A 56,821-nucleotide genomic window follows, 5' to 3' on the forward strand; every position below is an offset into this window, starting at 1 on the left:
GACGTCGTCCCCGAGAATATCGACGCCATCCGTGCGATCACCGGCGAGGCCGACGCCGGAGAGAGCATCGCGACGACCGACGAGACGATGGGCATCGGACTCTAAGTCCCGTTCCACGACGACTTCGGGATTCAATCGGTCGATATCGGCGAGGTACTGTTGCAATCTGAGAGCGACCCGCTCGAGTCGGACCGGCGTCCACCCGATGGGAGACGAGTGAGGGTGGAGACGATCCGGGTATCCGGAACCGAGAACCCGCGAGCAGCCACTGTTGCAGTGACGACACGTCCGAACAGAACCACTGTTTCCCACCTGCCGAAAACCGCTCACCGTCAGAAAGTTTTTGCCACGCGGGGAACTATCCAGTGACATGCGTCGAGACGACCGCGACGAACCCTTCGACGACCTCTTTCGTGAGATCGAACGAATGATGAACGAAATGATGAATGGTGCCGATACTAACGTCAACTTCGACTCCCCCGGTCCGAGCAACAGCGAGAACGGCTTCGGGGCCGACACCCACGTCGACATCCACGACACCGACGAGAAGATCCGCGTCATCGCCGACCTCCCCGGTGTCGAAAAGGACAACATCGAACTCGAGTGTGACGGCAAGTCCCTGACTATCTCCGCGAGCAGCGACCACCGCCAGTACGACGAACGCGTCGATCTCCCCCGCCGCGTCAACGAACACACTGCCTCCGCAACCTACAACAACGGCGTTCTCGAGGTCGTCTTCGAGCCAGCCGAACAGTCCTCGGGCATCAGTCTCGAGTAACGCGGGCGTCGCGGTCGTCCCCGGTCGATTCCGGGGACCCTATTTATTTCCTTCCGTGTCCGCCCTCGTCCGTATCGCAGCCGCGAGCCTGTCGTAAAACCCCGACTCGTACTTCGTCTCCTCGTCGATCGTCGGCCGGGCGTTCGTCTCGTTGACCACCAGTCGACCGTCTGTCTCGAGCAAGTCCACGCCGACGAACGGGATCTCGAGTTCGGCTGCGACCGATTCGGCCAGTTCCCGGTACTCCACGGGGAGGTCGACACCGGTCGCCTCGGCACCGCGATGGACGTTGTGTTTCCACTGGCCCTCGGCGATGGCCTCGTCGGGAAGCCGTCGTTCGACCGCACCGACGTACTCACCCTCGAGGACCATCACCCGATAGTCGGTCGCGTCCGGCAGGTATTCCTGGACGAGAAACGACCGGTCGCCCGTTGCCTGGTAATCGTGAACCAGCGAGAGGTAGTCACAGATCCCCAGAAAGGAATCGAGGTCGCCCGCCTTCGCGACGCCGACGCCCCTCGTCGTCGAGTTCGGTTTGACGACGACCGGTGGCTCGAACCGCTCGAAGACCGACGCCAGTTCGTCCTCGGCGACGTCGTTCGAGACGTAGACCGACCTCGGGACGGGAAGGTCGGCCCGCTCGAGTCGCGCAAGCACTTCGGCCTTGTTCCGCGAAGTCAGTACGGTCTGGTGGTCGTTGAGCCACGGCACCTCGAGCAACGCGTCGGCCACCCCACCCTCCATCAGCCGACCGGGATAGACGAAGCCGACGTCGTACTTGTCGGGCCCCCACGGTGGCTCCGTCAGGTCAACCACGCGCTCGCTCGCGGGCACGTGATGAACGCGGATGCCGCGTTCCTCGAGCGGGTCGCGCATCCGCCGGAACGTCTCCTGGTCGTTTGCGACCGCGAGATCGATCATACCGGGAGTGGGGTGTAGATCGGTAAAAAGGTGGGCGAGATCACAACCCGACCACAGCGACGGCCGAGAGTGCGACTCGAGCAGAGGCGAGAGTCGCACGATCCGGGGGAAGGCAGGCAACTGCCAAGTTACTGGCCGCGAGTGAGAGAAGCGAACGAGCGGGCCGACGACCGATGTGACCGAACGACTGCGCGGCGCGGAGCGCCGCGAGATGCGAACGGCGTAAGCCGTGAGCTACGGGAGTGAGGGAACGGAGGGAGGAGTGCTTTTAATCGAATTTTTGCCGAGGGTGCGCCTTCGGCGCACCCGCAGCGCAAAACTTCGTTTCTATGCGATAAGCTGCTCTTCGCCCTTCTCGACCACGATACGGCACGGCGGCGTGATCTTGTTGTAGGCGCGGCGGAACGCTTCCTTGGCGAAGTCGGCGTCGTCGACGTCACACCAGATGGTGAAGATGCGGTCACCGGCGTCGATACGCGCGGCGGTGCCGACGATCTTCCCGAACGACTGGCGCATCCCGTCGGAAACACGGTCTGCACCCGCACCGGTCGCCTGCTTGTTCTCCCGGATGACGTGGTGGGGGAACTTGCGCAGGATCATCTTGTAGTTGCCCTCGCCGGCGTTTTTCAGCATGTGACGGTTGGCCGAGAGACGCGAGGACTCGAGCGATCCGTGACGGATCTGGACCTCTTCCTCGGTGACGAGGCTGATCTGGACGGGGTAGTCTTCGGGGTCGGCCCCGATGTCGCCCATCTTGTGCTGTGCGATCTTCGATCCTGGGATCCCAGTAATGTATTCGCGGCGCGTGTAAGCTGGCTTACTGATCTCCCGATACATTGAGGCGGGTTTGTCGGACATGGTTGTGGTTACTTACGAAAACGGAGGCCTACCGTGCGGATAAAGGCTTCGAAGCGCAGTCTTCGAGTCAGCGGCCGGCCGCTGCGTACGTCGTGCCCGTTTTCTCGACGAGCCCTTCGCTCGAGAGCTGGTTGAGAACGCTCAGGATTGCGATTTTCTTCATCGCCAGCCCGTCGGTCAGATCGGTCGCCGTCGCACCGTCGGTCGCCTCGAGGTAGAGGTAGACGAGTTTCGCCTGCGGGGACTCGAGTTCGGCGGGGAGCTGGTCGGTCGGATCGATCGTAAGCTGTGGGTCCATCATATCTTCTCGAACCACGATCTCGTATATAAGCCTATGTTGCAGTGGCTGGATACTGCCTAGTCTATATTATCGTGATTATATGGAACAGTACAGGTATCGTGAAATGAATATAGGGGCGACTGAAACGGTTAACGCACCGATCGAACTCGTTGCAGTTCTCACTTCTCACTCGCTCCAAACTGTGCTGCCGTCCTGCGATCGGGCACGAACTGACGGGCAGTGCAGTAGTCGAGGTGAATCGATGCCAGCGGGCCAGTGACCGACTCGAGGGGACGCGAGGACGAGACGGCTAAATCGTCTCCTGTCGGCGTGTTTAAGGGCTTTCCACCGCTAGCATAGGGCATGATGAAGAGTTTCCGGATCGGCTCCCTGTTCGGGATCCCGATCAAACTCGATCTCACGTTCTTGTTGATCCTTCCGGTGTTCGCGTATCTCATCGGGATCCAGCTCGAGGAGGTCGTCGGCATCCTCAACCTGACGATGAACGCCGGGATCGACGTTGGCGCGCTCACTGCCGAGTGGTGGCTCCCCTATCTCGTCGGGCTGGTCGCCGCAATCGGGCTGTTCGTCGGCGTCGTCTTGCACGAACTCGGCCACTCGCTGACCGCCCAGCGGTACGGGTTCCCGATCGACTCGATCACGCTCTGGCTGCTCGGGGGGATCGCCGCCCTCTCGGAGATGCCCGAAGACTGGCGACAGGAGTTCAACATCGCCATCGCCGGACCGATCGTCTCCGTACTCGTCGGAATCGGATCGTACGCACTCTTCTTGCTCACGCCCGAGGCGTTCAACGGGACGCGCTTCGTGCTCGGCTATCTCGCAATCTTGAACGTCGCACTCGCCATCTTCAACATGGTTCCGGCGTTCCCGATGGACGGCGGCCGGATCCTGCGGGCACTGCTCGCTCGCAGCCAGCCCTACGCCCGTGCGACCCAGCAGGCCGCGAGCATCGGGAAGATATTCGCGCTCTTCATGGGGCTGTTCGGTCTGTTCGCGCTCAACATCATCCTCATCGCCGTCGCCTTCTTCGTCTACATCGCCGCCTCGAGCGAGGCCCAGCAGGTGACGATGAAAGCCGCCTTCCAGGACGTCACCGTTGCCGACATCATGACGCCTGCGGGTGATCTCCACACCGTCGAACCCGGGACCTCGATCGCCGAACTCGTCCAGCGGATGTTCGCCGAACGCCACACGGGGTATCCGGTCGTGGAGGACGACAGCTGGGGCGACAAACAGCTGATCGGACTCGTGACGCTCGACGACGCCCGTGAAGTCGATCCCGTCGAGCGCGACGCCTACGAGGTCGAGGACGTGATGACGACCGACCTCGAGACGATCACGCCCGACTCCGATGCGATGACTGCGATCGAACGCATGCAGCAAAACGGCATTGGACGACTGCTCGTCGTCGAGGGCGACGACCTCGTCGGGCTGATCTCCCGGACCGACCTGATGACTGCCTTCGACATCGTCCAGCAAAGCGGCGGTCCGGTCCGACAGCACGAACAGATCCAGCCGGTCGGTGGGATGGACTAAGCCGCTCGATCGGCGGCGGAAACCGCCGTGTACGTTACTCTTTCGGCCGTCTCGAGTGCCGAGACCAACATTCTTAACCCCGGTCGGGGCCGACGATGTGGCGATGCCACCGGCCATCGAGACCGTCGATCTCGTGAAGGAGTACGGCGACCTGCGGGCCCTGCAGGAACTCTCGCTGACCGTCGAGGAAGGCGAGTTCTTCGGGCTGCTCGGTCCCAACGGCGCAGGCAAGACGACGTTCATCAACACGTTAGTCGGCCTCGTCCGCAAGACCGGCGGCGAAGCGCGGGTCTTCGGCTACGACGTCGAGGAAGACTACAGGGAGGCCCGCGATGCGATCGGAGTCGCTCCCCAGGAGTTCAACGTCGACCGCTTCTTCCCGATCAAGGAGGTTCTGATGCACAAGGCCGGTTACCACGGCGTCCCCGAAGAGGAGGCCGCCGAACGAGCCGACGAGGTGCTCAAACGAGTCGGTATCTACGACAAGCGAAACGAGCGGTTCGACTGGCTCTCCGGCGGGATGAAACGCCGACTGTTGCTCGCTCGAGCGCTCGTCACCGATCCCGACCTGCTAATTCTGGACGAACCGACCGCCGGGGTCGACGTCCAGTTGCGCCACGACCTCTGGGAACTCGTCACCGAACTCAACGAGGAGGGGACGACCGTCCTGCTGACGACTCACTACATCGAGGAGGCCGAACGGCTCTGTGACCGCGTCGCGATCATGAACGAGGGCCGGAAGGTGACCGTCGCGACGCCGGACGAACTCAAGACACGCGGCTCCGATACGATCTCGGTCCGCCTCGAATCCTCGGTCTCCGCCGCAGCAACCGACCTCGAGGGAGAACTCGGCGCGTACGCCCACGAGGTGTCGGCGGGAGCCGCCGGCGAGCAACTCGAGGTTCGCGTCGACGACGGCGGGTCGACCGCACCGCGACTACTCCACGACCTCGAGGCAGCGGGCTACGAGATCGCCGACCTCGAGATTTCGCGGACGTCGCTCGAGGAGATTTTCGTGGATCTCACCCGCAGCGAGGACCGGACGGTGACGCGGTCGTCGGCTGCGAGTGCAGGCGAGGGTGATGACGCTGGCGACGACAGCGATGCGGAACGCGAACAGGAGGGGATCGCTCGATGATCTCGGTCGGCTTCCGTGCGCTGTTCCGTCGCGAAGTCCTTCGGTTTATCCGCCGACCGAAGAACACGTTCATGCCGCCGGCGATCACGAACGTGCTCTACTTCGCGGTCTTCGGGGTCATCCTCGGCGGACGGATCGACAGTCCGGTCGAAGGGGCGGACTTCGGTTACATCCTCTTTCTGATCCCCGGACTCGTCGTGCTGGGTACGATCTCGAACGCCTTCGAGAACGCCTCGTTCTCGATCTTCCACGGCCGGTGGAACGAGTACATCCACGAGACGCTGACCTCGCCGCTGTCGTACGCCGAAATGGTGGTCGCGTACGTGGGCGCGAGTGCAGTCCGAGGGTTGATCGTCGGCGTCATCGTCGCCGTCATCGGCGCGCTGTTCGTCCCGCTCAGCGTCGAGAACGGACTCTTCCTCGTCGCCACGATGGTCGTCATCTCCGCGCTGTTTGCCGGCTTCGGAATCATCGGTGGCCTCGTCGCACGGGATTTCGACGACCTGACCGTGATGAACCAGTTCATCCTGCGGCCGCTGGTGTTCTTCGGCGCGGTCTTCTACTCGCTGACCATGCTCGAACCGGTCTGGCAGTACGTCTCCCTGCTGAATCCGATGGTCTACATGGTCGACAGCGTCCGGTACGGGCTGCTAGGCTACTCCGATATGGTCCACGTCGCGCCGGCAGCCTACGCCGAGTTCGCACCGTACGCGTCGCTCGCAGTGCTGAGCATCCTGACTGCGGTCGTGATCGCGATCGACGTGTATCTCTTCAAGATCGGATACGGACTGACGGACTAGAACGGGTCGTCGACTCTCATCTCTTTCCACAAGGCCACCTACTCACCAGATACGAATGATCGAGTATCGACAACGATGTCGAAGAAACCGTTCTCGGAAGACAGATAGAAAGCCCCTGGCCCCGTTCAGTCCCACCCAGGACCTCGCCCTCCCCATCCGACTCGCTCACTCCGTTCGCTCGTCCCTCGCGAGTGACTGAGCCGCCCTCGCTTTTGCTCGGACGGCTCACCAGCGCGCCCAGCGGCCGGGAGTGCGACTCGAGCAGAGGCGAGAGTCGCACGATCCGGGGGAGGGCAGGCTCTCCCTGGCGTCTTGGCGAGCGAAGCGAGCCGAGACTCGGAAGACGCATGTGCGTCTTCCGGCGGACTGAAAGGGCGATGGCGCTGTCGCGCAGCGCGTGGTCGTCTCAGCGACCACTATCCGCGCGAGCCAGGATATGTCGCTGCGCGACCGCGACAGCGGCGAGGGCTTTCGTCGCGTTCTCGTCTACTGATTCGATCCCCTCGATTCGAATTCCCTCACCAAAACCCGACAGAAACGATATTCGAGCGGCATACTCGAACGCGCTCGAGCGACGAAATTACGCCTCGTACTCGGCCACCTTTACGAGTTGTTTGCCGATGTTGTCGCCTTCGAAGAGTCCCAGGAACGCGTCGGGGGCGTTCTCGAAGCCCTCGACGACGTGTTCGCGGTACTGGACGTCACCGTTCTGAACGAACCTCGAGAGGCGCTTTAGCGCCTGACCCCACCGCTGCTGGTAGTCGCTGACGAGGAACCCCTCGACGGTCGCGCGGGATTCGATGAGTTTCGCGAGTTTTCGGGGGCCGGTCGGGACGTCGGTCGCGTTGTAGAGTGCGATCTGGCCGCAGACGGCGACGCGGGCGTCGACGTTCAGCCGCGGCCAGACGGCGTCCGTGATCGGGCCGCCGACGTTGTCGAAGTAGCAGTCGACGCCGTCGGGACAGGCGTCGTCGATCGCACCGGAGAGGTCGTCGGTCTCCCTGTAGTTGATCGCCGCGTCGAAGCCGAGGTCGTCGGTGAGCCAGTCGACTTTCGCCTCGCTGCCGGCGGTGCCGACGACGCGTGCGCCCGAGAGTTTAGCGAGTTGGCCGACCACGGAGCCGACCGCACCGGCCGCGGCGGAGACGACGACCGTGTCGCCAGGCATCGGCTCACAGACGTCGTTCAGCCCCCAGTAGGCCGTCACGCCGGGCATTCCGAGGACGCCAAGCGCCGTCGAAATCGGGCCGTGGTCGGGGTTCACTTCCTGGAGGTCGCCGGCGTCGGCGACGGCGTGTTCGGCCCACAGGAGTTCGCCGGTGACGATATCGCCCTCGTCGAACGCCGCGCTGTTAGACTCGAGTACTTCGCCGACGACGCTGGCTTGCATCGGGTCGCCGACGTCCCACGGTTCGGCGTAGGATTCGGCGTCGCGCATCCGACCGCGCATGTAGGGGTCGACCGACTGGTAGAGCGTCTTCACGAGTATCTCGTTCGGGCCGGGCTCGGGTCGATCGACGGTCACGAGTTCGAAGTTGTCATGGGTCGGTTCGCCGACGGGACGGCTGGCGAGTCGCCACTGGCGTGTCTGAGCCATACCGAAAGGTGAACGCGCCGACAGGTGAAGATTTGGCTCCCGGCACTCCCCCGTTCGCGACTCACGGTCCGCGTCGCAAACGCTCGAAGACCGACGTTCCCACCCCTCGAGAGCGCATCGAACCTTTTTGCTCCTGTCCGTGTAAGTTCGGCTATGGGAACGACTCGCAAGTTCCTCGAGGAGCTACTTGCCGGCAACCAGCGCCACGTCGAGTCCCTCCCCGACGATTACTTCGCCGAGGTTCAGACGAGCCAGCATCCGGAGACGGTCGCGATCTGTTGCTCCGACTCGCGAGTCCCACAGGAACACATGTGGGGGTTCGATCATCCGGGAGTGGTCTTCACGCCGAGTAATATCGGTAACCAGGTCTGGGACGAGGACGACGGCGAGCGGATCGTCGACGGCGGGGTGCTGTATCCGATTCACCACACCGACACCGACGCCGCAGCCGTCGTCGGTCACACGGGCTGTGGGGCCGTCACCGCGGCCTATCGGGTCGCGACCGGCGGAGAGCTACCCGGCCCGCAGGGTGTCGACAAGTGGGTCGAGATGCTCGTTCCCGTCATCGAAGAGGCCCTCGAGAGCGACCTGATCGACCGCAGCGTGGCCGACGAGCGGGTGATCGACCAGCTCGTCGAGTACAACGTCGACTACCAGGCGGGGTTCCTCCGCGAATCAGAGGACGTCCCGGACGACGTCGACGTCTACGGCTTCGTCTACGACTTTCAGGGAGTGTACGGCAACGAGTACGGGCGGGCGTACCTGGTCAACGTCAACGGCGAGACCGACTCCGAGCGGATCGGCGAGTTGATTCCCGACGAGTTCGCGACGGCGACCGAGAGCCTGCTGTACTGACCGAGGTCGGTATCGTTTTGTCACTCGTGGCGAAACGATCGACTATGCGGAACCGTTTCGAGTCCGACGTCGGCTTTTACTACGCTGTCGGCGCGTTCACGATCACGATCTTCGTCGTCGGACTGGCCGTGCTCACCGTGGTCGCGCCGGCCGGCATCGGCACTCGAGAACTCGTCGGGCTCGTGATCGGCTTCACCCTGTTTATGCTCGTGTACTTCGTCTCCGTGGCAGTCCACCATCTCGAGGATCTCGAAGAGCTATAGTAGCCACTGCAAGTCACTGCACACCTGATCGCACGACAGCTGTGCGATCAGTGTGTAAATCGTTGTAGTTGTTACTATATAATCGCCCGAAAGCCCTCGAGTCGGGAATCAGTCCGAGGTCACGGCGGTGCCGACCCGTTGCTGCGGTGTCGCCGGCTGTGCCGGCGGCTCCCACTCGAGGTCGCCCTGGTAGTGGAACATCTGGTTGTCCTGGGTGGGGTCGACGACGGTCAGGTTGCCTATCCAGCCGTTGTCGACGAGGCGTTCGACCTCGAGGTGTTTCCGGAGAATCTCGGTCACGCGCTCGACTGGCGCGTGGATCACTGCGGTCAGGCGAAGCGGCTGATGGTACGGTTCGTCGTCGGCGGCTTTCAGCGACTGTAGCGGGAGGCCGGTCATCAGGTCGCCGCCGTTGCCCTGGACGACGCCGACGTTGCCGACCGGGTTCTGGGTGACCTTCGAGCCGCTACCGTAGACGCCGTTGTCCACGGTTGCGAAGTAGTACTGGTTGTTGATCCACTGGGTGACCACGAGCGGCCCCGCCATGATCAACTCGAGTGCGTCGCCGTCGGGGTCGGTCGTCCAGTCGTAGGAGTGGAGGAACGCCCGTCCCGAGAGGTCTTCGTCGTCGGTCAGTTCGCGCGGGCCGATGACGAAGGAGGCGTTGCCGGCCAGCCCCCACTCGGGTCGGGTCTCACCCCAGTCGACCGCGCGGCGAGCCGTCTCGCGGATGGGGTCGTCGGGGTCCGCGCCGGTCAGCGTCTCGCTGCGCTCGGCGGCTGCACCGGCTCGAGCAGCGTCGAGGTCCGCTCGCAGTTGCTCGAGGTCCTCGCGGTGGCTCTCGGGAACGTCGCCGTCGAAGAGGGTGATCTCGTCGGTCGTCGTGTTGTGTTCGGCTCCGACGAAGACCGTGTCCTCGGGGATTGAAAACCCGCGCTGGCGGAGTTCGGTCTTGACGCTCTCGTCGTTACAGATTTTTGCGAGCACGCGTGCGTTCGGGCCGCCGGGGTTGCCGGCACAGGCGCCACAGTCGAGACTCGAGTCGAACGGGTTGTTCGTCGTGTGACTCGCGTGGCCCGCGAAGACGACCAGGCGGGCAAACTCCGTCCACCCCATCAGTTCGAAGGCAGACTGTGCGTACTCGACCTTCTCGTCGTGGCTCATTCGCGGGTACTCGAGCGTCGGGGAACAGAACTCGTGGGGGCTCGGGACGCGCTCGTCGACGGCATCGCCGAGTTTGTAGAGCGCGGACGGGGCGAGCGTCCGTGCCGCCAGCGCCGAGCCGTAGGCGCCGCCGCCCCCTTCGACGAACGGGAACGCGGCGACGACGTTGGTCTTGAGACGCTTGAAGTGTTTCCGGGTCGCGTGCACCAGCCCGTGCCACTGATCGTGAGTCGTCGCGTGTTCGCCGTGGTCGGTCTCGGGTTCGTCGGCGATCAGGTGCTGGGCCTCGACGATCGGCGGGCAGGCGTCGGTGACGGCGTCCGAGTCGTAGCCCTCGTACTGCATCGGGATGCCGAAGAAGCCGGCGTAGCCGTGAGTCTCGTAGTTGCCCTGCCGCTCGACGTGTCGGCGGATGATCTCCGAGCGCGTGTCGATACAGAAGACGAGTTGCGCGTCCGGGCGTTCGCCGTCGCCGTGTGACGACTCGGTGACGGTTTCGTCGACGTCCGCGAGGAGCCGGCGACGGTAGCTTTGCTCCCAAGCCGACAGCCAGATTTCCTCGAGAGGGACGTCGTCGTCAGCGGTTGCGCCAGTGTCGTCGTCGCTCACGTCGGCGTTTTCGGGCGTGATCGGCGCGTCCAGCATATCACAAAGCACCAGTCGCACACCCAGATACTCCACTAGCGTGATCGGGTACGCCGACTGCCACGGGTCGGCGCCGTCGTCGTCCGATCGCTGCTTGATGAACCCGGTCCAGCCGGGCAGTGCGGCGAGGTGGTGCTCGAGAACGTCGTCCCAGCGGGAGTTAGGATACTCCTCGAGGGTCTCCTCCAGTGCGTCCATCGCCGTCTCGGGCAGTTCGTCGGCGTCGTCGCAGGGTACGTCGCCGTCGTGGGCCGCTACGGAGCGCCAGGCGGCGTAGAACCCGTCCTCGCGGTTCGGCATCGGCCAGGCGGCCTGTCCCTGATCGAGGAAGGCCGCGAGCCACTTCGAGAGCACGCGGTCGACCGTCTCGGTCGCGTCGTCGACGTCGCGGCCGCGGTCGGTCTCGCGGTCGGCCAGTTCCGCGAGCAGCGTCTCCGGATCGTCGTCGATCCCGTGGGCGGCGAGTTCCTCGCGCAGTAGGTCGGGGTCGATCCGGTCCTCCTCCCAGGCGCGACGGAAGATCGCGGGTCGGGGGTAGCCGCGGCCGCCGAACAGCCGTTCTCCCTCCGCGACGGCCTCGTGGAACGGCCGGTCCTCGAACCCCGAGAGGGGGTTGGCGGTGACGAAGGAGTGTAGCGGCCAGACCGACCCGATGCGATCGGACGCACGGTCGATGCTGTCGGTGATCCGGTCCTGGAACGTCTTCTCGTGGGCTTGGGTCATTGGTCGTATTCCTCCTTGGTGGTGAGCACGGTCGCAGGAGCCGGTTGCGAGAGGTTCAGCAGTGTGACGTAGAGGCGCTCGCTCGAGCGGTGCCAGCCGAGTTCCGTCGCGAGGTAGGCGCCGACGAACGCGGCGACGACGAGGTAGTGAGCGACCGTCAGTTCGGTCGGGGCGTAGGTCATCGGCACGCTCGCGAGCATCGTCGAAACGGCGTTGAACGTGACGGCGTAGGCACCGATCGCGGTGAGGACGACTGCCGGGACGCTGACGAGCCTGACCGACGAGGGCAGCGTCGTCCGGTGGAGGATGTCTCGAGCCGCGGTCAGCGTCGTCAGCACGACGACCAGCGTCAGCACGATGCCGCTATCGAGCGTCACGGACAGCCCCGACAGCTTGCCGGTGAGAACCATGAAGAGCGCGCCACCGCCGACGGCGGTGAGGAGACTGACAGCGGCGCCCGAGAAGCCGAGGTTGGTGTGAGACCCACGTTTGGGCGCGGTGTGTTCGACGGACGCGCCCGACGAGAGGAAGAGATACGCCTTGTAGCAGCCGTGCAGGATGAGGTGAGCGATCGCGGCCGAGAAAAAGCCGAGACCACACTGCATGATCATAAACCCCATCTGGGCGAGCGTCGAGCTACCGAGTTTGCGTTTGACGTCGGTCTGAACGAGTACCATCGCCTGGCCGAGCAGAGCGCTGAACGCGCCGACGATGACGATCAGCGACATGACGGCGAGTTCGGTGCCGACAAGCGGCGCGAACCGGGTCAGCAGGATGCCGCCCGCGTTCACGAACCCGGCGTGCATCAGCGCCGAGGCGGGCGTCGGCGCCGTCATCGAGGACAGCAACCAGCCATGGAACGGGAACAACGCCGACTGGACGATCGCGGCGAAGAAGATGCCGCCGACCGCGACGAACCCAATCGTCGTCGGGACGGCCTCGAGCGCCCCGAGAACTCCAGTGATCGAGGTCGACCCGGTCGTCCAGACCAGCAGGCCGAGCGCGCCTGCGAGCAACGCCGTGCTCGCGAGGAAGTACGCCGCGGCGAGCCGACCGGCGATCTGGGCCTGCTTCCAGCGGCGGTCGTGGCCGATCAGCGAGGCCATCAGCAGTCCCATCGCCAGCCACGCCGTCGCGAACAGGGCGACGTGGTCCGCCGCGGTCAGCGTCATGACCACGAGCGTGAACGCGAACACGGTGGCGAAGAACCGCTCTACGCCCCGGTCGCCGGCCATGTAGCGTCGCGAGTAGCTGTGGACGATGCCGCTGAAGAAGGTGACCACAACCCACATGACCGTCGTCAGCCCGTCGACCACGAAGACGCCGGGAACGCCCCACTGGTAGCCACGGAAGGCAGTGAGCGCGAGCACCACGAGGCTGGCGCAAAAGAGCGTCCAGACCGACCAGGTCGACGCCCGCGGCACCCACGAATGCGGCGGCGTCGACGTTTCGGAGAGCTGTACGCGATCCTGTGAACTCGTTTCGTCTGACATGCTTCGATTTCGTCGTGCGACCAGGCCGGGCGATAGGACCGACAGCACGCCGCAGCCAGCGTGACCGATCTGGTCGTTTCTGCACGCTACTTGAACAAGGCAGTTATTATATCCACTGGTTCGAACAAAACGTTCGTTATTCAGTCCCGCGAAGATCAACCTGGTCAATGGTTCGTGCTCTCACACCAGGGGAAAGTCGTCCCGAAGTCGGGCGATTCCTATCACCCGTTCGCGAGTTCCGGACGCGGACGAAGACGGCAAAGCTGTCCGTTCCCACCTGCGCGGAACCGAGTTCGACGACTCGACGTTCACTGAATCGAGGTACAGATCAATTAGTTAAAAACGCTGCTAAACGCGAACGATGTGGCGAGTATTGCGAGGAAATCGAACGATCCGTCACGAAGACGGTGCAGGTCGATCAGTTCGTGGTGATCGAGTCGACGCCGCTCGAGTCGATCCGCGGTCGATCGACGGCTACTCGTCGGAGAACTCGTCGAACGTAGTCGCCTCGTGGCTGCGGACAAGCACCTCGTCAGTGATCGTCAACCCGAGATCCGACAGTTCCTGTGCAACCGGCGTGATGTCCCGGTCGGTCTCGCCGACGGCAGTCACGAGAAGGTTCTCCTCGCCGGTGACCAGTTCCTGGACCGAGATGACCCCCGGAATCTCCAGGGCCTCCTCGATGTAGTCCCCGCGCTCGGGAATCGCAGCGGTACAGAACAGGAGCATGCGAATCGGATACCCTGACTTCGTGTAGTCGATGTCGGCACTGTAGCTCTTGATGATCCCCTCGGACTCCAGGCGCTGGATGCGCTTTCGAACGGTGCTCGAGGAGGCCTCTGTCCGTTCGGCGATGTCGCCGGACGAGAGGTTCCTGGCCTCCTGCTGGAGCGCGTAGAGGATCTCACGATCGACCGCGTCGAGATCGTACTCGGTCATACGTTCCGTTTACTGTGGGAAATATAAGGGGCTTCGGCTGTCCGACCGGACGAATACGTGGCGTTCCCGAGCGCGTTCGCCCGTATTCCGCTCGAGTAGCCGTATCTCGCGCGTCGTCACGACCCGGAGCGTTTATACGTCTCCGTCCGTTCTCTTTAGAGGCAATGGCGAAAGGAACCGTTGATTTCTTCAACGACACTGGCGGCTACGGATTCATCGAGACTGAGGACGCGGACGACGACGTGTTCTTCCACATGGAAGACATCGGCGGCCCGGACCTGGAAGAAGGTCAGGAACTCGAGTTCGACATCGAGCAGGCCCCCAAGGGCCCGCGCGCGACGAACGTCGAGCGCCTGTAAGGCGGAATTCGTACGGTATCGGCACTTGACTGCAGTATTTCACGCCCCTGAGCGACGGCTCTGCCGTTCGTCGGGGTTTTAGTAGCTGCGTTGCCGATCTGAGACTATGTCCAATCCCGATCCACTGATCCGCGCGAGCGACGAGATCGAGTACGAGTCCGTCGACGCCGCCGACGGCCTCGAGAAGGGCGTCCTGATAAACGAAGACCACGGCGCGCCGAACTTCGCGATCCGACGGTTCGTTCTCGAGGTCGGCGCCGAGGTACCGGAACACACCAACGAGGTCGAGCACGAACAGTACGTTCTCGAAGGCGAGTACACCGTCGGTATCGAGGGCGAGGAGTACGAGGTCGCGGCCGGCGACTCGCTGCTGATCCCCGCCGGCACGGTCCACTGGTACCGCAACGAGAGCGGCGGACCCGGTGCCTTCCTCTGTGCGGTGCCGAACGGCGACGACGAGATCGAACTGCTCGAGTGAGTTTCGGCTCGGATCGACCACTGGCGAGAAGCTCGGACTACTCCGAGCGGGACTCCTGAGCCTTCGTGACGAGTTCCTCGACCGCCTCGTCGATCACTTCTGCGACCTCGGTCGACTGATATCGAGCCGCAAGACGGTAAACGACGACGTAGCTCACGACCGTCGCGACCGCCGCCAGAATGAGGTTCCCGACGAGCAGACGCAGAACGATTTCGGGGCCGGCGCTGAAGGAGGCGCCAGTCATCGAGACGCCGTCGACGGGGCCTAACAGGAACACGCCGACCGCGAAGCTCGCGACGTAGACGCCCCACTTCACCACGGGATTGAACACGAGTACCGATGCGAACAGGGCGAGTTTGCTCACCCAGCTGACGGCGTATCCGATCGCCACGAACAACAGGAGCCCAGCCCCGAGTGTCGGCAACATCGTGACGAACGCGCCTACGGCGAAGCTCCCGGCGAGCTCGCGCGGCGTAGAATCCTCCCTGAACGCCTCGTGAAGGTCGTCGCGGATCCGATCGGCGTATCGACCGAATCGAGCCCTACTCATAACGAGTGTTCACTTCCCGTTACGGGTAATTAAAACGTAGGAGAGAGGAAAACCCGAGGGACTGTGGCACGCAGTTGTCAGTTCTCGGAGCGGTTCGTCGTACGGTGACAGCCCGGCGACCGTAACCCGAGTCCGAATCGCTCAAGTACGCTAACGGTCTATCCGGTATCGTGTCGCAGCAGGTTCAGGAGGTCGAAACGATATTCTGCCACGAGACGGGCGACGACTACCTGGTGGTCGTCAAGCGAGACGGCGAGCGGCTGTTCCGGGCACGGGTCGTCCTCTCCGAGACGTCCGCTGGCCCACGGCCCGCGAAGTTCCGGCTGAAACAGGGCTCGAGCGAGGAACCTCGCCAGCCCGACGAGTTCGTCGAACTCGCACGACTCGCGAAACGGATTCGCATCTCCGAACAGACCTCGCCCGCCGCACGCGAGGAATTCATGGAGATGCTCGCGGGCTACCAGCTCGAGGACAAGGCAAAGACCGTCCGGACCTGCCGCTACTGTGCTTCTGCGGGTCGATACTCGCCAGTCACGACCGACACCGCGGTCAAAGACGACGAGGACTGGATCTGCCGGGACTGCGCTCGCCAGGAACTCGAGCGCCAGCTCACCTACAGCGGCGGCGGCGAAGTAACGGGATCGGCGAAAGAACGTCTCGAGGAACTGATGCTCGAGGTGCAGGATCTCCAGCGGATCGTCAACCTGCTGCAGGGACAGCTCGATCCCGACCTGACGAAGTTCGATACGATCTCGGCGACGACCGACGAGGTCGATCCCGTCCGGGTGGACTCGTTGAACCTGCATCCGGGATTACAGAACCTGCTCGAAGACCGGTTCGAGACGCTGCTTCCGGTCCAGAGCCTCTCGGTCGATCACGGTCTCTTTGATGGCGACGATCAATTGGTCGTCTCCGCGACGGCGACGGGGAAGACGCTCGTCGGCGAGATGGCCGGCATCAATCGCGTCCTGAACGGCAAGGGGACGATGCTCTTTCTCGTCCCACTGGTCGCGCTCGCGAACCAGAAGTACGAGGACTTCCAGGACGAGTACGGCCACCTCGTCGACGTCTCCATCCGCGTCGGTGCGAGCCGAATCGCCGACGAGGGCGAGCGGTTCGACCCGAACGCCGACGTCATCGTCGGCACCTACGAGGGGATCGACCACGCCCTCCGGACTGGCAAGGAGATGGGCGACATCGGCACCGTCGTCATCGACGAGGTCCACACGCTCAAGGAGGAAGGACGTGGCCACCGCCTCGACGGACTGATTTCGCGGCTCAAGTACGCCTGCGAACAGCGAGCCAAACGACGTGACGACTACGGGGGCGCACAGTGGGTCTACCTCTCCGCGACCGTCGGCAACCCCGAACAGCTGGCGGGCGTGCTCGAGTCGAAACTCATCGAGTTCGAAGAACGTCCAGTTCCCATCGAACGTCACGTCACCTTCGCCAGCGGCCAGGAGAAGGTCCGCATCGAGAACAAACTCGTCCGACGCGAGTTCGACACCGAGTCCTCGAAGGGGTATCGCGGCCAGACGATCATCTTCACCAACTCCCGCAGGCGATGTCACGAGATTTCGCGGAAACTCGAGTACTCCTCTGCACCCTATCACGCCGGCCTGGACTACAAGCGCCGGAAGAAGGTCGAACGGCAGTTCGGTGATCAGGATCTCGCGGCGGTCGTGACCACCGCTGCGCTGGCTGCCGGTGTCGACTTCCCGGCCTCGCAGGTCGTCTTCGACTCGCTTGCCATGGGAATCGAGTGGCTCTCGGTCCAGGAGTTCCACCAGATGCTCGGCCGTGCAGGTCGACCCGATTACCACGACAAGGGGAAGGTGTACGTCCTCGTCGAACCCGACTGCGCGTACCACAACTCGATGGAGGGGACCGAAGACGAAGTCGCCTTCAAGCTACTCAAGGGGGAGATGGAACCGGTGATGACCGAGTACGACGAGGCAGCAGCCATCGAGGAGACGCTCGCGAACGTCACGGTCGGCGGCAAGGCCGCCAAGTCGCTCAACGACCGGATGCTCGGCGAGATTCCGACCAAACACGCCGTCGGAAAACTCCTGCAGCACGACTTCATCGACGGCTTCGAGCCGACGCCGCTCGGTCGCGTCGTGACCGAACACTTCCTCGATCCCAGCGAGGCGTTCATGCTACTCGACGGGATCCGGAAGGACGCCCATCCCTACGAACTCGTGGCCGACATCGAACTCCGGGACACGGACCTCTAGTACCGTTCCAACCGTCGACTGATGCGTCGAATCGAACCACACCGCTGGATTCGACGCATCAGTTCAGTCTTGGACCGCCACTAGTCGCCGTCCAGAAATTCTCGAACGATCGTTGCCGTCTCGTCACCCGGTTCCAGGAACGGAACGTGGCCGCAACCCTCGAGGACGTGAAACGACGCCTCGGGCATCCGTTTTGCGACTGGCTGGCCGACTTCGGGGTCGAACAGCGCGTCAGCAGTCCCCCAGACGAAACACGTCGGCCGGTCGATGGTGACCACTTCCTCGCGAATGTCGAAAATGGGATCCATCCGACCGAAGGAGCCGGCCATCGTGGAGTACGATCGCTGACTCTTCTCGTTGCCCGGTATCTCACCGTTCGCCGCTATAAGTTCGTAGTAGGTCTCCGAGATAGCCGAGTCGTCCTTGACGATGAACTGTTCGATCCGGCTTTTCGCGCTCTCGATGGGGTCACCACGTCCCATCAGCCAGAGAAGGAGGCGGTTGACTCCCCGCACTGTCAGAAGCCGCCAGACCACTGGAAAGTCCCTCGTGAGCCCGCCAGGACCGCCGACGAGACAGAGCCGGTCCACGCGGTCGTGGTCGAGTTCGAGGAAGAACGCCTGGAGGCCGCCCAGCGAGTTGCCGACGACGTGCGGACGATCCACGTTCAGTTCGTCCAGCAATTCGACCAGATACGTCGCGAGGAACGACCGAAGGTGACGGTCGCGATAGCTCGGCGTCGCGGACAGCCCGCGCCCCGGCCTGTCGGGGAGGATCACGCGGTAGTCGTCCGCGAGTGCCGGAATCATCGGCAGCCACGTCGCGCCGGTCGTCGAACTCCCGTGTAGCAGGAGGACGGGGTCTCCGTCCGGATCACCAGCCTCGAGGTAGTGTACCCGGCCGGCGGCGTCCGTCTGGACGACCCGTGACTCGACCTCGAGACCGTGCTCGTCGGCAAGCGCCTCCTGGAGGTCGGCGTACCGTCGTTCCGCTGCTGTCGGCCAGTCGTCGGGAGACAGCGACTCGCCTCGCGGGAGTTGTTCGTCGGTCGCCATACCGGAGCGAGTTCTCTCGAGCGCCTTAGTTATTCTGGTAGAGAGTAACACTCATTCCAGATTTCGGTGGTGTCGACCGTTCTCCGTGATGAGCGGATGGGGGGAGAAAACTGCAGTTCAGGGAACGAATGCAACGCCGAAAAGAGACAGCAAGATGACGAGCAACGACCCCGGGACGCCGCCGAGCGCGACGATGACGAGTACAATCGGTGTTACTGCGACCGAAAGACCGAAGACGGCCTGAGCGAGGAACAACACGAGCAGGCCGACGACCGCGTTGACGATGAACGGCCGAACCGTCTGAATGATCGTAGAGGCACCGAGAACGGCGGCGAGAACGAGGACCAGTAGGATGATCTCGAGTCCTGTAACCATACTCGACTGTACGCTGTCGACGACCAAAACCGTTCGGCACGGAACGAAACCCTTTATGCTATCCACCCAGAAGTGGGGGGTACGGGATCGTGGGTTAGCCTGGTATACTTCGGGCCTTGGGTGCCCGTGACCCCGGTTCAAATCCGGGCGATCCCATTCATTCTGTCGCGAACAAACTCGTGAGCGACGAATTCATAACGATCGGTCGATTTGAACTAGACCGAGGTTCTGCGCGAAGCGCAGGTTCTCGGGCGTGGTTCAAATCCGGGCGATCCCATTCATTCTGTCGCGAACAAATACGTGAGCAGCAGCAATCTGATAGAGTCGTCGTGTACGTCGAAAGGCGTCGACTCCAGCAACGACACCCAGTGGAATCGAGACTGCCCCATCCCGTGTGAACCAGCGTTGTCGAACAAGTCGGCTTCAGGAAGCGAAACGGTAACTCAGACTTCCTCGATGAGGATGTCGTTCGTCGTGTAGTCGTTCCGGTTTATTCGGTCGATATCGATCACGACTTCCTGGCCCGACGTATCCGCGTCGAACGACTCGTTCGTGCTGCCCTCAGCGACGATATTCTCTTCGCCGTCCAGCAACCAAATATCGACGTCGGCAGTGATTGCATCGTCTTCGTTCGTGTTTCCGATCGTGAGAACGACTTCGTCGACATTATTTCCGGGTCCCTCGTAGGAGACGTCCTCTATTTCTAAATCCGAGGGTGTTTGCTCGACGTCACCAGTGGTGATACTGATAGTCTCGGAGAATCCACCGATTGCGGGAGCAGCAACACCAGTCCCCATGAGTGAACCAATTATCAGTACGCCTACCACTGCCGGAATTGTCAACCTACTCCACAATTTTGAATTACTATTCCCAGATGTTATATCGCCCATAACCCTACAAATAATATAGTAATTGGATTATTTTAATACTTCTCTATTCTGATGGAGATGTACTATAGTCATATCGGGCGGTGTTTTCCGAGCGGTAGCGATCGATCATCGAGGGTTCTGCCGTGAGCAAACTCGCGAACAACAACGATCCAGTGACGTCCCTCGTCCTGAAGGCTATATTTTTCCCCAGAGATTCCTGTGGGCACTCTCGAAGAAATACGATCCAGACGAGCATTTCCCAGAAGCCTCGCGTTTGACGGCCGCTACTCGAGTCGCTACCTAACCCGAACCGCTCTACTGTCCCTACTGGACGATTCGATCGGCGACGACGTATCAGCGACAAGACTTATGCTGCCGTCGTTAGCACTCGGTACTAACCTGCCCTCCAGGTCGCGGCGACGGTCACGAGCCGACGATCATCGTCGGACGAGCGTCGCGAACGCGAAACACATGACTAGGACCCAACGACAGGATCACAGTCGGACAACCGAACTCCACGATCGGCTCTGGCAGGGTCTCGAAACCCTCCGCCGTCACGCTCGAGCCCGCCTCGAAATCGACACTCGCGCACTCGCCGCCCTCCGGATCGCACTGGGAACGATCATCCTGCTGGATCTGTTCCACCGGGCGGGGTCGCTCGAGGTGTTCTACACGGACGCTGGCGTCTACCCGCTGGCGGCCTACGAGAGCACCTACGGGCGGTACACTGGTCTCTCCCTGCACGCGGCCTCCGGCGAACTGTGGTTCCAGCAGTTGCTGTTCGCGATCGCCGGCCTGTTCGCGGTCGCGTTGATCCTGGGGTATCGGACGCGGCTGGTCGGGTTCGTCTCGCTCGTCTTGCTGTTCTCGTTGCACGCCCGAAATCCCGCCGTACTCAACGGTGCGGACCGGCTGTTTCGCGTCCTGCTCTTCGTGGCGCTGGTGACACCGCTCGGCGAACGCTGGTCGGTCGACGCACTCCGTCGCGGCTCGGCCCGGCGGACCGTCGTCGGGTTCGGAACGGCCGCGTTGCTCGCTCAGCCAATCGTCGTCTTCACCCAGAACGCGATTCTCAAACACGAGGGCGAACGGTGGTACGCCGGCGAAGGAATCGGGGTCGCGATCACCGACGACGCGATGACGATCTTTCTGGGGAACCATCTCGGCGCGTACCCCGGACTGCTCGAGGCCCTCAACTGGGCGTGGGTCACCCTGCTTGCGGGTTCGGCGGCGTTTCTCCTGCTGACTCGAGGGTGGCTTCGCGTGCCGGTCGTCTTCGCCTATCTCGGCGCGTTCGCCGGGTTGTTGCTGTCGTTTTCGGTCGGGCTGTTTCCGTTCGTCCTCGCGGCCGCGGTGCTGCCGTTCCTGCCGACGCAGTTCTGGGACGCACTCGAGCGGCTGGTCCCGGCTCGAGTGGCTCACTGGCAGCCACGAACGTCGTGGCTGGGTCCCGTCGGACGGCCACCGCTCGAGTGGCGTGTGCTCGAGACACTCAGGCAACGTGGACGCGACGACGTCGCCTCGTTCGTCACCGACTACGGCCGATCGTTTCTGACGATTGCCGGCGCTCTCGTACTCGCCTGGATACTGCTCTTCGGTGCGGCCCACGTCTCCAGTTACGACGTCCCCGACGAGATCAACTCGCCACATCTCAACGAACAGCGGTGGGGACTGTACGCGCCCGACCCCTCCGAATCGTACGACTGGTACGGCACTGAAGCCCGGCTGGAAGACAGATCGTCGGTCGGGGCGTTCGGTGACGAAAATATCACGGCCGACAGACCGCCGGATGCGTCCCAGGAGTACGAGGACTTCCGGGAGCGGAAGTATCTGGAGAGCGTCCGTGATTCCGGCTGGGGCGACTCGGAGGGGATCATCGCGACGAGTTACGCTGACTGGGCCTGCGAGCAGGCTATAGAGGAGTATGGCGACGACGAGGTCGACCGGGTGATCATCTACCGGTTCAACCAGCCCCAGCCACTCGAGGGCGAGTACGAGGAAGATTCGACGCACTACACGGTCATCGAGCGCTCCTGTTGAGTCCGTTGCGGTGAGATTTCGACGGCGAAGCGGCAATGAGATTTAAGAGGGTCGTATCACGTCCCGTATGTATGGGGGCAGGGACCAAGCTGTTGTTAGCCGTTCTCGGAATCGTACTCGTCATCGCGTTGCTCTCGGCGAATCTCGTCGTCGCAACCGACCGAACCGTCCTCGACAGCGAGTTCGTCAAGGACACCGCCGAAGAGGAAGGACTCTACGCCGTGCTGGCAGAAGAGATTCAGGGGAGTGCCCAGCAGAGCACACCGGCCAGCAGTAGCGGTGTAGCGGCAGGTAGCTCGCACGGGGACATCGTTCAGACGGCAGTGACCGAAGAAGAGATTCAGACCCAGGGCGAGGAAAACATCGACCGGTTGTATGCGTTCCTCCACGGAGAGACCGACGAACTTCGTCTCGAGATCGATCTCGATGGGATCAGCCAGAACGTGATCGACGAACTCGAGGACGAGATGGCTGACCCCGACCTCCGCGACGCCGGTTTCCCGCAGGGTGAAGAGATCGAGGAGATGGCAGCGAGCGAGGAGCAGTTCGACCAGCATCGCGAGGAGTTCAGAGAGGAACAAAAGGAGCGGATGCAGGGCGACGGGGATCGCGAGGTGAGCGACGAAGAACTCGACGAGCGAATGGAATCGATCCGCATGGAACTCTACACCGAACGCGACGAACGACTCCAGCAGGAGTTCCATCAGATAGACGACGACGCAGATATCGAAGAGCCCGCACACGCGCTGATGACGGCGCGGATCGACGCACTCACGGGCGAAATCGAATACGACGAGTACGTCGTCGAAGTCGAGTCGGCGAAAGAGGAGTTCGGAAACGCACTCGTCGCTGCCATCGAGGACGAACTCGAGAACGAGGACAAGATCGACCTGACCGAGGATATGGACGACGACGCGATGGAACCCCTCGAGATGGGACAGGAAGTCGTCTCCATAGTGAGTCTGCTGGCGATCGCGTTACCCCTCGTAACCCTCGGTATCGTCGGCCTGATGGCGTGGCTATCGTCGCCGTCCACTGCAGCCATCTCGACCGGGTTCGTTTCGACGCTCGTCGGAACAGCAGGCGTCGCCGGTGCCTACTTCGCAGGTGACCAACTCGAGTCACTGCTTGCCGGTGGAGACGCACCAGCAGCGATGACCGACTTCGCGCTCGGCATCGTTTCGGGCGTCCTGGATGCACTCACCGTCCAATCTGTGGTCTTGCTCGTGGCGGGTATCGGACTGATCGTCGTGGGAATCGCGGTTCGGCGAGGGCTGATCCTCGAGAACTGAATCGAACATCGGTTTCGCCGCTCGATTCCGACTGGTCGCTCGAGCTACGAACGGGAGTCCAGCCAACGATGATGTCGGCCAAAACGCATAGGGAATATATACATACACCTGGATGATAAAGTAAGAACGCGGCCACGCGGAGGACGACAGGGACGACAGGGATCCCGGCGTGTGCGTCTCCGACGTGGCCCGGATTTCATTCCTGGTCACTCGTTCCCGAGTGCGACGAGTGTCGATCGGCTCGAACTTCGTCGACGGAACCAGTTTCGCCCCGCTTTGCCCACATTTATACGCCATGGCGACCCTATCACAGTGCAATGGCGCAAGCGGGAAATTCAGAACTCGTCGACTCGTTCGAGCAGTTCTTCCGCAACTACTACGACAACGAGATCAAGCAGCTTGCGCAGCAGTACCCCAACGAACAGCGGTCGCTCCACGTCGACTGGCAGGACCTCTACCGGTTCGATCCCGACCTCGCGGACGACTTTCTGAACCAGCCCGAACAGCTCCAGCGGTACGCCGAAGAAGCCCTCCGGCTGTACGACCTCCCGATCGACGTCAGCCTCGGCCAGGCCCACGTCCGGGTCCGGAACCTCCCCGAAACCGAGTCGCCCGAGATTCGCGAGATCCGCGCCCGCGACATGAACGCCCTCATTCAGGTGCGAGGGATCGTCCGGAAAGCCACCGACGTCCGCCCGAAGATCGAAGAAGCCGCCTTCGAGTGCCAGCTCTGTGGTACCCTCACTCGCGTACCACAATCGAGCGGCGACTTCCAGGAACCCCACGAGTGCCAGGGCTGTGAACGACAGGGGCCGTTCCAGGTCAACTTCGACCAGTCCGAGTTCGTCGACTCCCAGAAACTCCGCATCCAGGAGAGTCCCGAAGGACTGCGCGGCGGCGAGACGCCCCAGTCGCTGGACGTCCACGTCGAGGACGACATCACCGGCGAAGTGACGCCCGGCGACCACGTCTCCGCCACCGGCGTCCTCCGGCTCGAGCAACAGGGCGACGGCCAGGACAAGTCTCCAGTCTTCGACTTCTACATGGAGGGGATGTCCGTCGAGATCGAGGAAGAGCAGTTCGAGGACATGAACATCACCGACGAGGACAAGAAAGAGATCTACGAGATCTCGAATCGGGACGACGTCTACGAGAAGATGATCGGCTCGATCGCACCCTCGATCTACGGCTACGACCAGGAGAAACTCGCGATGATCCTCCAGTTGTTCTCGGGAGTCACGAAACAGTTACCCGACGGCTCGAGGATTCGTGGCGACCTGCATATGCTTCTGATCGGGGACCCGGGTACCGGTAAATCGCAGATGCTGGGCTACATCCAGAACATCGCCCCCCGCTCGGTCTATACTTCCGGTAAGGGTTCGTCCTCGGCTGGTCTCACGGCCGCCGCCGTCCGCGACGACTTCGGCGACGGCCAGCAGTGGACCCTCGAGGCCGGTGCGCTCGTGCTCGCCGACCAGGGGATCGCCGCGGTCGACGAGCTCGACAAGATGCGGTGTGTCACAGGAGACACCCTAGTCCATACCGGGAACGGAATCGAACCAATTCGCGAACTCGCGCACGAAGCGATGGCCGAGGGTTCGATCGAGGAACTCGAAAACGGGCGGACAATCCGAGACGTCAATATAGACGTCTGGACGATGACAGAAGATGGGAACGTAGTCAAACGCGATGTTCTCGCGATTCACGAATACGATGCACCAGACGAACTCTGGAACGTCGAACTAGAGAGTGGCGAACAGCTAACGACTACTGCAGACCATCCGTTCTTCGTTTTGGAGGATGGAAAACGCGAAGAACGTCACGCTCGGGAGCTTCACGAAGGCGACTGGGTGTACGTGCCCGAGAAGATTCCAGCGGGGATCACGGACGGCGGAGTCAGCGTCCTTCCAGCCGCCAATACGGACTCGAAAACCGATCAGATAACCGCCGCTCACGGGGCGATTTTAGGCTATATCGCCGGTGACGGCAACATCTTCTACGATCGAGAAGCCGGGAGCTACGGATTCCGGTTCACGAACAAAGAGGCGGAACTCCTGAGCGACTTCGAAGAAGCTTGCGCGGAGGCGTTCGATACGCAAGCCGTTCGCCATCCAAGCGAGCAACGAAGTGACGGTGTCGAAACAGTCCGCGTCCACGGAAAACAGTACGTCGACGAACTTCTCGAATCAGGTGCGAATCTCGAGAGCTACGATGGAAAGCGGCTCCCCGAGAAGGTAACGAACGCATCCCGTGAGACGAAAGCAGCATTCGTTCGTGCGCTTGCAGATTCCGAGGGGACAGTCGATGAACGGGCTGTCAAAATTCACTCCTCGAGTTACGAACTGCTCCTCGGAACGAAGATGCTCCTGCTCGAGTTCGGGATCTCGAGCCAGATTCAGACACGTGATCGGGGCAGTAAACGTGACTTGTTCATACTCGCGATCACATCCGATCAGTCACTCGAAGCGTTCGAGCGACACATCGGGTTTACTCTCGATCGGAAACAGCGTGCGCTGGAACATGCCTGCGAACGAACGACAGGAACCCGAACCATCCTAGACGTACTGCCCGAGTGCGGTGAGTTGTTCGAACAGGCGCGTGGCGCACTTCGATTACATCAATCCGAATGTGGCCCCGAAAGTGACGCAACCTACTGTAACTTCGAAAACGGGGATGCAAACGCGTCGCTCCGACTCTCAAAAACGATACTCGAGACGTTCGAAGAGAGAAAATCCACAGCCAGCGATCATTACGAAGAACTCGGGTCCGAGACGTCGTGGGAACGTCTCGCGGAACTTCGAGAGCAGTATCACGTCTCGCAGCGGGAGTTGGCTGCAGAAATGTCAATTTCACAGCAGCAGTTGTCCGCTCGATGGGGCACCGATACTGACCTTCGAGAGCGAGTTCGAGAGCGGCTTCGCAACCTACTCGCGACGCCCGCATCGGTCGATCTCGATCCGCTTCGAACGTTGATTAAGAGCGACGTAAAGTGGCGTCGTGTAACTGCGGTAGGGTCGGTAGCGTCACGAGAACACACCGATACCAGGGTGAAAGTTCTCGAACAGCAACTGGCCGACGAGATCGGCGTATCCACTGTCGATTCGGTTCGTGAGTGTGCGCATTCCTTGCTCGAAATGACCGAGCCGGCCGAGACGTGGGAGGAACTTCGGGACCGACTCGAGAGCTACGGTATTTCGTTCCAACAAGTTGCCGCAGAGATGGACGTCGCAGGATCGACCGTGTCACGGTGGTTCTCGGGAGCCGTCGACGTCGACAACTTCGATACCGTCCGATCCGTCTGTGAAGAGTTGTTCGAGGAAAAACGACGGCGGATCGCGGCACTCGTAGAAGAGATCAAACGACGGGAGCAGCCGCGAGTGTACGATCTCACCGTCGAAGGAACACACAACTTCATCGCTAATGGCATGGTCGTCCACAACTCCGAAGACCGCTCCGCCATGCACGAGGCCTTAGAGCAGCAGAAAATCTCCGTCTCCAAGGCAGGTATCAACGCCACCCTCAAGTCCCGCTGTTCGTTGCTCGGCGCGGCAAACCCCAAGTACGGTCGATTCGACCAGTACGAACCCATCGGCGAGCAGATCGACCTCGAGCCGGCGCTCATCTCGCGGTTCGACCTGATCTTCACGGTCACCGACCAGCCCGACGAGGAGAAAGACCGCAATCTGGCGGAGCACATCCTCACTACCAATTACGCAGGCGAGTTGACTACACAGCGCGAGCAGATGACCAACCTCGACGTCAGTGAGGGGGAAATCGAGGAGATGACCGAGCAGGTCGACCCCGTGATCGACGCCGAACTCCTCCGAAAGTACATCGCCTTCGCGAAGCAGAACTGCCATCCGCGGATGACCGAGGAAGCCCAGGAGACGATCCGGGATTTCTACGTCAACCTGCGATCCAGAGGAACGGACGAGGACGCTGCTGTCCCCGTCACCGCACGGAAACTCGAGGCGCTGGTTCGACTCGCGGAAGCGAGTGCCCGCGTGCGGCTCTCGGATACGGTCGAGCAGCGCGACGCCGAGCGATCCGTCGAGATCGTTCGTTCGTGTCTGCAGGATATCGGCGTCGACCCCGAGACGGGCGAGTTCGACGCGGACATCGTCGAGGCGGGCACCTCCAAATCACAGCGCGATCGGATCAAGAACATCAAACAGCTTATCAGCGACATCGAGGAGGAGTACGACGACGGGGCGCCGGTCGACATCGTTCTGGAACGAGCCGAAGAAATCGGCATGGACCAGACCAAAGCGGAACACGAGATCGACAAGCTCAAACAGAAAGGCGAGGTCTACGAGCCGAGTACGGACAACTTGCGGACGACGTAGTCGACCACGAATCGGTTTGTAATGGCTCGACGTCGAGGACGTACTGGCAGCTACCGGACTTTCGTCGACGCCACGTAGACAGCGGGAGAGACTCGAGTCAGAGGTCCCTGAGATCCCTCACTGTCGATCGGATCGTCACTGGGGCGACGTCTGCTGTCTCGGCTGCAGCGGCCTGCGTGATCGAGGGCCACTCTTCGCGTTCGCCGGCGGCCTTGTAGAGACAGGCAGCGGCGACGCCGCTCGGGTTGCGACCGCCGATCAACCGCTGCTCGAGCAGCGCCGTCACGTGTTCGCGGGCGCGGCGTTCGACGTCGGTTCCGAGATCGAGTTTCGAGGCGTACCGTGGGAGATACTGGGTTGGGTCGATCGGTCCCGTCGGTAGTCCGAGTTCCCGGTTGAGGGCCTTGTATGCGACCTGTAGTTCGTCGCAGTCGGCACGCGCGACGGCGGCGATTTCGTCTACCGTTCGGGCGATAGATCGAGTTCGACAGGTCGCGTAGATAGCTGCAGCGGCGAACCCCTCGAGTGATCGGCCCTGGAGCAGGTCGGCTGACTGGGCGGATTCGAACAGGGCACACGACTGTTCGCGAACGGAGTCGGGAAGTGAGAGATGGGAGTTGACGCGCCTGATTTCGGCGAATCCGTAGACCTGGTTGCGCTCGGCTTTCGAGGAGATCCTGGCCCGGTTGTGTTCTCGGCGCAGACGCGCGATCTGGCGGCGCTTGCGACCGGTGAGTCGGGAGTTGTAACTCGAGTCGGAGCCCTTCCCGTAGCCGATCTCCGTCGAAAGTCCGCGATCGTGTCGTGATCGCGTCAGTGGAGCACCGGTCCTTACTTTGAACGGGTTTTCCCTACGCGAATCCCTTACGTCGCGGACTCTCGGCCGAGATCGACTACGGAACCATCACATACCAGACCGGAATATCCCTTTGCAACGTTCATCGGATGAACGGGGATCGTGGCCGTCTGGGGTTCGGTCGTCACAACAAACCCTCAGCAAATAATTCTAGGGGACTTTCGAGGCGACAACTCTGATCATATCCTGTTGTAGCCCCCAGAAAACGCTTAAATGGACCTGACCCTTATCTAAGGCTAACCGATTCAAGGAATGTACCCTGGGAGGGTACCAGATGTTCTCAACTGGTTATACTCTCCCAGTGACCTTGAATCTTGCCTGAACCCCTAGAAGGAACCTGAAATAACGGTTGCTGTCAAAGGCACTTGAGTAAGGGAGAATCCGTGAGGGACTCTCTGAAACGCATACAGTTGTGGTCTGGGGGATTAGGGGGTTAAGCCCAACTCGAGTAATACCGAGCCAGAGATCTAGTCGCAGCTCTACGATAGCAGTAAGGGCCGTGATTCTTGGTCCGACCGAAGGGGACCGCACCGATACCCACAGTAAGGAAGGTCCCCGGTGGGAGGAGGACCGAAGAGAAGTCGACCTTAGGGAGACGAACCGGAGCGTTTCGTTAGTATAGATATAGTATGTCTACTACTGTCCCGTCCCTAACTGGGGATCGGTAGCTGTCCTTTAGTGAAACAGTCCCTACTATCTTTTCGGCAAGCCAGTTACCGCAAAGGATTCGGTGTGATCCCCAGTCCTATTGTGGGAATCGGTGCGGTTGTCGGTAGTATTCTTAGCGGTATTGTGGCTATTCTCGCAAACCTGCCTACCAATTGGAGTGTCGCTGCTGGCCTTTCCCCAGTAGTATGTATCTAGTTACGTTACCCCCTATTGTTGGTTTGTAACCTTCGAGTGGTGCTAGGTCGAAGTGCCGTCAGACCCCCGTACTGTCGCTTTTATTTCTCGATACCGTACCTGTTGGTATGTGTTCCCGGAAACTAACGTCAAGTAATCGTGGTCAGGTGAACATGGCGGATCATGCGGTTGAGGTAATCGTCTCGGTCTTGGTGGCCGCACTGCTTGCGGCGTACCTAATCCCGATCCCGATTGAGCACCTGTCCGACGTCGACACTTCGGCCTGGACGTCCGGCGCGGCAGAGTTGTGGGGGCTGCTGTCGGTGATGATCGTCTTGGCCATGTTCCTGTTTTTCGTTCAGGTGGCCATCCGTTCGAGGTAATCTCCCTTTCTTCCCTGCGATGATACGGAATTCGGTGTGATCGGTTCTGACTTTAGGCTAAAGCCGGAACCACCCAATCAGGTTTTGGTGCGACTATATATCTATAGATTGTCTTTCACATTCTTGGAGTATTTCTTCTTCATCAAATTTCTCGATCACTTCCCCTAAGGCGTCACCTCCGTGTTCAAGTCCAGGCTGTCTTTCTATTTTTTCATGTTCGATGAGAACTATCCTACTTTCATCTTCTTCGTAAGATATCCACCCCGAATCTGAGGGACCACTCGTCATTAGTATATCACTATATTCGATGGATAATTTTGCTATTTTGAGATCGTCTTCGGTCAATTCGGACACATCCATATGTCACCGATTGTCAAAGTGCAATATCAACCCCCTACCTGCAATTGCTATAGCCAGATCTGCCAAATCAGTAATATGGTTTCAAGAAAAATAGCCGGATGGCTACGCTATCCCCTACAGCAGTCTCCCGAACATCCCAACGAACATCGTAACGAGGCCTATGATAAGTGCCATTACGATAATTTCGGGAAGGATGCTGATGTAGCCATCGACGCTAAAACCGAGTAACGCTGCAATCGGTACGAGGCCCACTGCTCCGGCCACAATTGCAGCGAATATGTCATATGATTTCTTTCCTGTCATGCTTTTTGTCGCCCCCTGCGGTTCCCCCATACCAATTTTTAACTTCAATTCATCAACCACCGCAAAAGGCGGTCAATCCTATCACAAGCAGTGATATAATACTTACCCTACCAATATGAAAGTGAAACTAGTTACTAAGTGGGATCAGATATTTTCTAAGTAACCACGTCGCTTCTCCATCTTTTCACATTCAGTCATTTGGTTATAATGTTTGTCGATCACGTCGGGGCTGACGTCACAACGATCAGAGACAACTGTCTCGGGGACGTCGTTACGACAGAGATAGGTAATGGCCCCACGACGGACGTCATGGGGACTGACGACAGACGGACACTGTGCCGCATAGTCGTTGTCTGTGGCCGCTTTACACTCAGACGGATGTTCACCATGGGGGCAGTCCTTCGATACCTCACATGGCCGTGTATACCGATATACAGTCCGTCGAACAGTAATCACAGACGGTCGACCGAATTGAGTAGTCACCAGCGGCCTACGACCATAGTCGTCTGTCACGTCGTCTCTGTGATGGCTCAAATAGTCGCCTATGACCGTTGCAGTCGATTCTTTGAGTGAGATGTGCCGTTCTCCTCCCGTTCCGTTCTTTAGCGGTGTATCGGTTTCTGGCCGGTGTGAGAGAGAAATGTATGGGACGTCCGTCTCTGTTGGCTCGAGGATAACATCACTGACGTCAATAGATCGTAAGGCTCCCAGACGGATACCAGTCGACCATAGCAGTAGGATAACGACGTGATGCCGCTGTGCATAGTTGAATCGCTCGAGATAGTCGAGTATGTCGCTGGCCCGTTCTGACGAGAGTATACGGTCTCTGCTACTGTCCGCGTTCGGCTGTAATGCTCGCAGTCTGTCGGCCAGTGAATCGTCACAACAGTCGATAGCAGCTGCCCACTCGAGTAGATTCACGACGTCATTGAGACGATGCAGTACGGTCTTGTCGGCTATGCCTTGCTCAACGTTGTGTAGCTTGTATTGGTGTAGATGCATCGGCTGGACGTCGTCTAACGTCTCTATATCGTCTCTGTCGTCACACCAGTCGACGAACATCCCAATACGGGAGCGAATGCTTTTCACTGTCGATGCCGCTAATTCCGATTGTCGTTCACTGAGGTACATACTCAGTGCATCCGACGGGGTTAAGTCTGTCATCGGTCACACACACTTTCGCTAAACCCCGTCCGACTACGATACCCGTATAGCCGATAGAGAGTGTCGTGATCGCGTCAGTGGAGCACCGGTCCGTCGGCGGTCGGTTTCCTCATCCTCGAACGAGCGCCACTCGGGGCCGTGATCGATTGCATCCTCCCCAAAGACGAGTCCACATTCCTCGCAGATCGTTTCGGTATCGACTTGCCGCAACGTGCCGTTACATTCGGGACAGCTGTGGTTCGTATCGGTTCCCGCCATCGGTAATCGTAATTCCGTATGCAAGTTTGATCTCGTCAATGTATTTAAACTAATGGAATTGTAGTAGAATTAACAGCCGGCGAGCGACTGGTTACAGACGTCCACACGATCCAACACTCAGCGGGTCGTTTTATCCGGTTACTCGTGATATGCGCGGATGGTATTCAGACGGCAGATGACCGACAACAGCGAGTCGACGAATCCGAATCGACGCCAGACTGGGAGCACCGAACGATCGATGCCGAAAGCTACTCACGTCGCCACCATGACGTGGCGAGACGGGCTGTTCGCCCACTGGCCCGTCGATCCCGACGACGTACGGCCACACGTCCCCGACGAATTGACGCTTGACACTCGAGATGGACAGGCCTGGGTCAGCGTCCTGCCGTTCGTTCTCACGGACGTCGGCCTCTGGGGAACGCCACCGCTTACTCGAACCGCGTTTCCGGAACTCAACGTCCGAACGTACGTCCGGTATCGGGGGGATCCGGGGTTGTTCTTCTTCAGTATCGACCTCGGGAATTCGCTCCTCGCGACGCTCGTCGCCCAGACGACGCGCTTGCCAGTGACCTACGCACGGATGCGCGTCGGAACTGACGGGAGGGAGGTCGCGTTCTCGAGTCGTCGGCGACGATCCAGAACCGACACCGACGTCGGCCGGTTTTCCGCGACGTACCGACCGACAGGGGAGGCCACCAGGACCGACGAGGGAAGCCTCGAGTACTGGCTCACCGAACGACGGCGGTTCTACGCGTCGGAGGCTCGCGGCGTCTTGACGGCAGAGATCGCACACGAGCAGTGGCCGCTCCAGCCGGTGGATGCGACGATCCACGAGAATACGATGTTCGAGGCGAACGGGCTCCCGACTCCGTCGGCGGAGCCGGTCTGTCACTTCTGCCGAGAACTCTCGATGACGGGATCGATCCCCCGTCGACTGCGGAACTGAGACCGACCTCATACGGTTTGCTGTAAGTCATTTCTGGCGCAACCGCGATCCGAGCGGCGGTTGCGCCGTAAATCGTTACAGCAATCCGTATCAGACGCCGTCGACGCCGATCAAATCGAACGTGGTTCCGTTGTCGTTCTCGAGAGCGTGTTCGTAGACGACGTGTGCGGCTGCGACGTCCTGGATGGCCAGGCCGGTCGAGTCGAAGACCGTAACGCCGGTGTCGTCAGTGCGGGCGGCCTTGTCTCCGACGACGAGTTCGCCGATCTCCCCGTGGATGTCCGAATCGGAGAGGACGCCCTCGTGGTACGGGACGTTGATCTCGCCGGAGTGAGTGCACTGTTCGTGGTCGTCGATGACGATCGTCGCCTCGCGCAGGAGGTCGTCGGCGAGTTCGTGCTTCCCTTCGGCGTCTGCCCCCATCGCGTTGATGTGGGTGTGGTCGGCGACGTCGTCGGGACCGACGATCGGGTTCTCGACCGGCGTCACCGTCGAGACGACGTCGCAGTGGCCGGCCTCGGAGATGGAGCCAGCGCGGACGTCGAACTCGTCGTCGAAGGCGTCGATGAACGCCTGGGTTCGCTCGTCGTCTTTGTCGGCAACGACGACCTCCTCGATCGGTCGGACCTCGCTGATCGCCTCGAGTTGCGTGTACGACTGGACGCCAGCGCCGACGATGCCCATCGAGGTGGCGTCTTCGACGGCGAGGTAGTCGGTCGCGACGGCGGCGGCAGCACCGGTCCGCTTCATCGTCAGTGCGGTGCCGTCCATGATGGCAAGCGGGAACGCGGTCTCGGGGTCGGAGTAGATCATCGTCCCGAGGACGGTCGGCAGCTCGTGTTTTTCGGGGTTGTCGGGGTGGACGTTGACCCACTTGAGCCCGGCGGCGTCCCACTCACCGGTGTCGAGGTAGGCGGGCATCGATCGGAAGTCACCGTTGTACTGTGGCAGGTCGATGTAGGACTTGGCCGGCATCTGGGAGTCGCCGCGCTCGAAGGCACCGAAGGCCTCCTCGATTGCCTCGACGACCGCGGACATTCGTGCGTTCTCGTCGACATCGTTGCTGTCCAGCAGAAGCGTGTTCATGTTCGGCGAATATTGCGGGAACCTACTTATTGGTAGTGAATTGTCGGAGGGCTCGTGCAAAATGTGAGCAATCGATGACAACCGCAACTTCGACGGCTAAATTGCGGTCGAGGTGTGTATCGGGTCAGGGAGTTACGACGAAAGAAGCATGTGGGCCGACTCGAGTCGGCGATCAAGGGTTCGAACGGTGGTTCCCTCCGTTTTCACCGCGAGGGCCGCAGGCCCGAGCGGGCCGACGACTGATGTGACGTCGCGCGAAGCGCGGCGGAACGGAGGGCGGAGGCTTTTATACTAAATTTTGCCGAGGGCCGCCTTCGGCGGCCCGCAGAGCAAAATTTAGTCTCACATCATGCCGCCCATGCCACCGCCCATGCCGCCCATGCCGCCGCCCATACCGCCGCCGGCAGGCATGTCTTCGTCATCGTCGTCGTCGGCGACTGCGAGGTCGCCTGCGGCGATGACGTCGTCGATGCGCAGCAGCATGACGGCTGCTTCGGTGGCGGATTCGATGGCCTGGGTCTTGACACGCAGCGGCTCGTAGACGCCTTCCTCGGCCATGTCGATGGTGTCGCCGGTGTAGGCGTCGAGGCCGGCGGCCTCGTTGCCGCCGTCGTGGTCGGCACGGAGCTCGACGAGCGAGTCGATGGGGTCCAGTCCGGCGTTCTCGGCGAGGGTGCGTGGGATGACCTCGAGTGCGTCGGCGAACGCTTCGACGGCGAGCTGTTCGCGGCCGCCGACGGAGTCGGCGTAGTCACGCAGGGCGAGCGAGAGGTCGACTTCGGGTGCGCCGCCGCCGGCCAGCACCTGGCCGTCCTCGACGGTGGTGCGGACGACGCCCAGCGAGTCCTCGATGGCGCGGTCGACCTCGTCGATGACGTGTTCGGTGCCACCGCGGAGGATCAGGGTGACGGCCTTGGCGTCTTCGACGTCCTCGACGAAGATGCGCTGGTCGCCGGCGATCTCCTTCTGGGCGACGCTGCCGGCGAAGCCGAGGTCGTCCTCGGTGAGGTCGGCGGTGCTCGAGACGGGCGTAGCGCCGGTCGAGCGGGCCAGCTGATTCTGGTCGCTGGATTTGACGCGGCGGACGGCGATGATGCCCTCCTGGGCGAGGTAGTGCTGGGCCATGTCGTCGATGCCGCCGTCGACGAAGACGACGTCGGCGCCAGCGTCCGCAATCTCGTCGACCATCTCCTGGAGCTGAGCTTCTTCCTGCTCGAGGAACTGCTCGAGCTGGTCGGGGTCGGTGACGTTGACCTCGGCGTCGATCTCGGTCTCTTTGACCTCGAGGTCGCCGTCGATGATCGCAACCGAAGCGTCCTCGGTGAAGTACGGCATGTTCTCGGAGACGCGTTCCTTGTCGACGATGACGCCCTCGACGAGTTCGGACTCGTCGATGGAGCCGCCGACGACCTTCTCGACGCTGATGTTGTCGGTGTCGATGTCGCCGTCGTCAGCGACGGTCTGGACGGCCTCGACGACCATATCCGCGAGCAGGTCACGGGAGCTTTCGGCGCCCTTGCCGGTCATCGCGGTGGCGGCGATCTGGTGGAGGATCTCGTCGTCGTCCTCGTCGACCTCGATGGCGATTTCCTCGAGGGCTTCGGTGGCTTCTTCGGCGGCCTGGCGGTATCCCTGGGCGAGGGTGGTCGCGTGGATGTCCTGGTCGAGGAGTTCCTCGGCCTGGCTGAGGAGTTCGCCGGCGATGACGACGGCGGAGGTGGTGCCGTCACCGACCTCGTCCTCCTGGGTCTCGGCGACTTCGACGATCATGTCGGCCGCCGGGTGGTCGATCTCCATCTCCGAGAGCAGCGTCACACCGTCGTTGGTGACGATGACGTTGCCCGAGGAGTCGACGAGCATCTTGTCCATCCCCTTCGGACCGAGCGTGGTCCGTACGGACTCGGCAACGGCTTTGCCGGCCTGTACGTTCATCGATTGTGCGTCTTTGCCGGAGGTCCGCTGGCTCTCCTCCGAGAGAACGATAAGGGGCTGGTTGCCCATCTGCTGTTGTGCCATAGTCGTCCGAAGGATTGATTGCTATTCTATATAAATGTTTCCCAATTGCCCGAATCGAATGGGTCGAAGTCGCTTCATCCAGGTGGTTTCGAGCAACTCGCGCTACGGGTATTTATTAGGGAACTGGCCTCTCGAGGGCGATCGGAAACGCGAGTAGAAGCGAGGGTCGAGCGGACGGATACAGGCGGTGAATCGGCGACGTCAGCTATCGGACGCTCCGCCGGGGAATCGGTGGTACTCCAGCCCCTGATGTTTCATTTCGTTGTGTCGCTCCTCGAGGAACGAGTAGACGGTGCCGTGGGGAGCACCGTCGAGGATCATTTCGGCTGCAGTGCGGACGGCGTCGACCTCTTCGGGCGTGCCGATGATCCCGAGTGTCGAACCGTAGATGACGACCGAGGCACCGGTAAGTTCCTCCATCAGTTCTCGAGTGCGCCCGTTCTCGCCGATGAGTCGGCCCTTCTGTCGTTGCAGGTCGTTTTTGTTGCGGGCGGCGGCGTCGATGTCGACGACGTCGAACATCATCATCTCGTCGTCCAGGAGGGTGAGTGCATCCTCGGGCGCGAATCCGCGGCCGATCGCACGGACGATTTCGGGCCCTTTGAGGCCGAGAACGGGGTCACCGACGGTCTCGATGGCGACGGAGCCGTTCTCCGAGTCGATGTCGAGTCGAACCTCTGCCTGGGACTCGATTTCGCGCATCGTCTCACCGCCCTGGCCGATAAGAACGCCAATCCGGTCCTGCGGAATCTTCACGTGCTGCATATGTTCTACGTAGTGGCCCGGCCAGTTTAAGGCCTTGGTCCGGACAGTTCCCTCGAGATGGGACCGTTCGAACCACCGGATTACTCGAGAACGGACCGGAACCGAACCGATTCCGAGAGCGTATCCAGAATCGCGACGGTTCGATCGTCGTCGGCTGTCGTCGGGAAGTGAGCACCCGGGTTGACGACCGTCGTCCGTCCGTTTTCGGAGAGTTCGGTGACGTGATGGTGGCCGTAACAGACGACATCGTACTCCTCGGCGGCGGCGATGGCCTCCACCTCGGCTTTCGACTCGCCGTGGAGGACGGCCATCGAGAGCCCGTCGAACTCGAGGTCGGCGAACCGGCCGTGGAGTTCGCTCTCGCCCCCGAGTGCGTCGAACGCCGCCTGAAGGTTGCGCGCGTCGCCGTCGTTGTTCCCGAGGACGCCGTGGAGTTCGAATTCGCCGAAGTACGGCGGGATCAGCGGCGCGACGAAGTCGCCACAGTGGACGACGATTTCGACGCCCTCGTCGGCGAAGATTTCGGCCGCTCGCTCGGTTGCCTCGACGTTGTCGTGGGTGTCGGAGACGATCCCGATGTTCATACCTGAGTAGGTAACGTCGACCCTGAAAACGATTGGGTCGTCAAGCCGTGTAGGAACTCTCCCCGACGACCTCTCGGAACTCGCCACGGCCCGTCGACTTCTCTTCGTCGAACGACGTCACTTCCACGCGAACCCGTTTCTCGACGTGGGCGGGATCGACGCCCTCGACGTACAGTCGGGTGTCACCGACGTTGACGACGCCGATGCCGTCCCCGTCGTACCGGGAGACGAAGACGTTGACCTCCGTTCCCGGTTCCAGCGACGGGGTCGTCGACCGGAACTGCCATCCCTTGAAGTACTTCTCGAGCAGGCTCATACTCGCGCCACCTCCTCTGACTCGCGGTCGATGAGGTATTCACGGCCGAACCCGGTCAGTGCCGAGAGGACGAAGACAGCGACCAGCAGCCAGCCGTGGAAGACGAACGGGAACACGTCGACCGGGTTGACGACCATCCCTGCCTCGAACCAGTCGTATTCGGCGGGAAGGCCCTGCATCGCCTCGAAACCGACCAGGACGCCGCCGGACCACGGGAAGATGTAGCCGAGTGCCGCCGTCTGGGCGTCGAGGATGTTCGCGCCGCCGGTAGCCGTTGATGTTGAACCGCTCGCCGACCTTCGAGATGTAGGGGCCGATCGCGATCTCGGCGGCCGTGTTGATCGTGATTGCAGCGTTGATCAACGCCGAGGAACCGACCATCGTCAGTTCGGCGTTCCGGACGTTCGTCGCCAGCCGATCGAACGAGAAGTCGAGAATCGCCTCGAACGCACCACCCCGGATCATGATCTGTGCGCCCGCAATGATGAACAATATCAGGATCGCGAGCGCGAAGAAGCCCTCGATTCCCGCGAGCAGGCTGCCGCCGACGCCGACCTGGTCGGGTTCGACAACCTCGAGGATCGGGAGGAACTCGAGCGGTTCGACGAGCGGTCCATCCGCCGGTGCCTGGAAGACGAGCATGTCACTCGCTGTTGCGAGGCCAAACACGAGGTTGAGCACGACCGCGGCGATGATCCCCCACGAGATCGCTTCGATGATGTGCCGGCCCGCGACAGCGGTACCGATGACGACCCCCATCGAGACCAGGTGAACCAGTCCGGCGGGTTCGGCCGCTGCGGCGATGATCTCCTGTGGGTCGCCGACGACATCGATCCCCGGCATCGCGCCGCTTGCGAGGATGTACGCCGGAAACGCGATCAGAGCGGCGATCAACGCGTACTTGAACCGCGTCGCGACGACGCCACCGATATCCGAATCCTGCGTGACTGCGCTGACGATCGTGGTGTCGCTTACGGGCGCGAGGTTGTCGCCGAAGATCGCCCCCGAGAGAATCGCACCGAACGTGAGGACGGGATTGGCTCCGAGGAGGATGCCGGCCGGGAAGAACAGGACGACGAACGCGATCGTCGTCCCGTATCCAGTCCCGATTCCGGTCGCGAGCACTGCCGCCAGGACGAACGTAATCGCCGGGAACATCGTCGCGCCGACGCCGCCGACGTCGGCCAGCCAGACGAGCCCCTCGACGAAGCCGCCGGCCTGCATCGTCTCCGCGAACATCCCTGCCCACAGCCAGGCGACGACCGCTGTCACCGCGACCGGCTGAGTCATCCCCTCGAAGATCGTGTTCGCGTACCCGGTCCATGACCCCTTCACGAAGAACATTCCCAGAATGAGCGCGATCAGCATCCCGATCGTCAACCCGGTCGTATCGGCCACGCGCCACAGCGCCGTCTGGACGATCGCCCAACCGATGAAAAACGCGATCGGGAACGCACTCATCCCGCGGCCGCCGTAGAACTCGAGTTCCACCCCGTCGGTCGCGGTATCGAACTCGTCGGTCGGATCGGTACTAGCCACCATGCATCATGGTCCGATTCCGAACAACACGACATCGTATTTCAACCTGTGTGTGAAAACCACAGCATAACGACCCGTAACGGGCGCTAGTAGCCCATTAGCCGAACGATCACTGTTGTAAGCTTTCGTTTCAGTCGGATCTCGTCGTCATCGGAACTCCGGCCCGCTCGAGCGGTCGTCGGCGCTCGCCGTCGGTCAGTCGATAGGGCTCGAGTTCGTCCTCGAGACCACCCAGCGCGTCGCGCCCGCGTTGGTGGGCCGTCAGGAAGGCTGTGATCCGGTCGATCGCGGTCGCTTTCAGTTCGCCACTAGGCAACTCTCCAGCGCGATACTGCTTTGCAATGCGCTCGAGTTCCTCGTCGTCTTCCTCGAAGAAGAATCGGAGGTACTGGAACGGGACGTCTACGGTTGGATCGCCGCCGTGCTCGCGGTGTTCCTCGAGCGTCGCCCGACCGCCGGTGTAGGCGTGTTTGCGGATCGTCGTCGCGACGGTCTCGGGATCGGCGGTGAGTTCGATCGATGGCACGTCGCCGGAGGAACTCATCTTGCCCGGCCCCTCGAGGCTCGGCAGGAAGCGCCCGAGCAAGGCGCCAGGCTTGTCGACGGGCAGAGACTCCTTCGTGGCGACGTCGCGACAGATTCGGACGTGTGGGTCCTGATCGATGGCGATAGGGACGAGCGTCGGCTGACGACCGTCGACGAGCTGGGGGAGCAACAGATGCGTCGCCTGCACGGCGGGATAGAACTGCAACCCGATCGTGTCTTGCTCGCCGTAGACGGCCTCGACGGTGGCCGGCGTGAGGTAGTTCGCGAGTCGAACCGCGAGCGGGTAGATCACGTCCGCGTCGGCCGTGTCGATCACGATCCGCGTACGCTCGGGATCGAAGCCGACGGCAAGAATATCGCGGAGATTGTCGCGCGTGTGCTTGCCGATCGACTCGAACGACTGATCTTTCGCGAGGTACTTCTCGTCGTCGGACAGCGGAACGTAGACCATCGCGCCCGTCTCCTCCTGAAACCGCTTCGCGAGATACAGCGGCAGGACGTGCCCCAGGTGCATCGGACCCGACGGTCCTCTCCCCGTCACGATGGCGTGGGGTTCGCCCGTCTCGGCGGCCTCGAGGTACCGATCGACGCCCCGGCCGGCGTAGAAGATCCGCCGGCGCAACATCGGATGCTCGGGAAATCGTCGGATCTGCTCGTCCGTCAGCGGGTCTGCGCCGAACCGCTCGAGCAGTTTGTCGTAGTCGATCTCGCCTTTGACTGCGTAGGGAGTGACGGTGAACTCGCCGTCGATAGGCGTCTTCGAGCCGGAGTTCGTCTCGTCGTCGATGCTGTCGGTCGTATCAGGTTGCTCCGTCATCGTATCGTGATATCGGCTGCAGCGGCTAGCGGGTGATTCAATCGAGAAGAACGGAGGGAGCAACCGTCGCCACGACCACGGGTTAGGCCACGTCGTCCGCCACGACGACACTGTCCGCTCTCGAGGGAGTCTGCCAGCGCCACCAGCACTCGAGAGCGGACGTCATCGAGTGGGTGTCAGTTCGCATCAGCAAAGAGTGTTTTGTCCTGCTCGAACGCTGCTACGTTCCGTTTGACCGATCCTCGAGAAACGCCCGCGTGAGTGCGCCGACCTCGGACCGAAACTCGTCCAACTCGACGCTGCTCTCGCCGTGGTCGAGCCGCCGGTGAGCCTCCCGAAGGATATCCTCGAGCACGCGTTCGTAGAGCGTTTCGAAGGTGACGGGTCGATCAGCGTCCTCGAGTCTGGTCGCCAGTTTCTCGAGTCGGCTCCGCGTTGTGTATCTCGCTGCCAGCTCTTCCGTGGACGTGTCGAACGGCGTCAGTTCGTCGGCGTCCCCGAAATCGGGATGGAGAAGCTTCGCACGGCGGCCCCGTTTGTCCCGAATCACGACGCCTTCGGCCGGCCCGTCGTACCATGCCGACTGCGGAATCGCGTACGAGCCGGGGTCGAAATCTCGAGCGCGGCGCTCCTGTTCGAAGACGTTCACCGACTCGAGGCCGATCCCGTCGAAGATCGCCTGCACTGCGTCCGGCGGACGGAACGTTTCCGCGTCGGCCGACCAGACGTCGACGCCGAGAAACGACGGCATGCGCTCCCAGTCGTAGTCGATCGTTCGGTAGCTGGTCGCCTCACCGAAGAAGACGACGTCCTCGACGTCGTCGACAGCGTTCCGGAGTGCCTCACGATCGAGGTTCTCTCGAACGTGGCGAACGGCGTGCTGGTACGGTTCGGGCACGTCGTCGGGGTCGTCGTAGACCCTGTTTCGATCGCCAAAGCGGACGAGCCCCGACTTCTGCAACTGGAACCGAAGGTGTGCGCCGTCGATCTTCTCGAGCAGCCACAGGTGACCCTCCTCGAAGAGATCGCTCGGTGCAGCGTCGACCGATGGAATAGCCGGATACGCTTTCATCGTCAGTCTCGAGACGGATCCGGCTCCGGACTCGTCACGAACTCGAGTAACTCGTCGGGGTCGGTCTCGAGGCCCTGCCGGGAGAAGAAACTCGCGACGTTCTCGCAGTCGCGCTCTAAGAAGTCGCGGCTGTTGGGGTGGTGGACGGTGACGGCCTGGCCGACGTCGATGATCACGAGTTGCCCTTCGTCGAAGACGACGTTGTACTCGCTCAGGTCGCCGTGGATGATCCCGGCGGAGTAGAGCCGACGCATGTACTCGCGCATGACCTCGTAGGCCGTCTCGGGGTTCTCGATGTGGACCTCGCCGAGTCGCTTTGCGCGGCCCTCCTCGTTACCGATGTACTCCATCACGAGGACGTTACGCTCGGCGGCGATCGGTTCCGGGACACGGACGCCGGCCTTCTGTGCCCGCCGGAGGTTCGCGAGTTCCTTCTTCGTCCAAGCGAGCACGACGTCTTTCTTCTTGCCGCCCAGTCCTTCGAACCGTGGGTCGCCCTCGAGGTAGTCGCGCATCTGCCGGAAGTTCGAGGCGTTGATCCGGTAGACTTTGACCGCGACCTCGCGGCCGTCGCCCTGCGCGTGATAGACGTTAGCCTCCTTGCCCGTCGACAGCGGGCCGCCGAAGGCCTCGACGTAGCCGTCCTGGACGAGTTTGTACAGTGCTGCCAACGTTGCGTCGTCGAACACCGACTGCTCGACCTTGAACTGGTCGGCGTCTTTGATTCGCTCCTCGAACTGCTCGAACTTCCGATCGCGTTTGCGAGCGATCCGATCGGCCTCGGTGTCCGTGACGTCGATCTCTTCCCACTCGTCGCCTGGCGTCTCGGCTTCCTCGAGGTCGACCAGACCGTATTCCGTTCCCTGTCCCATCTAGGCGCGTCTACGGACTGGGTGCGGGTAAAGACTGGGTATCGTTCGATCGACAGCGAACACAGTCGTCGACACCGATACGTCGAAAGCCCTCGTCTCTCTCGAGACAGCCTCGCCGTTTCAGTCCACCAGGCGTCGGAAAGTGAATCGGTAGGAACACCCATTGGGCGGCCCCGTCGACGCCCGCCCTTTTTCTCGGCGTCGGTGGTAGCCCGGAGCATGACCGAATCGGACGCGACTCAGACGACGAGGGCAAAACCGTGACCGAGTACGACGTGACCCTCGAGTGGCCGGACGGCCGAACCGAGACGGTCGCGGTCGATCCACGGGAGACGGTGCTCGAGGTAGCGCTACGGCAGGGAATTCGACTGCCGTACGACTGCCGAGAGGGGACCTGTATCACCTGCGTCGGCCGGGTTCTCGCGGCCGGCGAGGATGATACCCCCGACGCGGAGGAAGCAGTCGACGCCGCCGACGTGTTCGACTATCGACGCCAGCCCAGGGCGCTCACCGAGCGCGAGCGAGCGGACGGCTACGTCCTGCTGTGTATCGCCGTACCGCGGGACGACTGCCGCGTCGCGGTCGGGCCGATGGTTCGTGCCGAAGTGGGCGACAGTCCGTGGAGCTAACCCGCGGTCGGCCGACTACAGTAACGTTATCGGGCAGGCTCCGTAACCCTCGAGCAACGAATGTCTCGCGCCGATAGCGTCGACGAAGACAACCCCTACCTCCGGGATCCGCCGACCGACTTCGAACCAGTCGAGGAGCTCTCGGAGGGGAAAGCCCGCGAGCAGGTCGAACTGCTCCGGGAGGCCGTTCGCGAACACGACCGGCGGTACTACGTCGAGAACGATCCGATAATCGCCGACCGGACCTACGACGCCCTCTTTGCTCGGCTGCAAGAACTCGAGGACGCGTTCGACCTCACCCACCCCGACAGCCCCACGAGAAGCGTCGGTGGCGAACCGATAGAGGAGTTCGAGACGGTCGAACACGTCGCACCGATGCTCTCGATCGACCAGAGCGGCGAGGAGAAGGACGTCCGGGAGTTCGCGGATCGAGTTCAGAGGGAGGTTGGAAATGTCGATTACGTCTGCGAACCCAAGTTCGACGGCGTCTCGATGGAGTTCGTCTACGAGAACGGCCGCCTCGAGCGCGCCGTCACTCGCGGCGACGGACGAGACGGCGACGACGTAACCCGGAACGCACGAACTATCGGCTCCGTCCCGCAGAAACTGCACGGTGACTACCCCGAGTTCCTGACCGTGCGCGGCGAGGTCTACATGCCCAAAGACGCGTTCCAGGCACACAATCGCGAGCGGATCGAACGCGGCGAGGAACCCTTTGCCAACCCGCGGAACGCGACCGCGGGGACGATCCGGCAACTCGACCCCTCGATCGTCGCCGAACGCCCGCTCGAGGTCTTCTTCTTCGACGTGCTCGAAGCCAGCGACCTCGAAGAGAGTCACCGCGAGGAACTCGAGCGGTTCCCCGAGTGGGGGCTGCGGGTGACGGATCACGTCGAGACAGCGGAGTCGATCGACGACGCGATCGACTACCGCGACCGTATGCTCGAGGCCCGCGACGACCTGAACTACGAGATCGACGGCACCGTGATCAAGGTCGACGATCGCGACGCCCGCGAAGAGCTCGGACGGACCGCCAGACACGACCGCTACGCCTTCGCCTACAAGTTCCCCGCACGAGCGGAGGTGACACCGATCGTCGACGTCGCCGTCCAGATCGGTCGCACCGGCAGAGTGACGCCGGTCGCCCTGCTCGAGCCGGTCGACGTCGGCGGTGTCACGGTCTCGCGGGCGAGCCTGCACAATCCCGAGGAGATCGCGGAGAAGAACGTCGACGTCGGCGACACGGTCCGCGTCCAGCGTGCGGGCGACGTGATCCCCTACGTCGAGGAGGTCGTGGAGAAAGGGACGGAGAACGACCCCGAGAGTCACTACGAACTCCCCGATCACTGCCCGGTCTGTGACAGCGCGATCGAACGCGACGGCCCGATGGCGTTCTGTACCGGCGGGCTGGCCTGTGACGCACAGCTCCGGCGGTCGATCGAGTACTACGCGAGCGACGACGGCCTCGACCTCGAGGGGCTGGGCGAGAAGAGCGTTCGACAACTCGTCGACGCCGGCCTGCTCGAGTCCGTCGCCGACCTCTACGAACTCGAGCGCGAGGACCTCACGGAACTCGAGGGATGGGGCGAGAGGAGCGCCGAAAACCTCCTGGACGAAATCGAAGACACCCGCGAACCACCGCTCGCGGACTTCCTCTCGGCGCTGGGAATCCCCCACGTCGGCCCGACGACAGCCCGCGAACTCGCCCGCGAGTTCGGAACCTTCGAGGCCGTCCGCGAGACCGCCGAAACCGAACCCGAACGACTCGAGGGCGTCGACGACGTCGGCGAGACCGTCGCCGGCCAGATCCACGACTTCTTCACGAGCGAGGCAAACGCCGAGGCGGTCGACGACGTGCTCGAGCACGTCTCCCCGACGGAGTCCGAACTCGAGTCCGGCGGCGACGAACTCGAGGGACTGACCTTCGTCTTCACGGGCTCGCTCGAGGGCGTGACCCGCAGCGAGGCCCAGGAGACCGTCGAAGCCCACGGTGCAAACGCCACGAGCAGTGTCTCCGGGAACACGGACTACCTCGTCGTCGGCGAGAACCCCGGCCAGACGAAACGCGACGACGCCCAGGACAACGACGTACCGATTATCGACGAAGGAGAGTTCCGGGAGTTACTGGTGGAGTACGGGATCGACCTCGAGTAACAGCACCAGCTACGTCTCACAGCTACGAGCGAGTACCCGGCGAACGTTTGTCCGCAGCCGCCTGTAATACGTGCGTATGTCGAACGCGGATACGAACAGCGGGTCAGATCCCGAAAAGACGAATATCAACATCAGACTCACGGAAACCTTCCTCGAGGACATCGACGCAACGTGGAAAGAAGAGGGGTACAACAGTCGCAGCGAGTTCATCCGCGACGCACTCCGGGACGCCGTTCGTCATCCGGAGCTAACGCGTGAAAGCTGGAAAGAGATCGCAGCCGTAGAACACGCACGGCGGACCGGCGAGAGCGAGACGTTCACGCGCGACGAGATTCTCGGCGACGATGAGTGAGGAGTGAACCTGGCAGTTCCGAGCACCTGCAAAGCGGACGTACGACGACCTCGAAGATCACGCTAAAGACCGTATCGCGGACAAGTTAGACGAAATCGTCACCGACCAACGGCGTGATCCGGACGACTATCTCGAGCCACTGACCGGCGTTCCACATTCAAAGCTTCGTATCGGACAGTTCCGGCTCGGTGCTTCGTGCGATCATGAGCAGAAAATTCTCGACATCTACACTATCGAGCGCCGTAGCGGTGCGTACAAGCCAGGCGACGACTGATAGCCGACGACTACTCCGTGAAGGCGAAAGGAGAGACAATCCGTCAATTACTCTTCGCTCGCTATCTGCCGGCCACTCTTCGCGCGTAATTGGGCGTCGATGGCGATGTCGTTGTGGAGTCGGTTCTCCTTACAACTGCCGAACCGGTCGACGTACTGCTCGATTGACCGTTGAGAGTGCCCGTCCTCAAAGTCACAGAGTAATGCGACGACGGACAGACGAAGTGCGATCGTCGACGAAGACGAGTTCCGGGAGTTGCTGGCGGAGTACGGGATCGACCTCGAGTAGGGTCGAACAGCGGAGCACTGGAGCAGACGTGTAAAGAGAACAAGTTTTTATTCGAACCTATTCGAATCCGGGACTATGCCCTCCCTGTCGGATTCGTTCTCGCCACTCCAGCGCGATCTGTTCATCGCCGCTCTGGCGATCGTACTCGTTACCGCTCCGTTCTGGTTCGGCGTCTTTGGTTTCGGCGAGCCAGTCGCGACCTACGAGCAAGCGGAAGTTATCGTCGACGACGAGACCGTCGAGTTCGAGGGCGATCCATCGTACGGTTCCGTCCCGATCAGCGAGGACATCGCCTGTTCGGGCAGCATACTGTACGAGACACGGACCTGTGCCTTCGAGGCACAGCTCACCGACAACGAAACCGTACCGACCGGTATCAGAACATCAGGAACAGCAACTCATGGATTCTCATACGAAGAGTATCGATACGCTCGCGTCGACGGCGGAGTGTATGAAACGACGTATACGGTCGAAGAAGACCCTCCGGACGACATGAACCAGGTGCACGTCGACCTCAAGCCGGCCGATCCAGACGACGTTCTCGAGTCGGTCTCGATCGATGCCGAGCGCAGTACGCTCTCCGAGGTCGTCCGTGAAACGCTCGAGACCGGTAAAGCGGAAACCCGCGGTGAAGTCGACGTACCGGAGACGCCGATCGCAACCGACGACGGCTACTATCGCGTGTATCAATCAGGGACGACCCAGCCATCACAGCGAGACGAGGCAGTACGGAGTCTCGCATGGTTCGGCGGACCAGTCGTCGGATTATTGCTCTTCTATCACCTCTCCGGGCGGATAACGTACGTCGATCGCGTGAAACGGGACTGAGCCGTCGGCCGGGAATATTTTTCCTGCGCGCCCCCGTGTCTCCCGTATGGCCGATCCCGACCTCGTCCTCTACGAACTCGCGGGCTGTCCGTACTGCATGAAAGTTCGGCGGGCACTCGAGGACCTCGGACTCGAGTACGAGTCCCGCTCCGTCCCTCGAGCCCGGAACGACCGGACCGCCGTCTACGAGACGAGCGGACAGTACGGCGTGCCGGTACTCGTCGATCACACGAACGACGTGGAGGGAATGCCGGAGAGTGACGACATCGTCGCGTACCTCTACGAGGAGTACGGCGACGGTCAGGAGCCGCCGCCGTCGGGACTGGTCGGACGACTGCTAACGCGGCTGTTATAGTAACAACTGAAACTGTTTGCACACCGATCGCACCGCTATCGTACGATCGGGTGCGCACTGACTGTCAGTGGCTACTATAGACGGCGTTCGGCGGGCAACTGCTCTGCGATCGACCACACCGCCTCGAGCCCCTGCACTTCCCCCTCGAGTTCGGGCAACGTGACGACCTCGAGGTCCGGAAACGTCTCCCGGATCTCGGCAACGCGTTCCTCGTGGCGCTGCCGGCGCGACTCGCACCGACTGCAGCCGTCGGTCGGGTCCTCGAGCACCCGGTTGACGACGAGTCGCTCGATGGGGACCTCGTCCTCGCGGAGCTGAGCGACGAGTCGCTCGGTCTCGGCGATGGCCATCCCCTCGGGGACTGTGACGACGCGGAACTCGGTCCGTTCGGGGTCGGTGATCAGGTCGCGGGCGCGCTCGAGTCGGGCCTGGAACGCCGCGAGGTCGTCCTCGTCGTCGCCCTCGGTTGCCATCGCGGACATCGGACCGAGGACGGCGGTTCGTGCGGCGGTTCCGATCCGGCGAACCTGACCACGCAGCGAGCGGGTCGTCTCGAGTGCGAGCCCCATCACCTCGGGCGTGTCGAACAGCCGCAGTGTGTGGCCCGTCGGTGCGGTGTCGAAGACGACGACGTCCCAGCGGTCGGTCTCGACGTACTCGACGAGCAGGTCCAGTGCGGCGAGTTCGTCGCCACCAGCCGGCGTCCCCGCGGCGAAGATCCGCTCGACCTCCTCGTCGGTGAGGCGAATGCCGGCGCCACGGAGGTCCGAGGCCAGCGCTGTCGCCAGTTTCTCGTATCGCTTCGCTCGAGTGTCGGGATCGATCTCGGCCGCCCAGAGTTCGCCCGCCCAGGTCGTCGCATCCGGCTCTGGATCGATGGCTTCGAACGACTCGTCGCCGATTTCGGCCGGTTCCGGACCGAGATCGATCTCGAGCGAGTCGGAAAGGGAGTGTGCGGGGTCGGTCGAGACGACCAGTGTCTCGTGGCCGGCGTCGGCCAGTGAGAGAGCGGTCGCGGCCGCACAGGTCGTCTTCCCGACGCCGCCTTTCCCGCCGTAGAAGAGACAGGTGGTCATTCGGACTCGAGTACGACCGAGAGCGCCCTAAACGTCCGGTCCGGTTGCAGTGAGTGTTACGTCGTCCGTACCGTTACCCTTCGATCGGTTGCTGGGAGCGTGGACCGGACGAGTCACCGCGATTGGTACTCGACCAGTGGTCGACCATCGCACCGATGCCGAGAAAGAGGACGAGGAAACCGAGTACGAAGTTGACCAGTGGAATGTTGACGACGAGCGCGCCGACCACGAGCGCCAACCAGAGGTTCGCCTCGCCGCCCCTGATTTTCCGGAGCAGGTACGAGCCGACGACGATCGTTCCGATCGTCGAGCCGACGTAGAGGAACAACACTCCGGCGAAGAAGGCAATCATGAGAAGCAATACGATCGGCTCCGGCACACCCAGTTCGACGAGTATGAGGACTACGAACATCAGGAAGAAGATGCCGACGAACCCGATAACGATCGATCCGAACCCGAGCGCCACCGATCGAATCGGTCGATCGAAGCTTCGCTGTTCGATCGCACGGACGTACGACCCGGAACGAATCACTTCCGAGACGACCAGTACGATGAGCCCGAACGCGATACTGAACGCGACGTAAACCACGTACATGACGACCGCGAGAACGGCGAGGGCAGCGAGTCCCGCTTCGGGCGACACTGGTTCGGGCTCGGCCTGTGCGAGGACAGTCGTGGGAATCAGCGTCAACAGGACAAGCACCGAGACGAGCGCGTGACGGAGAGGGCCGAACATAGTCCGACGTTGACTGAACGATCATTAAATCTTTCCAAGACGTTCGATTGCGGTCATACAGGACGAAAACAGAGAATGCAGAAAGCTCCTACAGGTCGACGCGGTCGAACCGGTAGAGTGCGATCGCGACCGGGACGACGATCCAGAACAGCAGGATCAGGAACGAGAACCAGTCCTGCAGGAAGATCGGTAGCTCGCCGCCGAACATCTGTTCGGTGAGATCGACCTGCAGTTCGATCAATTCGACGTCAGTCGCGAGCGTCAGGACGCGACCGTAGGCCTCACCGGGATCCAGGTTGAGGATGAGATACGTCCAGTCGGGCAAGCGTTCGGCCTGGATCTCTTGACCCTGAATTTCGGCCGTGTAGGAGACGGTATCGAAGAAGAGGAACTCCCGCTGTGCGAGTTCGTTGAAGACGGTCGAGAGCGTGTTCCAGACGACGTAAAACATGACGAATACACCGACCATCGCTCCACCGGCGACGGTCGTCGAACGAGTGACCGACGACAGGGAGACCGCGATGCTCGTGTACGCGATGCCGTAGATGATCGACATCGCGAGCAGACCGACGTAGTCGGCGACGTCGAACGTCCCGAGAATACCGGCGACGACGACGGCAGCGAGGACGAAGCCGACGATCAATGAGACCGAGAGCACCGCGGATCGACCGAGGAGTTTCCCGAGCAACACGTCCTTCCGAGAGTGAGGCAAAGAGAGCAACACCTTGATGCTGCCGGACTCGCGCTCGCCGGCGATCGACTTCCAGCCGAGTATCAGCGCGATCAGCGGAATGATCAGACGAGTAATTTCGCTCACGAAGAACACGAGTATCGAGGTCCGCTCCGCCTGGGCAGCGAGGTCTTCACCGAAGTACGAGATAACGCCCGTTACGGTGACCAGCAGCGTAAAGAAGAAGAGACTCAGTCCCCAGAACATCCACGACCGGATCGAGTCCTGGAAGTCCTTCTTCGCGACGGCACGGATGCTATCGACGTTGATCGAACTCGAGGGCGTCGCGTCGGTCTCCGAACTCATCGTGGAGCCACCTCCGAGCCCGTCGTGTACGACTGGAAGACGTCCTCGAGCGACGCCTCCCGCGTCGAGAAGTCACGGACCTCGATGCCGCGGTCCTCGAGTTCGCCGAGCACCGCCGTCTTCGAGCCGTCGACGGCGATGGCGAGGGTGGTGTCGGCACCGTCGGCGTTCTCGACCGTCGCGCTCGCGACGTCCCCGAGCGACCGGACGGCCTGTAGCGCGTCGTCGTCGATCCGGTCGACGGTGACGCGAAGCGTCGTCCCGCCCTCGAGTGAGTCCCGGAGCCCCTCGACGGAGTCGACGGCGACCATCTCGCCGTTCCGGAGGATACCGACGCGGTCGCAGACGGCTTCGACCTGTTCCATGCTGTGACTCGAGAAGAAGACGGTGGCGCCGCGGTCGTTCTCTGCGCGGACGATTTCGCGCATCTCGCGGGCACCGTTGGGGTCGAGCCCGGTCGAGGGTTCGTCCAGAATCAATAGGTCGGGTTCGCCGACCAGCGCCATCGCGAGCATGAGCCGCTGGGCCATCCCCTTCGAGTAGCCGCCGGCTTTCTTGTCTGCAGCGTCGGCGATGCCGACTCGCTCGAGGAGGGCGTCGGTGTCGGCGTCGGCGCCTTTCGATTCGATCGCGAACTCGAGGTGTTCGCGGCCGGTGAGCCGCTCGTAGACCTGATAGCCCTCGGGGAGGACGCCGGTCCGCGATCGGATCTCGCGGCTGTTCCCCTGGGCGTCGAGGCCGAGGACCTCGACTCGGCCAGCAGTCGGGCGGACGAAGTCGAGCAAGACGTTGATCGTCGTCGACTTTCCAGCACCGTTGGGGCCGAGGAAGCCGAACACCTCACCGTCCTCGACCTCGAACGAGAGGTCCTGGAGAGCGAGGGTCTGACCGTACGATTTGGTCAGTCCGTCGACTGTAATAGCGGGCATAGCTGTGTGGTCGTGTCGTTCCCCGATAAGGTTTGTCACTTCTGCTCGATAATCCACGCTAATCGGCAGATGGAAGGAACGAGCGGCCTATATCGGCTCGTTCGGATCGTATCGTTGCGACGTTCGTTCGACCTCCGTCACGTATCGCTCGCGTGTCTCCTCGTCGTCAACCCGCTCGAGCTGATTTTCCTCGATCGACTTCGCCGCGGTCACCTTCGAACCGGTCGCAGCCGACGCAGCGAGTTCTCGGCGATAGACGTACTCGCCGTCTTCGGTGGCGTAGGCCAGCGTGACCAGCCCCTTGTCGTCGTAGTCGCGTTCGACCAGCCAGCAGCGAATCTTCTCGGTCATACACGGGTCTGTGGCGTCGAGCACCGAGAAAGTACCGCGTCGGTTCCGATGAGTCAGGCTGAAACCCGTTGCCTCCCTAGGGCCGCCGATGAACGCCGAAGGGGTTCGCGAGCGTGCAAGCGAGTTGCCGCGTGAGCCCGGCGTCTACCAGTTCCAGGAGGACGATACGACGCTGTACGTCGGGAAGGCGGTCGACCTCCGGAGCCGGGTGCGGTCGTACGCCGACCCACGGTCGGCACGAATTAGCCGGATGGTCGACCGCGCCGACGGCCTCGAGATCGCCGTCACCGACACCGAGACGCAGGCCCTGTTGCTCGAGGCGAACCTGATCAAGCGCCACCAGCCCCGGTACAACGTCCGGCTGAAAGACGACAAGTCGTACCCGATGGTCCAGTTGACGGACCACGAGGCGCCGAGGATCGAGATCACTCGCGACCCCGACGAGTCCGCGACCGTCTTCGGCCCCTACACCACCAAGAGCCAGGTGGAGACCGTCGTGAAAGCGCTCAGGGAGAGCTACGGCGTCCGTGGCTGTTCGGACCACAAGTACGCCAACCGCGACCGGCCCTGTCTCGACTACGAGATGGGCCTCTGTACCGCACCCTGTACTCGCGAGATCGATCTCGAGAGCTACGCCGAGGACGTGACCGCAGTCGAACGCTTCCTCGAGGGCGAGACAGGCATCCTCGCGGACCCGCTACGCCGGGAGATGGAAGCCGCCGCCCAGGGCCGGAACTTCGAGCGCGCGGCGAACCTCCGGGACCGACTCGAGACCGTCGAGGCGTTCCACGGCGAGGGCGGCGAGGCCGTCCAGTCGGTCGGCGACGAACGAGCAGTCGACGTCCTCGGCGTCGCCATCGAGGGGACGGACGCAACCGTCGCTCGTCTGCGTGCCGAGGACGGCAAGCTCGTGGATCGGGAGCGACACACACTCGAGGCGCCGACGACCGACGGTGCGGGAGACGACGAAGGCGGCGTTCCGGCCGTTCTCGCGGCCTTCATCGTCCAGTACTACGCCGAACGGGAACTCCCGGACGCACTCTTGCTCCCCGAACGCCACGGCGACGAGGAGGTCACGGCCTGGCTCGAGGCCGAGGGCGTCTCGGTTCGCGTGCCGGGTGCCGGCCGAGAGGCCAAACTGGTCGAACTCGCGCTCAAAAACGCCCGGCGCAACGTCGGTGGCCGCGACGAGTGTGCGATGCTCGCCGAGGCACTCGACCTCGAGACCGGCCGCGTCGAGCGCATCGAGGGGTTCGACGTGAGCCACGCCCAGGGGAAGTCGGCGGTCGGCAGCGACGTCACGTTCGTCGACGGCAGCGCCGAGAAAGCCGACTATCGCCGGAAGAAACTCACCGACGAGAACGACGACTACGCGAACATGAAGACGCTGCTCGAGTGGCGCGCCCGCCGTGCCGTCGAGGGACGGGATGACCGGCCGGACCCCGATCTGCTGTTGATCGACGGTGGGGAAGGGCAACTCGAGGCGGCCCGCGACGCGCTGGCCGAAGTGGGCTGGGACGTGCCTGCCATCGCGCTCGCGAAGGCCGAAGAGCGCGTCGTGACGCCCGATCGAGAGTACGCCTGGCCGAGCGACGCACCCCACCTGCATCTCCTCCAGCGCGTACGCGACGAGGCTCACCGCTTTGCAGTGCAGTATCACCAGACGATCCGCGACGACGTGAAGACGGTACTCGACGACGTGCCCGGGATCGGCCCCGAGACGCGAAAGCGACTGCTCGGGCGGTTCGGCAGCGTCGAGAACGTCCGCGAGGCGAGCGTCGACGACCTCCAGAGCGTCTCGGGTGTGGGAGAGAAGACTGCACAGACGGTCAAAGAGCGACTGTAGCATCTCCTCGACCGGCCACGCGAAAAGTCGGATCAACAACACATATATGGTTCCGTAGTGTAGCGTCGTCAATATGAACGAGTTCGCCCGTGCGATGGTCGTCCCCTTCTTCATGGCCCTCTTTCCGGCAGTCTGGTTCGTGAATCGCAATCTGACGACAGCACAACTCCCGCCGACGGTCGAGTCGAGCGCCGGACTGATCCTGCTCGGACTCGCCGGCTCGGTCGTCGGGTCGGCCGCCATCGCAGCCCTCCTCGCATTCGTCGGGCGGGATCGATCCGTCACATCGGAAGAGCTACCGTACCGACAGCGGATCTTCCAGCCGGATACCGACGCCCTCGTCGTCTTCTTTGCTCTCGTCGCGCTCTGTGCGGGCTGGGCGCTGGTCGCGTTCACCGGCATCGGCCCAGCCGTCCTCGGCGACGTACTGACGTTCGCCATGATCCTGCCCGGTTTGCCGCTGCTCGTTCTCGCTCCGCTCGCTATCCACTCAACTATCGCGACGATCGTCGGTCTCGCCGCCTGCGCTCTCTGGCTCTCCGTCCTCTCGGTCGGCACCGCCGAACTCACCCGGAGACGCTCCGGAAATCCGACCGATAACTATAGTAGCCACTGAAAGTCAGTGCGCACCCGATCGCACGACACCGGTACGATCAGTGTGCAAACAGTTTCAGTTGTTACTATAGGGCTATTGCTCTGGAGCACCTGTATCGACACGTGTCCAACGACGACGACGAACTCGACGATTTGCTCGACGAACTCGACAGCCAGGGCGACCTCGACGCCTCCCAGCAAGTACTATCGATCCGAACCGAGAGCAGGCGGTACGATAAGCCGGTGACGATCGTCGAGGGGTTCGACCTCGAGACGAGCGAGATCAAGTCTCTCGCTTCGGAACTCAAGCAGTCGGTCGGCGCGGGCGGGACGGTCGACGACGGCCGAATCGAACTCCAGGGCGACCACCGGGACCGGGTTCCCGACTTGCTCCGGGAGCGTGGCTACGAGGTGCGTGAGTAGCAGTTACGTTCGCGAACGATCGAACCGGGTAGAGACGTAGTCAGCAAGATTATATCTCTTGCGCGAATCGTCCACGTCATGCCAGCGGAGCCTCTCGCCGCGTTTCCAGCCGCAACGGTCGTATTCGAAGACGGAAAGGAAGTGGACAACGTCGCCGTGAAAGTCTATCCGAACTGGATTCAGGTTCGCGGGGAAACCTCGAGTAGCTACTATTCTCGAGAGAGCATTCGCGCAGTCCACGGCGACTGATCGTCTCTCTGGTTCGGCCGGTTGCATACGAATTCAATCTGTCGTGAGTGTCGTCCGGATCACGAGAAAGAACGATGATTGTTCAGTGGTAACATTCAACTGCCGGCCGGCCGGCGAACCACGGGGAATATGGGGGCATCCCCGTGGTCGTGGGGCCCCTCCCCTTTTCGGACAGGCGCTACTGCCAGCAGTTTCGGAAGTTCGAAGGCTGCTAGCCTAACAGCGCCGGTAACAGTACTTTGCCAGTCGATGTGGTAGTGACGAACATGGAGATTCGTCCAGCCACCCACGACGACCGCGACCGGATCCGCGAGGTCGCCCGCGAAACGTGGCACGACACCTACGACGAACTCGAGGCCGAGACCATCGACGCCACCATCGACGAGTGGTACGGCGACGACGCGCTCGAGACGGCGATGACCAAACCCGGAACCGCGTTTCTGGTCGCCGAACGCGAGAAAGAGGTCGTCGGCTTCACCCACGGCGTCGTCACCGAGGAGGAAGGCGACATTTTACGGCTGTCCGTCCACCCCGACTATCAAGACGAGGGGATCGGGACTGCACTCTACGAGCGCCTGCGCGAGGACCTCCAGGACTTCAACATGGAGCGGATGCGCGCGATCGACCTGGCCTCGAACGAGGAGGGCAAAGGGTTCTACGAACACCACGGCTTCGAGGTGACCGGCGAGGACACCGTCGAAATTGGTGACGAGGAGCGGACGGAAGTGGTGTACACGCTGGAACTGTAACGAAAGCGTATCCACAGTCGGCAAGGAACCGCGTCCGACGAATCGGCCCACCGGCCCTTCTTCTCGTGGTCGGTCACGTACCCGGGACTCCCCCATAACTATTGATGAGAAAACATATTATGGATGACTCTGTAAGGGAGGAACATGACAGGAAAGCAGACGATACTGTGGCCGGTAAACGTCCTGTTCCGTCCCTCCTCGTTCGTAGAACTCGACCCCGATCAGGAAGCCGCGAACACGCTCGATGCGATCACCACCGCCGTCTGGCTCACGGGGTTTTACTTCGTGAACTTGCTGCTGTATGCCCTTCCACTGACGCTCGCCGGGTTCGGCATCCGGGACGGAGCAACGACGCCAGCGGCCGTCACCGCTGCCCTGTCTCCGCTCGGCGTCGATCCCGGCACGATCTGGCAGTTCTCGAGTGCGCTGGTCACGAACAGTGCATTCTTGCTGCTCGCGACGATCCTCACCTTCGTCACGTTCCACGTCGGGATGGTCCTCACCCGGAGTTCGAAAGGCGTGATCCGGTCGCTACAGGCCGTGAGCTACTCGAGCGGGATCTACCTGGCAGTGATGTTCTCGACCGTCGTCTACGTCTCGACCGAGTCCGGACTGGCCGTCGCCGAGGAGTTCCTCCTCTGGATTCAGACCGCGTTCATCCAGTTTTTCATCGATCTCGTCGGTACTGACCTCGTTCCGCCGGTCGAGGCGAGCCGGCCGGAGCTTGCCGCCATGAGCACGCTCGAGCAGGCGATCCTGACGGTGCTGTTGCTCTCGATGATGTACTTCCTGTACGTGCTGTACGTCGGAGCACGGACCACGCACGACGCGACGCGGTTCGAAGCACTCGTCGCGACGGGTTTCGTCCTCCTCTCACCGGCACTGTACGTTCTCGGAGCGATCTACCTGACGGTCGGCGCACTATGACCGAACAGGACGAGGTCACCGGTGACGAATCCAGTGGCGCTGTCGAAGACACCACCACTGGCGGCGACAACCGTACCGAACGGGACGGAGACGAATCGTCCGAAGAGCCGGTCACCGTCGCGTTCGAGGACGATCCGTCGGAAGGGCGAGACGTTCTCTCCGGCGATCTGCGGTACGAGACGACGCCGATGCTTCGACCCGTGGTCGTGATGCTCGCGACCGTCCTCGTCGGCGGTTCGGTCGCGATGGCGATCCCCCTGCTCCGACCCGACCTGTTCGGCGATCCGGTGCTCGCCGAAATCGTACTGTACGCGGTCGCCGTTCTGGTCACGGTGACGGTCGTCAGGTACGCGATACGCCTCGTCGTTCTGGCCCGGACCAGATACGAGATCCGAGAGGACGCGCTCGTTCGCCGCTACAGTCTCGCGTACAAGCGAACGGTCCGGAAGATACCGATAAGCAAGCTCAGGGGCCACGAGTTCACCCAGAGCCGGTACCAGGCCTGGCTCGACGTCGGAACGATTCGGCTGCTGACCGCCGGGACGAACCGCAGTCTCGGATTCCTGGCGTTCGAACACCTCAAAGACCCCAAGGTCGTCGAACGAGAAATTCAGACGTTGCTCGTCGAGCGCGAAACTGAAGAGTAGGTTCGCGAATCGAGAACGATCTGTGCTTCGAGCCGGAATG

The 56,821-nt window shown here is 61.9% G+C and carries 53 protein-coding genes, 1 tRNA gene and 3 pseudogenes (1 of these 57 cut by a window edge); 28 read left to right on the top strand and 29 right to left on the bottom strand.

Going from position 1 to position 56,821, the window contains the following annotated elements:
- Positions 1-105: the final stretch of a type II glyceraldehyde-3-phosphate dehydrogenase gene (locus BLR35_RS13865; protein ID WP_090383119.1), read on the top strand. It extends 909 nt beyond the left edge of the window; the window shows 105 of its 1,014 coding nt (coding positions 910-1,014); its start codon lies beyond the left edge, outside the window; its stop codon occupies positions 103-105.
- A 265-nt stretch (positions 106-370) separates the two neighbouring features.
- Positions 371-778, top strand: a complete 408-nt coding sequence (locus tag BLR35_RS13870) for an Hsp20/alpha crystallin family protein (protein WP_090383121.1) — start codon at positions 371-373, stop codon at positions 776-778.
- A 39-nt stretch (positions 779-817) separates the two neighbouring features.
- On the opposite strand, the gene BLR35_RS13875 is transcribed toward BLR35_RS13870, so the two are convergent.
- From BLR35_RS13875 to BLR35_RS13885, 3 genes are all read right to left on the bottom strand, one after another.
- A complete protein-coding gene (locus BLR35_RS13875) occupies positions 818-1,699 on the bottom strand; it encodes an ATP-grasp domain-containing protein (protein ID WP_090383123.1) in 882 nt (293 codons plus the stop codon).
- Between the two features lie 327 nt (positions 1,700-2,026).
- The gene (locus BLR35_RS13880) at positions 2,027-2,557 is read right to left on the bottom strand and encodes a 50S ribosomal protein L16 (protein ID WP_090383126.1); all 531 of its coding nucleotides are present in this window, start codon (positions 2,555-2,557) and stop codon (positions 2,027-2,029) included.
- 67 nt (positions 2,558-2,624) lie between these two features.
- Positions 2,625-2,858, bottom strand: coding sequence for a MarR family transcriptional regulator (locus BLR35_RS13885; RefSeq protein ID WP_090383128.1), 234 nt, complete (start codon positions 2,856-2,858; stop codon positions 2,625-2,627).
- Positions 2,859-3,200: 342 nt separating this feature from the next.
- Between BLR35_RS13885 and BLR35_RS13890 the strand changes: the two genes are divergently transcribed.
- The 3 genes from BLR35_RS13890 to BLR35_RS13900 all read left to right on the top strand — a co-directional run bounded on the left by BLR35_RS13890 (position 3,201) and on the right by BLR35_RS13900 (position 6,332).
- Positions 3,201-4,394 carry a CBS domain-containing protein gene (locus BLR35_RS13890; protein WP_090383131.1) on the top strand — a complete coding sequence of 398 codons (1,194 nt, stop codon included), beginning with the start codon at positions 3,201-3,203 and terminating at the stop codon, positions 4,392-4,394.
- Positions 4,395-4,497: 103 nt separating this feature from the next.
- Positions 4,498-5,532, top strand: a complete 1,035-nt coding sequence (locus BLR35_RS13895) for an ABC transporter ATP-binding protein (RefSeq protein ID WP_090383133.1) — start codon at positions 4,498-4,500, stop codon at positions 5,530-5,532.
- Positions 5,529-6,332: an ABC transporter permease gene (locus BLR35_RS13900; protein ID WP_090383135.1), complete on the top strand. Its 804-nt coding sequence runs from the start codon at positions 5,529-5,531 to the stop codon at positions 6,330-6,332. The genes BLR35_RS13895 and BLR35_RS13900 overlap by 4 nt, the downstream gene beginning before the upstream one ends.
- A 580-nt stretch (positions 6,333-6,912) precedes the next feature.
- On the opposite strand, the gene BLR35_RS13905 is transcribed toward BLR35_RS13900, so the two are convergent.
- Positions 6,913-7,929 (bottom strand): NADP-dependent oxidoreductase, encoded by a 1,017-nt coding sequence (locus tag BLR35_RS13905; RefSeq protein WP_090383138.1) that lies wholly within the window; start codon positions 7,927-7,929, stop codon positions 6,913-6,915.
- Between the two features lie 153 nt (positions 7,930-8,082).
- Here BLR35_RS13905 and BLR35_RS13910 point away from each other — a divergent pair, with 153 nt between their 5' ends.
- Both BLR35_RS13910 and BLR35_RS13915 read left to right on the top strand, forming a co-directional pair.
- Positions 8,083-8,784, top strand: coding sequence for a carbonic anhydrase (locus BLR35_RS13910; RefSeq protein WP_090383142.1), 702 nt, complete (start codon positions 8,083-8,085; stop codon positions 8,782-8,784).
- A 44-nt stretch (positions 8,785-8,828) separates the two neighbouring features.
- Complete coding sequence (locus tag BLR35_RS13915) at positions 8,829-9,047, top strand: hypothetical protein (protein WP_090383144.1); 219 nt, start codon at positions 8,829-8,831, stop codon at positions 9,045-9,047.
- Between the two features lie 108 nt (positions 9,048-9,155).
- Here BLR35_RS13915 and BLR35_RS13920 read toward each other — a convergent pair whose 3' ends face one another.
- The 3 genes from BLR35_RS13920 to BLR35_RS13930 all read right to left on the bottom strand — a co-directional run bounded on the left by BLR35_RS13920 (position 9,156) and on the right by BLR35_RS13930 (position 14,011).
- Positions 9,156-11,579: a DUF2309 domain-containing protein gene (locus tag BLR35_RS13920; RefSeq protein WP_090383147.1), complete on the bottom strand. Its 2,424-nt coding sequence runs from the start codon at positions 11,577-11,579 to the stop codon at positions 9,156-9,158.
- A complete protein-coding gene (locus tag BLR35_RS13925; protein ID WP_090383149.1) occupies positions 11,576-13,072 on the bottom strand; it encodes a proton-conducting transporter transmembrane domain-containing protein in 1,497 nt (498 codons plus the stop codon). Before BLR35_RS13925 ends, BLR35_RS13920 begins: the two co-directional genes overlap by 4 nt.
- 474 nt (positions 13,073-13,546) lie before the next feature.
- Positions 13,547-14,011, bottom strand: a complete 465-nt coding sequence (locus BLR35_RS13930) for an Lrp/AsnC family transcriptional regulator (protein ID WP_090383151.1) — start codon at positions 14,009-14,011, stop codon at positions 13,547-13,549.
- A gap of 164 nt (positions 14,012-14,175) precedes the next feature.
- Here BLR35_RS13930 and BLR35_RS13935 point away from each other — a divergent pair, with 164 nt between their 5' ends.
- Both BLR35_RS13935 and BLR35_RS13940 read left to right on the top strand, forming a co-directional pair.
- Entirely contained in the window at positions 14,176-14,370 is a 195-nt protein-coding gene (locus BLR35_RS13935) for a cold-shock protein (protein ID WP_005554588.1), read from the top strand.
- Positions 14,371-14,476: 106 nt separating this feature from the next.
- On the top strand, positions 14,477-14,848 hold the full coding sequence (locus tag BLR35_RS13940; RefSeq protein WP_090383154.1) for a cupin domain-containing protein: 372 nt from the start codon (positions 14,477-14,479) through the stop codon (positions 14,846-14,848).
- Between the two features lie 37 nt (positions 14,849-14,885).
- Here BLR35_RS13940 and BLR35_RS13945 read toward each other — a convergent pair whose 3' ends face one another.
- Entirely contained in the window at positions 14,886-15,398 is a 513-nt protein-coding gene (locus tag BLR35_RS13945; protein WP_090383156.1) for a DUF2062 domain-containing protein, read from the bottom strand.
- A 170-nt stretch (positions 15,399-15,568) separates the two neighbouring features.
- On the opposite strand from BLR35_RS13945, the gene BLR35_RS13950 reads away from it, so the two are divergent.
- Positions 15,569-17,635, top strand: coding sequence for a DEAD/DEAH box helicase (locus tag BLR35_RS13950; RefSeq protein WP_090383159.1), 2,067 nt, complete (start codon positions 15,569-15,571; stop codon positions 17,633-17,635).
- Positions 17,636-17,715: 80 nt separating this feature from the next.
- Here the strand turns inward: BLR35_RS13950 and BLR35_RS13955 are convergent, their stop codons facing one another.
- Together BLR35_RS13955 and BLR35_RS13960 are read right to left on the bottom strand one after the other, a co-directional pair.
- The gene (locus BLR35_RS13955; RefSeq protein WP_090383161.1) at positions 17,716-18,690 is read right to left on the bottom strand and encodes an alpha/beta fold hydrolase; all 975 of its coding nucleotides are present in this window, start codon (positions 18,688-18,690) and stop codon (positions 17,716-17,718) included.
- Positions 18,691-18,807: 117 nt separating this feature from the next.
- The gene (locus BLR35_RS13960) at positions 18,808-19,065 is read right to left on the bottom strand and encodes a pro-sigmaK processing inhibitor BofA family protein (RefSeq protein ID WP_090383163.1); all 258 of its coding nucleotides are present in this window, start codon (positions 19,063-19,065) and stop codon (positions 18,808-18,810) included.
- 83 nt (positions 19,066-19,148) lie between these two features.
- Between BLR35_RS13960 and BLR35_RS13965 the strand changes: the two genes are divergently transcribed.
- A tRNA-Pro gene (locus tag BLR35_RS13965) sits at positions 19,149-19,221 on the top strand.
- Between the two features lie 287 nt (positions 19,222-19,508).
- On the opposite strand, the gene BLR35_RS13970 is transcribed toward BLR35_RS13965, so the two are convergent.
- Entirely contained in the window at positions 19,509-19,955 is a 447-nt protein-coding gene (locus tag BLR35_RS13970) for a hypothetical protein (RefSeq protein ID WP_139169299.1), read from the bottom strand.
- A gap of 450 nt (positions 19,956-20,405) precedes the next feature.
- On the opposite strand from BLR35_RS13970, the gene BLR35_RS13975 reads away from it, so the two are divergent.
- From BLR35_RS13975 to BLR35_RS13985, 3 genes are all read left to right on the top strand, one after another.
- Entirely contained in the window at positions 20,406-21,974 is a 1,569-nt protein-coding gene (locus tag BLR35_RS13975) for an HTTM domain-containing protein (RefSeq protein ID WP_090384118.1), read from the top strand.
- Positions 21,975-22,045: 71 nt separating this feature from the next.
- The gene (locus BLR35_RS13980; protein WP_090383169.1) at positions 22,046-23,266 is read left to right on the top strand and encodes a hypothetical protein; all 1,221 of its coding nucleotides are present in this window, start codon (positions 22,046-22,048) and stop codon (positions 23,264-23,266) included.
- A gap of 317 nt (positions 23,267-23,583) precedes the next feature.
- Positions 23,584-27,612, top strand: coding sequence for an LAGLIDADG family homing endonuclease (locus BLR35_RS13985; protein WP_090383171.1), 4,029 nt, complete (start codon positions 23,584-23,586; stop codon positions 27,610-27,612).
- Between the two features lie 97 nt (positions 27,613-27,709).
- Here the strand turns inward: BLR35_RS13985 and BLR35_RS13990 are convergent.
- Positions 27,710-28,444 (bottom strand): annotated as a pseudogene (locus BLR35_RS13990) (transcription initiation factor IIB); the annotation flags it as partial.
- A 1,040-nt stretch (positions 28,445-29,484) separates the two neighbouring features.
- On the opposite strand from BLR35_RS13990, the gene BLR35_RS13995 reads away from it, so the two are divergent.
- On the top strand, positions 29,485-29,694 hold the full coding sequence (locus tag BLR35_RS13995; RefSeq protein ID WP_090383176.1) for a hypothetical protein: 210 nt from the start codon (positions 29,485-29,487) through the stop codon (positions 29,692-29,694).
- 93 nt (positions 29,695-29,787) lie between these two features.
- Here BLR35_RS13995 and BLR35_RS20350 read toward each other — a convergent pair whose 3' ends face one another.
- The 3 genes and pseudogenes from BLR35_RS20350 to BLR35_RS14010 all read right to left on the bottom strand — a co-directional run.
- Positions 29,788-30,054 (bottom strand): hypothetical protein, encoded by a 267-nt coding sequence (locus BLR35_RS20350; protein ID WP_139169300.1) that lies wholly within the window; start codon positions 30,052-30,054, stop codon positions 29,788-29,790.
- A gap of 114 nt (positions 30,055-30,168) precedes the next feature.
- Positions 30,169-30,357, bottom strand: coding sequence for a hypothetical protein (locus tag BLR35_RS14000; RefSeq protein ID WP_139169301.1), 189 nt, complete (start codon positions 30,355-30,357; stop codon positions 30,169-30,171).
- Positions 30,358-31,581: 1,224 nt separating this feature from the next.
- A pseudogene (locus BLR35_RS14010) lies at positions 31,582-31,779 on the bottom strand (TFIIB-type zinc ribbon-containing protein); the annotation flags it as partial.
- A gap of 175 nt (positions 31,780-31,954) precedes the next feature.
- Between BLR35_RS14010 and BLR35_RS14015 the strand changes: the two are divergent.
- A complete protein-coding gene (locus tag BLR35_RS14015) occupies positions 31,955-32,725 on the top strand; it encodes a YqjF family protein (protein WP_090383183.1) in 771 nt (256 codons plus the stop codon).
- A gap of 90 nt (positions 32,726-32,815) precedes the next feature.
- Here the strand turns inward: BLR35_RS14015 and BLR35_RS14020 are convergent, their stop codons facing one another.
- From BLR35_RS14020 to rio1, 9 genes and pseudogenes are all read right to left on the bottom strand, one after another.
- A complete protein-coding gene (locus tag BLR35_RS14020; protein WP_090383186.1) occupies positions 32,816-33,811 on the bottom strand; it encodes an ornithine cyclodeaminase family protein in 996 nt (331 codons plus the stop codon).
- A 342-nt stretch (positions 33,812-34,153) separates the two neighbouring features.
- On the bottom strand, positions 34,154-35,812 hold the full coding sequence (thsA, locus tag BLR35_RS14025) for a thermosome subunit alpha (protein WP_090383190.1): 1,659 nt from the start codon (positions 35,810-35,812) through the stop codon (positions 34,154-34,156).
- 216 nt (positions 35,813-36,028) lie between these two features.
- Positions 36,029-36,592 (bottom strand): KH domain-containing protein, encoded by a 564-nt coding sequence (locus BLR35_RS14030; protein ID WP_090383193.1) that lies wholly within the window; start codon positions 36,590-36,592, stop codon positions 36,029-36,031.
- An 80-nt stretch (positions 36,593-36,672) separates the two neighbouring features.
- On the bottom strand, positions 36,673-37,176 hold the full coding sequence (locus BLR35_RS14035) for a YfcE family phosphodiesterase (RefSeq protein WP_090383195.1): 504 nt from the start codon (positions 37,174-37,176) through the stop codon (positions 36,673-36,675).
- Between the two features lie 40 nt (positions 37,177-37,216).
- Positions 37,217-37,492, bottom strand: a complete 276-nt coding sequence (locus tag BLR35_RS14040; RefSeq protein WP_090383197.1) for a DUF7513 family protein — start codon at positions 37,490-37,492, stop codon at positions 37,217-37,219.
- A pseudogene (locus tag BLR35_RS14045) lies at positions 37,489-39,034 on the bottom strand (Na+/H+ antiporter NhaC family protein). Before BLR35_RS14045 ends, BLR35_RS14040 begins: the two are co-directional and overlap by 4 nt.
- Before the next feature lie 127 nt (positions 39,035-39,161).
- Complete coding sequence (locus tag BLR35_RS14050; protein WP_090383200.1) at positions 39,162-40,394, bottom strand: tryptophan--tRNA ligase; 1,233 nt, start codon at positions 40,392-40,394, stop codon at positions 39,162-39,164.
- A 220-nt stretch (positions 40,395-40,614) separates the two neighbouring features.
- On the bottom strand, positions 40,615-41,466 hold the full coding sequence (locus tag BLR35_RS14055) for an RNA ligase family protein (protein WP_090383202.1): 852 nt from the start codon (positions 41,464-41,466) through the stop codon (positions 40,615-40,617).
- Positions 41,467-41,468: 2 nt separating this feature from the next.
- Entirely contained in the window at positions 41,469-42,338 is an 870-nt protein-coding gene (gene rio1, locus BLR35_RS14060; protein WP_090383204.1) for a serine/threonine-protein kinase Rio1, read from the bottom strand.
- Between the two features lie 260 nt (positions 42,339-42,598).
- Between rio1 and BLR35_RS14065 the strand changes: the two genes are divergently transcribed.
- The 5 genes from BLR35_RS14065 (at position 42,599) to BLR35_RS14090 (ending at position 47,218) form a co-directional block, all read left to right on the top strand.
- Complete coding sequence (locus BLR35_RS14065) at positions 42,599-42,967, top strand: 2Fe-2S iron-sulfur cluster-binding protein (RefSeq protein WP_090383206.1); 369 nt, start codon at positions 42,599-42,601, stop codon at positions 42,965-42,967.
- Between the two features lie 60 nt (positions 42,968-43,027).
- Positions 43,028-45,121 (top strand): NAD-dependent DNA ligase LigA, encoded by a 2,094-nt coding sequence (ligA, locus tag BLR35_RS14070; RefSeq protein WP_090383208.1) that lies wholly within the window; start codon positions 43,028-43,030, stop codon positions 45,119-45,121.
- Between the two features lie 76 nt (positions 45,122-45,197).
- Positions 45,198-45,473, top strand: coding sequence for a ribbon-helix-helix domain-containing protein (locus BLR35_RS14075; RefSeq protein ID WP_090383210.1), 276 nt, complete (start codon positions 45,198-45,200; stop codon positions 45,471-45,473).
- A gap of 637 nt (positions 45,474-46,110) precedes the next feature.
- A complete protein-coding gene (locus tag BLR35_RS14085) occupies positions 46,111-46,863 on the top strand; it encodes a DUF8127 domain-containing protein (RefSeq protein WP_090383212.1) in 753 nt (250 codons plus the stop codon).
- A 46-nt stretch (positions 46,864-46,909) separates the two neighbouring features.
- Positions 46,910-47,218 carry a glutathione S-transferase N-terminal domain-containing protein gene (locus BLR35_RS14090; protein WP_090383214.1) on the top strand — a complete coding sequence of 103 codons (309 nt, stop codon included), beginning with the start codon at positions 46,910-46,912 and terminating at the stop codon, positions 47,216-47,218.
- A 74-nt stretch (positions 47,219-47,292) separates the two neighbouring features.
- Here the strand turns inward: BLR35_RS14090 and BLR35_RS14095 are convergent, their stop codons facing one another.
- The 5 genes from BLR35_RS14095 to BLR35_RS14115 form a co-directional block, all read right to left on the bottom strand.
- Positions 47,293-48,294: an ArsA family ATPase gene (locus tag BLR35_RS14095; protein WP_090383217.1), complete on the bottom strand. Its 1,002-nt coding sequence runs from the start codon at positions 48,292-48,294 to the stop codon at positions 47,293-47,295.
- Between the two features lie 73 nt (positions 48,295-48,367).
- Positions 48,368-49,030 (bottom strand): DUF8173 domain-containing protein, encoded by a 663-nt coding sequence (locus BLR35_RS14100; protein WP_244510254.1) that lies wholly within the window; start codon positions 49,028-49,030, stop codon positions 48,368-48,370.
- A gap of 88 nt (positions 49,031-49,118) precedes the next feature.
- A complete protein-coding gene (locus BLR35_RS14105) occupies positions 49,119-50,066 on the bottom strand; it encodes an ABC transporter permease (protein ID WP_090383220.1) in 948 nt (315 codons plus the stop codon).
- Positions 50,063-50,995 carry an ABC transporter ATP-binding protein gene (locus BLR35_RS14110; protein WP_090383223.1) on the bottom strand — a complete coding sequence of 311 codons (933 nt, stop codon included), beginning with the start codon at positions 50,993-50,995 and terminating at the stop codon, positions 50,063-50,065. The genes BLR35_RS14105 and BLR35_RS14110 overlap by 4 nt, the downstream gene beginning before the upstream one ends.
- Positions 50,996-51,082: 87 nt before the next feature.
- Positions 51,083-51,346, bottom strand: a complete 264-nt coding sequence (locus tag BLR35_RS14115) for a DUF7967 family protein (protein WP_090383226.1) — start codon at positions 51,344-51,346, stop codon at positions 51,083-51,085.
- 88 nt (positions 51,347-51,434) lie between these two features.
- Between BLR35_RS14115 and BLR35_RS14120 the strand changes: the two genes are divergently transcribed.
- The 7 genes from BLR35_RS14120 to BLR35_RS14145 all read left to right on the top strand — a co-directional run bounded on the left by BLR35_RS14120 (position 51,435) and on the right by BLR35_RS14145 (position 56,781).
- Complete coding sequence (locus BLR35_RS14120; protein WP_090383230.1) at positions 51,435-53,192, top strand: excinuclease ABC subunit C; 1,758 nt, start codon at positions 51,435-51,437, stop codon at positions 53,190-53,192.
- A 73-nt stretch (positions 53,193-53,265) separates the two neighbouring features.
- Positions 53,266-53,808 carry a hypothetical protein gene (locus BLR35_RS14125; RefSeq protein ID WP_090383234.1) on the top strand — a complete coding sequence of 181 codons (543 nt, stop codon included), beginning with the start codon at positions 53,266-53,268 and terminating at the stop codon, positions 53,806-53,808.
- 101 nt (positions 53,809-53,909) lie between these two features.
- The gene (locus tag BLR35_RS14130; RefSeq protein ID WP_090383237.1) at positions 53,910-54,209 is read left to right on the top strand and encodes an SUI1 family translation initiation factor; all 300 of its coding nucleotides are present in this window, start codon (positions 53,910-53,912) and stop codon (positions 54,207-54,209) included.
- 78 nt (positions 54,210-54,287) lie between these two features.
- Complete coding sequence (locus BLR35_RS20740) at positions 54,288-54,458, top strand: hypothetical protein (protein WP_015233464.1); 171 nt, start codon at positions 54,288-54,290, stop codon at positions 54,456-54,458.
- Between the two features lie 266 nt (positions 54,459-54,724).
- A complete protein-coding gene (locus tag BLR35_RS14135) occupies positions 54,725-55,207 on the top strand; it encodes a GNAT family N-acetyltransferase (RefSeq protein WP_090383241.1) in 483 nt (160 codons plus the stop codon).
- 144 nt (positions 55,208-55,351) lie between these two features.
- A complete protein-coding gene (locus tag BLR35_RS14140; protein ID WP_090383243.1) occupies positions 55,352-56,134 on the top strand; it encodes a hypothetical protein in 783 nt (260 codons plus the stop codon).
- Positions 56,131-56,781, top strand: a complete 651-nt coding sequence (locus BLR35_RS14145) for a PH domain-containing protein (protein WP_090383246.1) — start codon at positions 56,131-56,133, stop codon at positions 56,779-56,781. The genes BLR35_RS14140 and BLR35_RS14145 overlap by 4 nt, the downstream gene beginning before the upstream one ends.
- Positions 56,782-56,821 lie beyond the last annotated feature (40 nt).

The organism is Natronobacterium texcoconense, assembly GCF_900104065.1.
Taxonomy (GTDB): Archaea; Halobacteriota; Halobacteria; order Halobacteriales; family Natrialbaceae; genus Natronobacterium; species Natronobacterium texcoconense.

Coding starts and splice junctions, on each gene's coding strand:
- BLR35_RS13870 (WP_090383121.1), top strand. CDS start 371: ATGCGTCGAGACGACCGCGACGAACCCTTCGACGACCTCTTTCGTGAG.
- BLR35_RS13875 (WP_090383123.1), bottom strand. CDS start 1,699: ATGATCGATCTCGCGGTCGCAAACGACCAGGAGACGTTCCGGCGGATG.
- BLR35_RS13880 (WP_090383126.1), bottom strand. CDS start 2,557: ATGTCCGACAAACCCGCCTCAATGTATCGGGAGATCAGTAAGCCAGCT.
- BLR35_RS13885 (WP_090383128.1), bottom strand. CDS start 2,858: ATGATGGACCCACAGCTTACGATCGATCCGACCGACCAGCTCCCCGCC.
- BLR35_RS13890 (WP_090383131.1), top strand. CDS start 3,201: ATGATGAAGAGTTTCCGGATCGGCTCCCTGTTCGGGATCCCGATCAAA.
- BLR35_RS13895 (WP_090383133.1), top strand. CDS start 4,498: ATGCCACCGGCCATCGAGACCGTCGATCTCGTGAAGGAGTACGGCGAC.
- BLR35_RS13900 (WP_090383135.1), top strand. CDS start 5,529: ATGATCTCGGTCGGCTTCCGTGCGCTGTTCCGTCGCGAAGTCCTTCGG.
- BLR35_RS13905 (WP_090383138.1), bottom strand. CDS start 7,929: ATGGCTCAGACACGCCAGTGGCGACTCGCCAGCCGTCCCGTCGGCGAA.
- BLR35_RS13910 (WP_090383142.1), top strand. CDS start 8,083: ATGGGAACGACTCGCAAGTTCCTCGAGGAGCTACTTGCCGGCAACCAG.
- BLR35_RS13915 (WP_090383144.1), top strand. CDS start 8,829: ATGCGGAACCGTTTCGAGTCCGACGTCGGCTTTTACTACGCTGTCGGC.
- BLR35_RS13920 (WP_090383147.1), bottom strand. CDS start 11,579: ATGACCCAAGCCCACGAGAAGACGTTCCAGGACCGGATCACCGACAGC.
- BLR35_RS13925 (WP_090383149.1), bottom strand. CDS start 13,072: ATGTCAGACGAAACGAGTTCACAGGATCGCGTACAGCTCTCCGAAACG.
- BLR35_RS13930 (WP_090383151.1), bottom strand. CDS start 14,011: ATGACCGAGTACGATCTCGACGCGGTCGATCGTGAGATCCTCTACGCG.
- BLR35_RS13935 (WP_005554588.1), top strand. CDS start 14,176: ATGGCGAAAGGAACCGTTGATTTCTTCAACGACACTGGCGGCTACGGA.
- BLR35_RS13940 (WP_090383154.1), top strand. CDS start 14,477: ATGTCCAATCCCGATCCACTGATCCGCGCGAGCGACGAGATCGAGTAC.
- BLR35_RS13945 (WP_090383156.1), bottom strand. CDS start 15,398: ATGAGTAGGGCTCGATTCGGTCGATACGCCGATCGGATCCGCGACGAC.
- BLR35_RS13955 (WP_090383161.1), bottom strand. CDS start 18,690: ATGGCGACCGACGAACAACTCCCGCGAGGCGAGTCGCTGTCTCCCGAC.
- BLR35_RS13960 (WP_090383163.1), bottom strand. CDS start 19,065: ATGGTTACAGGACTCGAGATCATCCTACTGGTCCTCGTTCTCGCCGCC.
- BLR35_RS13970 (WP_139169299.1), bottom strand. CDS start 19,955: ATGGGCGATATAACATCTGGGAATAGTAATTCAAAATTGTGGAGTAGG.
- BLR35_RS13975 (WP_090384118.1), top strand. CDS start 20,406: ATGACTAGGACCCAACGACAGGATCACAGTCGGACAACCGAACTCCAC.
- BLR35_RS13980 (WP_090383169.1), top strand. CDS start 22,046: ATGGGGGCAGGGACCAAGCTGTTGTTAGCCGTTCTCGGAATCGTACTC.
- BLR35_RS13985 (WP_090383171.1), top strand. CDS start 23,584: ATGGCGCAAGCGGGAAATTCAGAACTCGTCGACTCGTTCGAGCAGTTC.
- BLR35_RS13995 (WP_090383176.1), top strand. CDS start 29,485: ATGGCGGATCATGCGGTTGAGGTAATCGTCTCGGTCTTGGTGGCCGCA.
- BLR35_RS20350 (WP_139169300.1), bottom strand. CDS start 30,054: ATGGATGTGTCCGAATTGACCGAAGACGATCTCAAAATAGCAAAATTA.
- BLR35_RS14000 (WP_139169301.1), bottom strand. CDS start 30,357: ATGACAGGAAAGAAATCATATGACATATTCGCTGCAATTGTGGCCGGA.
- BLR35_RS14015 (WP_090383183.1), top strand. CDS start 31,955: ATGACCGACAACAGCGAGTCGACGAATCCGAATCGACGCCAGACTGGG.
- BLR35_RS14020 (WP_090383186.1), bottom strand. CDS start 33,811: ATGAACACGCTTCTGCTGGACAGCAACGATGTCGACGAGAACGCACGA.
- thsA (WP_090383190.1), bottom strand. CDS start 35,812: ATGGGCAACCAGCCCCTTATCGTTCTCTCGGAGGAGAGCCAGCGGACC.
- BLR35_RS14030 (WP_090383193.1), bottom strand. CDS start 36,592: ATGCAGCACGTGAAGATTCCGCAGGACCGGATTGGCGTTCTTATCGGC.
- BLR35_RS14035 (WP_090383195.1), bottom strand. CDS start 37,176: ATGAACATCGGGATCGTCTCCGACACCCACGACAACGTCGAGGCAACC.
- BLR35_RS14040 (WP_090383197.1), bottom strand. CDS start 37,492: ATGAGCCTGCTCGAGAAGTACTTCAAGGGATGGCAGTTCCGGTCGACG.
- BLR35_RS14050 (WP_090383200.1), bottom strand. CDS start 40,394: ATGACGGAGCAACCTGATACGACCGACAGCATCGACGACGAGACGAAC.
- BLR35_RS14055 (WP_090383202.1), bottom strand. CDS start 41,466: ATGAAAGCGTATCCGGCTATTCCATCGGTCGACGCTGCACCGAGCGAT.
- rio1 (WP_090383204.1), bottom strand. CDS start 42,338: ATGGGACAGGGAACGGAATACGGTCTGGTCGACCTCGAGGAAGCCGAG.
- ligA (WP_090383208.1), top strand. CDS start 43,028: ATGTCTCGCGCCGATAGCGTCGACGAAGACAACCCCTACCTCCGGGAT.
- BLR35_RS14075 (WP_090383210.1), top strand. CDS start 45,198: ATGTCGAACGCGGATACGAACAGCGGGTCAGATCCCGAAAAGACGAAT.
- BLR35_RS14085 (WP_090383212.1), top strand. CDS start 46,111: ATGCCCTCCCTGTCGGATTCGTTCTCGCCACTCCAGCGCGATCTGTTC.
- BLR35_RS14090 (WP_090383214.1), top strand. CDS start 46,910: ATGGCCGATCCCGACCTCGTCCTCTACGAACTCGCGGGCTGTCCGTAC.
- BLR35_RS14095 (WP_090383217.1), bottom strand. CDS start 48,294: ATGACCACCTGTCTCTTCTACGGCGGGAAAGGCGGCGTCGGGAAGACG.
- BLR35_RS14100 (WP_244510254.1), bottom strand. CDS start 49,030: ATGTTCGGCCCTCTCCGTCACGCGCTCGTCTCGGTGCTTGTCCTGTTG.
- BLR35_RS14105 (WP_090383220.1), bottom strand. CDS start 50,066: ATGAGTTCGGAGACCGACGCGACGCCCTCGAGTTCGATCAACGTCGAT.
- BLR35_RS14110 (WP_090383223.1), bottom strand. CDS start 50,995: ATGCCCGCTATTACAGTCGACGGACTGACCAAATCGTACGGTCAGACC.
- BLR35_RS14115 (WP_090383226.1), bottom strand. CDS start 51,346: ATGACCGAGAAGATTCGCTGCTGGCTGGTCGAACGCGACTACGACGAC.
- BLR35_RS14120 (WP_090383230.1), top strand. CDS start 51,435: ATGAACGCCGAAGGGGTTCGCGAGCGTGCAAGCGAGTTGCCGCGTGAG.
- BLR35_RS14125 (WP_090383234.1), top strand. CDS start 53,266: ATGAACGAGTTCGCCCGTGCGATGGTCGTCCCCTTCTTCATGGCCCTC.
- BLR35_RS20740 (WP_015233464.1), top strand. CDS start 54,288: ATGCCAGCGGAGCCTCTCGCCGCGTTTCCAGCCGCAACGGTCGTATTC.
- BLR35_RS14135 (WP_090383241.1), top strand. CDS start 54,725: ATGGAGATTCGTCCAGCCACCCACGACGACCGCGACCGGATCCGCGAG.
- BLR35_RS14140 (WP_090383243.1), top strand. CDS start 55,352: ATGACAGGAAAGCAGACGATACTGTGGCCGGTAAACGTCCTGTTCCGT.
- BLR35_RS14145 (WP_090383246.1), top strand. CDS start 56,131: ATGACCGAACAGGACGAGGTCACCGGTGACGAATCCAGTGGCGCTGTC.